Source organism: Actinoplanes italicus, from assembly GCF_003001815.1.
In the GTDB taxonomy this organism is placed as follows: domain Bacteria; phylum Actinomycetota; class Actinomycetes; order Mycobacteriales; family Micromonosporaceae; genus Actinoplanes; species Actinoplanes italicus.
The window spans coordinates 56,313-97,505 of sequence record NZ_PVMZ01000031.1 but is presented as its reverse complement, the minus strand read 5'-3'; the positions used below and the strand labels follow the sequence as shown (position 1 = coordinate 97,505).

Genomic DNA, 41,193 nt, shown 5'->3' with positions numbered 1-41,193 from the left:
TTCTGCTTGCCGAACGCGGTCTTCGCGGACTCGGGCAGCTCGTAGACCATCGGATACCAGATGGCGCCGGAGAACTGCAGCATGTGCGCGTGCACATGGCCCAGCTCGGTGAACCTGGTCAGGTCGGTCGGGCGGGCGTCGTTCTGATTGAGCAGGCGGATGCCGTCGTGTTCGATCCAGAGCGACGAGTCGCCGATCGGGCCGTCGGTCGGGCTGATCAGCGCCTGGATCATGACCTTCAGGCCGCCGTCGAGTTCGTGCACCTCGTCCGACTTCGTCCGCAGGAAGCTGGTGAAGCCCAGGTCGCGCAGCTCGTCCTCGAGCTGGCTGGTCGGGTACTCCGGCAGGAGCACCGTGGCCTTCTTGCTGATGAAGCGCTTGAGGTGCTCCGCGTCGAAGTGGTCGCGGTGCAGGTGTGACACGTACAGGTAGTCGACGTCGCCGAGTGTCTCCCAGTCCAGCAGGGAGTTGTCCGGGAAGGGGAACCACGACGCGAAGAACGCCGGATTGACCCACGGGTCGCACAGAATGCTGCCGGCGGCGGTGTCGATCCGCATGCTCGCGTGTCCCGTGCCCGTGATCCGCACCGTCTTGCTCCCTTGACCCGTGAATACGACCTTGACCATGAACGACCTTGACCCTGAACGACCTTGACCCATGAATACGGCCGCGTCGAAGGTAGAACCCGGTCGGGAGACCCTGGAAGGGACTTTCGACCCGGTTCTGAGGGCCACTGGCAAGGGGAGCGGGAATGACGAATGACGGCCGGTTGGCATTGGTGACCGGCGCCGCCGGGGACATCGGGCGGAGCCTGTGCCACAAACTCGTGGCGCGCGGGTTCCGCGTCGTCGGGTGGGACATCGTGCCCGCTGTGGACGGTGTGCCCGTCGCCGGGTGGCAGACCGTCGACCTCTCGGGTGACACGGTTCCCACGCGGGCCGCGGGGGCTCTGGCCGGGCTGGGGCCGCTCACCGCGGTCTTCCACGTCGTCGGCGGTTCGGACACCGCCGAATTGGGCGTGGAGGATCTCACGAAGGTCCCGCTCGACGCGTTCCGCCGTACGATCGGATTGAATTTGATCTCGGCTTTTGCGGTCATTCAGGCGACGATCGACGAGGTACGCCGGGCCGGCGGTGACCGGTCATACACGCTGGTCTCGTCGACGAACGCGCTGGGCGGCTATCGTGCGCCGGGATACTCGGCGGCGAAGGCGGGCCTGCACGGGATGGTGCGCGCGCTGGCCGGTCCCCTCGGCGTGGACGGTATCCGGATCAACGCCGTCGCGCTCGGCACGACGCGGACCGCCAACTTCGTGCGCCTCGCTGAGGAACTCGGCCGGCAGGCGGACTTCGGCCGTATCGGCGCGAAGATCCCGCGCGGCCGGGTCCTCAGCCCGGACGAGGCCGCCGACTCCCTGATCTCGATCGGAGTCGACAATCCGGCGGTGTCCGGCACGGTCCTCGTCGCGGACGCGGCGCAGAGCCTCACCCGGCCCTGATCCCTACATCGCGGCCTGCTCACCGTCCAGTGCGGAATGCAGCGCCTGCATGGAGCGGACAGCGGAGCGGACCTCCTGCAGCACCTGAAAAGTCTCCGGAGTCTTGACCCACGGGTTCGACCTCGTGTCGAAGCCGACCGTGTCGACATGGCATCGGTATTGCAGCGTCAGGAGCCGGACGGCATCGCAGTGCTGGAAAGGCACGAAGATGTCCGTCGTCACGAGCAGCAGTCGCGCCCCTTCGGGTCGGGGCTCCACCAGCTCGGCCCAGCCGATGAACGTGTCTCCCGTGTTGGCTCGCATGCCGGGACGGGTCGAGGGCGCTGCCAGCACGTGCACGGGGGGTCGCGTGTCCTCGTACGACCGGATCCACCACGGCTGGCCCGTGTCGCTGACGCCCGACCTGCGGCTGGGAGGTTGTCCGAGTCTCAGGGCCCGTCGCAGCCCCACCTCGACGGCGTCGCCCTCGGTGGGGCTCTCGGGCAGGCCGAGCTCCTGTGCGACCTGAGCCGGATTGTCGAGCGGCCGGACACTGCCCAGGCCGGCGATGGTCGTCGTGCTGACACCCTGACGTGCGAGATCCGCGGCGAGGTCGGCGCGTGCCAGCATCGTCCGCACACCGCCGCCGAGGACGAGGATGTGGTCGTAGTCGTCGGCGGGTGGCGGGCGATGGCCCAGGAGTCCGAGGGCCGTCGCGGCCGCCTCGATGCGCGCCGTTCGCTCGGGTGAGAAGGTCTCGCCCGTCGCCTGATGCCGTTCGAGACCCTTCCGGTAGTCCCAGCACCGGGCGGAGACCGCCTCCAGTGCGGCAAGGCGATCGCCGAGTGATCCTGTGGGCAGCGGCTCGTGCCGGAATTCGGCGAGCAGGGCCGCCATCGCCTCCGAGTCGATCCACGCCGCTATTCCGTCGAGGTCGCTCGGAAGTGCCACGGGCGCGAACGTGGCCGTCATGCCGTCTTCGCCGGATCGGTGAGCGCGTTGTGGAGGCGCAGCATGGACAGGATCCCGCTGCGGATCTCCTGCAGATACCGGTCCGGGTTCGTCGCGCCGGGTGCGAGCGGCACCGTGACGCGGGCCGGATCGAAGCCGATGGTGTCCAGTCCGCATCCGTATCGCATGCCGAGCATCCGGATGGCGTCGCTGTGCTGGAACGGGACGTAGATCGGCGAGGTGACCACCAGGATGCGGTCGGTGGTCTGCAGCTGAACGCGGTTCGCCCAGAACTCGTACGTGTCCGGGGTGTTGGCGCGGCGGGTGTCGGGCTCGCTCGACGGCGCGGCGAGCACATGGATCTCCGGAACCGCTCCACCGCTGTACGTGCGCACCTCCCAGGAGCTGTGCGTGACGTCGCCGTCGGAGATCGCCCGGTCCGCCGGCTCGTCCAGTCCGAAGGCGATGCGCACCCCGGCGTCCATGGCGTCGACCTCGTACGTCGCGCCGGCCAGCTCCGGCAGCGCGGTCTCCGCCGCGTTGAGCGGCCGGAAGCTGCCCAGTGCGGCCAGCTCGGGCGCCGTCGCGGCCCCGGACTTCACGATGTCCGCGGCGTACCGGGTCCGCTGCAGGCAGGCACGGCCCAGACCGCCGAGGACGAGGATGTGATCGTACGAGGAGTGCGCCGGCTGAGCGGCGTCCACCAGCCGCAGTGCCCTCGCCGCGGCGAGGATCAGATCGGCGGTCGCCTCGTCGAATTCCGGCGCCGTGACCTGATCGCGTTCGACGCCGCCCCGGCGGCGGAAGTCCCAGTGCTCCCCGGAGAAGTCGTCGAGCCAGAGCAGCACGTCCTCGACCTGAGTGTCGGGCAGGCTGCCGCCGTACGCGGAGACCAGCTCCCGTATCGGCTCGGACGTCACCCAATCGCGGATCTGGTCGTCGGTCTTGTCCGGCTGGAAGCCGGGCTCGCAGACGGGCAGGTCGACGGGCGCGAACGTCACCATATCTCTCCTTCGAGGGTCGCCGCGCCACGAATACTATGGCAGGCGCGGTCCCCTGAGGACATTCACTCTCCGGGCGCCGTTGAGGATTGCCGACGGGCAGACGGTGCCCCGCGGGTAAGGTGTCACCGGAAATGACACGACCGGCGGTATCAGGAGCGCGCTGTGCATCTGCAAGATCTTCGAGGCCGGCGCGTCGCTGTCTGGGGTACCGGCCGGGAGGCCATCGCCGCTGCTGAGGCCATCGCCCCGCACGAACCGAGCGAGATGATCGCCGTCCAGGACAAGGCGACCTTCCTGGCTACCGACTGGTCCGGTCATCTCGCCGAGATCGCGCCGCTGTATGTCGGTGAGGACGCGCAACGCCGGCTCCAGTCGATCGACGTGATCGTCCGCTCGCCCATCATCGGTCAGGTCCATCCGCGGATCGTCGAGCACCGCGCGCGTGGCGGCATCGTCACGGGCGGCACCGCGCTCTGGATGGCCGACCACGCGTCCCGCACGGTCGGGGTCACGGGCAGCAAGGGGAAGAGCACGACCGCGACGCTCGTCAGCCAGCTCCTCGAGGCCGCGGGACGGCCCAACACGCTCGGTGGCAACATCGGCGTCGCCGCGCTCGCCCTGCCCGAGTCGGAACGGTACGTGCTCGAGCTGAGCGTCTACCAGTGCGCCGACCTCGACGACTCACCCCGGATCGTGGCCCTCACCTCGCTGTTCCCCGAGCACCTGGACTGGTCCGGCAGCGAGAGCGGGTATTACCGCGACAAGCTCAACGTGGCGATGCACGGGGCCGAGGCCGTCGTCTACAACGCGCAGGATCAGCGCCTGTTCGCCGAACTGCAGGCTCAGCGATCCGAACTGCCCCTCGTCGCGGCGAATCATCCGGACTCCTTCCACGTCGCCGAGCGCGCCGACGGCGAACGCTGGGTCTTCCTCGCCGGGGAGCCGCTGTTCCCGCGGAACCTGTTCAGGCCCGTCGGCCGGCACAACGAAGCCAACCTGTGCGTGGCGCTCGCCACGGTGCAGAGCGAGGGCGTCGACGTACTGGCCCATCGCACGGTAATCGCCGAGGCGGTCGCCGCCTACGAAGCGCTCGAGCAGCGGCTCACCGTACTGCCGGATCCATCCGGTGTGACTTTCGTGGACGACTCGTTGTCGACGATCCCTCAGTCGGCCATCTACGCGATCGAGGCGTACGCGGATCGTCCGTTGACCGTGATTCTCGGCGGTGAGAATCGGGGCGTCGACTACAGCCCGTTGCGTGCCTTCTTCGAGGAGAGCAAGGTCTCCGCCACGCTCGTCGGCATCCCGGACAGCGGCGAACTGATCCTGGACCTGCTGAAAGACCTGCCGGGCGTACGGACGATCCTGGCGGACGACCTCGTTCAGGCCGTGCACCTGAGCCGGGAGCACACACCGGCGGGCGGTGTCGTGCTGCTGTCGCCGGCCGCTCCGAGTTACGGGCGTTTCGACAACTGGCAGCATCGGTCACGGGTGTTCCGCGAGGCGATCGAGGCGACGGCGATCGGTGACTGAAGGTGGTGGGCGCGTCACCATGGACGTCACCTTCGCCACGGAAGCCACTCCTGGCCGCCCGAACGAAGACCATCTGATCGCCACGGCGTCGTTCGTCATCGTCATCGACGGCGTCACGGTGCCCGCCGGCGTCCGTACCGGCTGTGTGCACGATGTGCCCTGGCTCGTGCGTAACCTGACGGATCTGCTGGTCGCGGGCTTGTCGGACGACGAGCATGCGACTCTGCGCGCTGTCACGGCCGACGCCATCCGGGGTCTCCGCCGACGCCATGAGGCAACGTGCGACCTGAGCAACCCGGACAGCCCCTCGGCCACACTGGCGATGCTTCGCCTGCGTGGGGGAGACCTCGACTACCTCGTGCTGTGCGACTCCTCGGTCGTCCTGGAGCGGCACGACGGGTACGAGGTCGTCACCGATGATCGCACCGCTCGGCTCCCCGCGTACGACATCGCATCGGTCGCCAGGCTGCGCAACGCCCCCGGTGGGTTCTGGGTCGCCTCGACGGATCCGCGGGCGGCCGACGAGGCGCTGGCCGGAACCGTGCCCGTGGGTCAGGTTCGTCGTGCCGTGGTGCTGAGCGACGGGGCGGCACGGTACGTCGAGCGATTCGGGCACACCTGGGCGGACCTGTTCGGACTCGCTGAGCGCGACGGCCCGCGAGCCGTTCTCAAGGGCGTACGGGAGGCCGAGTCCGCCGTCGCCTCCGGTCAGCGAATTCGCGGCAAGCAGTTCGATGACGCCACTCTCGCGCTGTGTATTTTCGAGGCCTCGGCGTAACACTTTTCGTTCATCGCAATTGCGGGGCGAAAAGTGTTACGCGAAGGGCAATCGGTGAGTCGTCACTGCCTCTGAGCTGCGCTTGAATGACTGGGAGCGCTCCCGTAGCATGCGGGAAACGGCCGTTTTAAACGTACGTAACGATCGATCCCCCGCGATCTCCGGCCGTTATCCCCGTCAGGAGAAAAGCATGCGCAAATTCAGAGCCGCCGCTATCAGCGGTGTCCTGCTCGCCGGCTCGGCAGCTGCCGCGGTGACGCTGCCCGCCGCCGCTGCCGCCGGATGCTCGGTGAACTACGCGGTCTCGTCGGAGTGGGGAGGTGGTTTCGGCGCCGCCGTGACCATCACCAACCTCGGCGACGCGATCAATGGGTGGACGCTCACCTGGTCCTACGGCGCCGGTCAGCAGGTGACCCAGGCCTGGAACGCGACAGTCACCCAGTCCGGCGCCGCGGTGACGGCCCGCAACGTCAGCTACAACGCGGCGATCGCCACCAGCGGCAGCGTCTCGTTCGGGTTCAACGGCTCGCAGACCGGCAGCAACCCGGTGCCGGCCGGGTTCACCCTCAACGGCGTGGCCTGCACCGGCGGCACCACACCCTCGTCGCCGTCCGCACCACCGTCGTCGCCGTCCACGCCGCCGTCGTCCTCACCCCCGCCGCCGACGTCGTGCACGCTGCCGTCGTCCTACCGCTGGTCGTCGACCGGCCCGCTGGCGCAGCCCAAGTCCGGCTGGGCTTCTCTCAAGGACTTCACCATCGCCCCCTACCAGGGCAAGCAACTGGTGTACGCCACCACCCACAGCAGCAGCGCCACCGGCGGCTGGGGTTCGATGAACTTCGGTCTCGTCGACAACCTCAACCAGCTCGGCTCGGCCAGCCAGAACACCATGAGCCAGAGCACCGTCGCGCCGTCGCTGTTCTACTTCGCGCCGAAGAACATCTGGATCCTCGCTCACCAGTGGGGTCCGACGTCGTTCTCGTACCGCACGTCGACCAACCCGGCCAACGCCAACGGCTGGTCGGCCGCGCAGACGCTGTCGACCGCGAAGATCACCGACTCCAGCACCGGCGTGATCGACCAGACGATCATCGGCGATGACCAGAACATGTACCTGTTCTTCGCCGGTGACAACGGCAGGATCTACCGCCAGATCATGCCGATCGGGAACTTCCCGGGCAGCTTCGGCTCCAGCTACACCACGATCATGAGCGACACCTCGGAGAACATCTTCGAGGGGCCGCAGGTCTACAAGGTGCAGGGCCGCAACCAGTACCTGATGATCATCGAGGCCAGGACCAGCTCCTGGGAGCGCTACTTCCGCTCCTTCACGGCGACCAGCCTGAGCGGCACCTGGACGCCGAACGCGACGACCTACAACAACCCGTTCGCGGGCAAGGCCAACAGCGGCGCCACCTGGACCAACGACATCAGCCACGGCGAACTCCTCCGTACGAGCGCGGACCAGACGAACACGATCGACCCCTGCAATCTGCAACTGCTCTACCAGGGACGTTCCCCCAGCTCCGGCGGTGACTACGGTCTGCTGCCCTACCGTCCCGGCCTGCTCACCCTCCTCCGATAACCCCGGAAAGGTTCCGTTCGCCATGCGCATCCCCAGAAACGGGCGCTTCGCCCTGCTCTCCGGAGCCCTCGCCACCGTCCTCGTCGCCGCCGGCGTCGCGGTGACCGGCTCCGCCGAGGCGGCCACCACACTCGGTGCCTCGGCCGCACAGACCGGCCGCTACTTCGGCGTCGCCACCAGTGCGTTCCGGCTCTCCGACACGAACTACATGACGATCCTCAACCGCGAGTTCAACTCGATCGTCGCCGAGAACGACATGAAGTGGGACGCCACCGAACCGCAGCAGGGCCGCTTCAACTACACCAACGGCGACCGGCTGGTCAGCCACGCCCAGAGCCGGGGGATGAAGGTACGCGGTCACGCCCTGCTCTGGCACGCCCAGCAGCCCTCCTGGGCGCAGGGCATGTCCGGAAGCGCCCTGCGCAACGCCGCGATCAACCACGTCACCCAGGTCGCCACCCACTTCCGCGGGAAGATCCATTCCTGGGACGTGGTGAACGAGGCGTTCGCCGACGGTGGCAGCGGCGGCCGCCGCGACTCCAACCTGCAGCGCACCGGCAACGACTGGATCGAGGCCGCGTTCCGCGCCGCACGGGCCGCCGATCCCGGCGCCAAGCTCTGCTACAACGACTACAACACCGACGGCATCAACGCGAAGTCCACCGGCATCTACAACATGGTCCGTGACTTCAAGTCCCGCGGCGTGCCGATCGACTGCGTCGGCCTGCAGTCACACCTGGGCACCACACTGGACTCCACCTACCAGCAGAACATCCAGCGCTTCGCCGACCTCGGCGTCGACGTCCAGATCACCGAGCTCGACGTCCAGCAGGGCGGCAACCAGGCGAACATCTACGCCTCGGTGACCCGCGCCTGCATGGCCGTGGCCCGCTGCACCGGCATCACCGTCTGGGGTCTCCGGGACCCGGAATCCTGGCGTACCGGCGCGAACCCGCTGCTGTTCGACGGGAACGGCAACAAGAAGGCCGCCTACACCTCGGTCCTCAACGCCCTCAACGCCGGCGGCCCGACGACCCCCGGCTCACCCTCGGTCTCACCTTCCGCCTCCTCGCAGCCGCCCGCTCCCGGCGGATGCAGCGCCCAGGTGACGCTGAACTCGTGGAACGGCGGCTACACCGCCACCATCCGGGTGACCGCAGGTTCCGGCGCGCTCAACGGCTGGAGCGTCGGCGTGACCGTGCCGTCCGGCGGCGCGGTGACCAGCGCCTGGAACGCCACGAACACCGGCACCAGCGGCCAGGTGACGTTCCGCAACGTCAGCTACAACGGCCAGGTCCCGGCCGGTGGCTGGACCGAGTTCGGCTTCCAGGGCACCGGTACCGGACCCACCGCCACCCCCTCCTGCACCGCATGAGGAGATCGATGGTCCTGACCGCCCTGCCCGCGAGCGCGTCCACCGCGTAGCCCGTCTCGGGCAACCGTCACACCGTCACCAACGTCAGCTGGAACGGCACGGCCGCCCCGGCGAGGAGCGGCTCACATCGCGGTTCCGGAGAAGGCCGGCCTTCTCCGGAACCGCCTTCGTGTTCCTCCTACGGACTTCCCGGGCCGGCGCCATGCTCGGCGACCTGCGGGCCGACGGGCACCGCGGCGGCCGGGCCGACCAGGGAGTAGCCGGAGGCCGCCAGCCAGATGATCATCATCGAGAGAGCGAGCACCGCCCCGGCTGCCATCGCCAGCAGCCCGAAGGCGACGGTGTGGCGCCGCCGGCTCGAGGTCCGGGCCGACGGGGCGGGTGCCGGTTCCGGATGCGGTACGACGTCCTCCCGGCGCTGCTCCTCGCCGATCTGCGCAGCGGGCCCGCCGGCTGTCTCGGCGTGCCACAGGTGGTGAAGCTCCAGCAGTTCCGTGCTCGTGGCGTCGCAGGCCCGGGCGATCCGGGTGAGTGTGGCGAAGTCCGTGGGGACGGCGGTGCCGGAGCAGTAGCGGTGCAGTGCCGAGCGGCTGAGGAAAGTCCTCTCGGCGAGGGTGCTGTAGCTGAGCCCAGAGCGGATCTTCCATCCCTGCAACAGCCGCGCGATGGTTTCCGGGCCTGTCAGTTGGTGCATCTACGTTCCGTTCATGATCGAGGGAGGCGACCCTGCCTCCTGCTTTCCGAGACCCGCGTCTATCCATGGGCGCCGTGGCCGTAGGTGGTCATCGATGCGGCGAGTGGGGCCCTCGGCCCGTCCCGTCCCGCATCCCAACTGGTCGGAAAGTTAACTGGTCAGCGCCATCCTAGCGTCCCGACCGGCTTTTGGATCTTGTGCTCATCAATGTCACACAGGCACCCTGTTGCGCGAGTGACCGCAGCGCCGGCACCGAGGGTTCATCGCCGCGGGCGTTCACTCGGGCCGATCTCGAGATCCGGCCTGCCATTACCAACGGTGGACACCGGCCCGCCCCTTCCGCGGCGGGCTGTCCACCAGAACGGGGAGAAAGTGCGGAACGTACCAACAAAGAGATCGATCACCGTGACAGGTGTTCTGATCGCGCTCGCCGCCTCGGTGGCAGTCGCTTCGCCGGCTGCCGCGGCTGAGGGGACAGTCGTCCAGGGCAAGGTGGACCGTTACGACCGGTCCGCCCTGCGCCCGGCCGAGACGGCAACCGGAGACCTCCGGCAGCGGATGTCCGCCGCCAGGACCGCCTTCGTGCAGGACAACGCCCGGCGGGGCAGCAACGTCGACACCCGGGCCGTGGAGACGTTCACCGACCCGTCCGCACGGGTGATCGTCGCCGCGGGCAACGGCGAGGTCGTCGACGGCATCGACATCGGCACGGCCGACGGCTACCTCGCCGGTGTGGGCATCCGCTCCCACGAGGGGAACACCACCACCACGACGGCCGCGGCCCCTCCGGTGATCGGATTCGCCGGCGAGCCGGACCCGACCGGCTACCAGCGTGCCGCTTCGGGTTCGCACGTCGTCACGGTCGGCGACGATCCCGACCTGGCGATCCCCGGCGGCAGTCTCGTCAACCACGTGAAGAGCTGGTACTGGAAGTACTCCCTTGCCGAGAGCAAGGAGAGCGACGTCTTCACCGCGTCGGAGCGGTCCGGTTCCGACTTCTGGGTGTACGCGCGCCGGGGCGACGCCGACGGGCGCACGTCGGATCTGCAGGGAGCCGCCCTCGTCGACCTGACCATCCGGTCGCGTCCGTGGGGCGGCACGTCCGGCAACTTCAAGCAGCTGCAGTCCCGGGTGCCGTTCGGCGCCGCGCCCAACTGCGTGTCCGGCGGCAACCTCGAGATCTCGTTCGGTGTGTACAAGGTCGTCATGCCGCAGAGCTCCTGCCAGACCGTCAAGGGTGCCACCAACGTCTCGTCGTACGAGTTCGGTGCGGACTGGGACGGCTCGACCTTCAACCTGACGACGATCGAGGCGATGGCCGCGTACAAGGTCAAGGAGGGCTACACCCCCTCCTTCGCCGACTACATCTGGGCGTCGTTCAACATCGGGCCGATGGGCCGCAAGGACGTCAAGTGGACCGACACCGGCTGGTGAGCGGGAATTCCTCCGACAGGTTCGACACTCCTTCTCGTGCAGGACAGGATGGGACTTCCGTGACCAGGACCACCTTGAAGAAGTCAGTGGCCGTGGCGTTCGCCACCGTGTTCGCCGTGTCCGGCGTCGCCGTTACGGGAACTCCGGCGCTCGCCTCGGACCAGAGGCCCGCCGAGGGCACGGTGACCCGGCACGACCGCAGCACCCTGCGGCCGGTCAGCCAGGCCGGCAGCGCCGTTCGCCGGCAGATGACGGCGACCCGTGACGCGTTCGTGCAGAACAACGCGCGACGCGGCGCGCTCCTGGACGCCAGCCAGGTCGCGCTGCTCACCGACCCGGCCGCCCGGGTCATCGTCGCCTCCACCGACGTGGAGGCGATCGACGGTATCGACATCGGCACCGTCGACGGGCGGGTCGCCGGTGTCGGGCTGCGGACCCACGAGTCCGGAGCGGCCGCATCCGGGGCCTCGGTACCTGTCATCGGGTTCGCCGCCGGACCCTCGGCTGTCGGCTTCAAGCAGGACAAGTCGGGTAACCACCTCGTCAAGAGCGCCGACGACAGCGACATCTCCTCGAACTTCCTGCAGAGCTGGTGGTGGAAGTTCACCCTCGAGGAGAGCCGTGAGTCGACGTACCTGACCGCCGCCGAGCGGTCCGGTTCGGACTTCTGGATCTACGCTCGCCGCGGGGAGGCCCAGGCGAAGGCGTCGGGTCACTACCTGGTCGATCTGACGATCCGGTCACGGCCCTGGGGCGGCACGCGCGGCAACTTCAAGGAGATGGTCGACAACGCGCCGAGCGGGACGTCGACGTCGTGCTCGGACAACGGTGCCATCGGGGTCGGGTTCGCGCAGGCCGGCGTCACCATTCCCCGGACCACCTGCTCGTCGATCTCCGGGCTGGGCACCGTCGGTGACTCCGCCTACGAGTTCGGGGCCGACTGGGGTGGCGACACCCGCAACCAGATCGGCATCGAGGCCCTCGGCAGCTTCAAGGTCAAGGAGGGCTACGTTCCCAGCTTCGCCGACTACATCTGGGCGACTTTCGATCCGGGCGTCTTCAGCAGCAACAAGGACGTCCGGTGGAACGACACCGGCTGGTGATCTGACCCCCACGTAACCGTACGCCGCGGACGGGAGCTGGATTCCGTCCGCGGCGTACTCCTCACTGACCAGAAAGCGTTTGAGTGAACAGTTCACCGAGGGGCCGGAGGGTGGCTCTGGCGGTCGCGGCGCTGCTCGCCGTCACCGGGTGCACCACCTCCGAGCCCCCCACCGACCGGAGGCCCAGTCCGGGCGCCGCGGGCACGGCCGACCGGAAACCGTGCCAGGACACCATCGCGGAGAACTGCCGGGAGATCACGGTGGCCGGGCGGATCCACCGCTACTACCTGGCCGCCCCGGAGAAGGGGTCGTCCGACGCGGGTCTGCTCATCGACGTCGGCGGTCCGGGAATGAGCCTGTCCGGCGTCCTCCCGGTCGACTATCCCACCAGCTTCCGCGCGGAGCTCGGCGCGACGACCGCCGGGAAGAACCTGCTGCTGATCGAGGAGCCCTGGGTCACCGGAACCTTCGACCCGTCCTGTACCGCCTCCTCGGGTGAGTTCTACGCGGCCGCCCGCAGCGACTGGCGTGCCCTGGGATCCGCCGCCGCACCGCGGATGCAGTGCCCGTGGGGGCAGGGGACGTACGGATGGACCCGTGATACGTACCGAGAGGTCCTGTCGGCGATCATGGCCAAGGAGGGCCTGAAGACCCTCGACATGGCCGCGATCTCGTTCGGCGCGGTCCGGTACTCCTACATCGACGACATGGTCGGCAACGTGACTCTCGTACGGCCCGCGGCCGCGCCGGGCACATCGAACGCGACGATCCTGCAGGCCCGTACCGAGCAGCTGTGGAAGGCGCTGGCCGGCAGATGCTCGGGGTGCACCACCACCGATGTCCGGCGTAACGTCGATCTTGTCCTGCGGCGATACGCGGGCACCTCGACCGAACTGGCCGGCCGCAGCGTCCCGGTCACCGATTTCGACGTCGCCAGTGCTTTCGTCGCCGCCGCGATCAGCACCGCGGCCGAGCCCTCCCTGCACTGGCGGGCGGGTTCCGGTGACGTCGATCAGAAGGCCGCCGCCCAGCTGTCGGACGCACTGTGGATGCGGATCGGGGAACAGGACGTGAGCCCGGCGCTCGTGGCCTACGCCGACGAGTACTGCCAGGCGTACGCCGGTGCGGTCGTCCCGGACGGGACCGATCCGATCAGTGGCATCCTGACCGCACCCAGCCTCTGCAGCGGCCGGACGGCATCCGGGCATCGCCCGGTACGCCCGGTCGACTGCCTGGTGATCGGTGTGAACGACACGTCCGCGCCGGGCGCGCTGGCGAAGACCTGGACCGTCGACGCGGACGGGATCACGGTGCTCGCCGAGGGACGCAGACACTGGTTCACGGACGTCGACAGATGCGCGAAAGGTAGATGACCTTGCTGAGCAGAGGCACACGAACGGTACTGGCCGTTCTCGTCGCGTTCGCCGCCGGGACACAGCTGGCGGCATGCCAGTCGTCCACGGAGGCGCAGCAGCCCGACACCCGCGCCGTGGACACCTCCCTCCCGGACGGCAAGCTGCTGGAGAGCGTGCTGGCGATCGAGGCGGCACGGGCCACCGGCGCCCGTGACTACTCGTACGTCCCCAAGACGCAACCGGCCGGCCTCACGGAGATGACGCCCGGGCTGCAGACCGGCGTCGTCGCCGACAGCTACACCTTCGGGGACCCGAGCGTGTGGGCCGTCGTCGAGTTCTCCGCCGAGCCGACCGACACCTGCGCCGGCATCCGCCGCGGCGACGACCCGGGGCGGTGCGTCCGGCAGGGCACGATCGCGGCCGCCCGGCCCGGAACGGCATTCGAGAACGTCACGGTGTACTTCACCGGTTCCGGTGGCGCTGGTCCGGGTGCCGGCGAGCCGTCTCCGGTCGCTGCCGCCGAGAGGTTCTGGTCCAGCGTCGAGTTCGTTCCGATCGAGCAGGCCGCCTGGTTCTCCGAACTGCTGTCACGAGCACGGTCCGCTCCGAAGATCTGACACGACCGGGCGTCGCGGGTCCGGGCGGCTAGGCGGGCTTCTTGCGGGACAGGAACGCCTGCATCGCCCGCTGGGCCTCCGGACTCGCGAACAGCGCCGCCGACCGCTGCGCCGCCTCCTCGCCGTCGCGGTCGATGCGGGCGATCAGATCGGCGGTGAGCAGCCGCTTGGTCTCGGCCAGTCCCTGCGGACTGCCCTCGACCAGGTCGGCGAGGGCCGAGGTGACGGCGGTTGCCAGCTCGTCATCCGGCACCGCGCGCGTGACCAGGCCGATCGCGGCGGCCTCGGCGGCGGAGAACGTACGGCCGGAAAGGAAGATGTCCGCCGCCGCCCGGGGCGCCAGGCGCGCCAGCAGGCTCAGCGAGATCGCGGAGGGTGCGAGCCCGAGCCGCACCTCGGTGAGCGCGAACGTCACCGACTCCGCCGCGATCACCATGTCGGCCGTGCCGACGATACCGAGCCCACCGGCGCGGACCGGGCCTGCCAGTTCGACGACGACCGGCTTGGGCAGGGTGGCGATCCGACGCTGGAGAGCGACGATCGCGCGCGGCCCCTCGGGGGAGAGGCCCTGTTGCGCCTCGCTGAGATCGGCACCCGAGCAGAACACCCGGCCACTGGACCGTAGGAGCACCACGCGTACCGAAGGGTCCTGCGAGGCGGCGGCCAGGTGATCGCCGAGCTCGGTCAGCAACTGCCTGCTCAGCGCGTTGCGGTTGTGCGGGCTGTCCAGCGTGATCGTGGCGATGCCGGCGTCGGCGGCCAGGTGGACGAGCATCAGTACGACCGGGGAAGCTTGAGGGAGAACTGCGCGATGAAGTTCAGTGCCATCTCGCGGCTGACCGGTGCGATCCGCGACAGCCGTACGTTGGCGAGGGCCTGAACCAGCCCGTACTCGACCGCCAGCCCGTTGCCGCCGTGGGTCTGGATCGCCTGGTCGACCGCCTTGCACGCGACCTCACCGGCGGCGTACTTTGCCATGTTCGCCGCCTCCCCGGCCGCGAGCAGGTCGCCCGCCGCGTCGAGGGCCGCGGCCTTCTGCGTCAGCAGCCGGGCGGCCTCGATCTCGACGTGGATCTGCGCGAGCGGATGCGCTATCGCCTGGTGCGTGCCGATCGGCGCACCCCAGACCTCCCGCTGCTTCGCGTATTCGACGGCCTTGCGCAGCGCCCACCGTGCGGTGCCGGTGGCCTGCGACGCCGCCATGATCCGTTCCGGGTTGAGCCCGGCGAACAGCTGGTCGAGGCCGGCGTCCTCCCGGCCCACCAGTGCGTCGGCGGGGAGCCGGACGTCGTCGAAGAACAGGGTGAACTGCTTCTCCGGCGAGACGAGCCCGGTCTCGATCGGCTGGTGGACGAAGGCGTCGGTCGGCACCATGAACAGCGCCGGTTTGAGCTTGCCGGTCCGCGCGTCCTCGGTACGCGCGACGACGAGCACGTGACCGGCCTCGTCCACTCCGCTGATGTACGTCTTGCGCCCGCTCAGCACCCAGTCGCCACCGTCCCGGCGGGCCCGCGTGACGATCTGGTGCGAGTTCGAGCCGGCATCCGGTTCGGTGATGCCGAAGGCGTACCGCGACTCACCACTGGCCAGCCCCGGCAGCCAGCGCTGTTTCTGCTCGTCGGTACCGGAGCGGGCGATGATCGTGCCGACGATGGCCGGTGACACGACCAGCAGCAGCAAGGGGCACCCGGCGGTCGCCAGCTCCTCCACGACGGCGGCCAGGTCACCGATGTCGCCGCCGCCACCGCCGTACTCCTCGGGAATCGAGACTCCCAGGTAACCGGCCTTGGCGGCCTCGTCCCAGAGCTCGGTCGTCTTGGCTCCCCGGGCCGCGGCCCCGTAGAAGTACGACTCGCCGTACTTGCTCCCGAGCTGGTGGACCGCCGCCCGCAGGTCGCGCCGCTCCTCGGACTCGACGAAGTTGATCACGACTTCTCCTCGATGACGGCGAGCACGGCGCCCGCGACGACCTGCCGGCCCACACTCGCGGTGAGCTCGGTGACGGTTCCGTCCGTCGGCGCGGTGACGGTGTGCTGCATCTTCATGGCTTCCAGTACGACGATCGGATCGCCCTTGCTCACCACGGCGCCCACCTCGACGGCCACCGCCGTGATCGCCGCGGGCATCGGCGCCAGCAGCGAGCCCTGAGCGACCGCCTCGGCCGGGTCGACGAAGGTCGGGACCAGCTCGAAACCGGCGGATCCGTGCGGCCCGTCGACGTCCACCGAGTCCCCGGCGACGGTCACCCGGTACGTCTCCCGGATCGGGCCGTCGCTCAGAACGACCCGGTCATCCCGCGCGTCGACGACGCTGACGCCGTCGACGAAGTCCGACACCAGCCGGCGGCCGATCGACGAATAGGTCACGGCGTACGTCTCCGAGCCCCGCCGGTAGACACGCTGGCGGGGCTGCGCGGCGGCGTTGCGCCATGCTGCGGGGATCCGGCCGAGCACCGGCGCGGCCGCGGCGGTCCGGGTGGCCTGCCCGATGGCGGCGGCGAGCGCGGCCTTGGCGAGCGTCCGCGGATCGGGACCGGCGGTCCACAGGTCGAGGCGTTCGTCGAGCAGGGTGGTGTGCATCCGCCCGGCGACGAATTCGTCGTCGGTGATCACGGCTCGGAGCAGGTCGAGGTTGGTGGTGACGCCGTGCAGCCGTGCCCGGCGCAGAGTGTCGTCGAGCATGCGGATCGCGGCGTCACGATCGGCGGCGTAGGCGATGACCTTGGCGAGCATGGCGTCGTAGTGGACGCCCACCTCACTGCCGGCCTCGACGGCGGAGTCCACCCGTACGCCCGGATGCCCTGGAATGTCGAAAGCACGGACGCGACCGGTCTGTGGCGCGAACCCGGCGGCCGGATCCTCGGCGTAGAGCCGCACCTCGATCGCGTGACCCGAGATCGCGGGCGCCGAGCCGGTCAGGGGCTTGCCCTCGGCGACGGCCACCTGAAGGGCGACCAGGTCGAGGCCGGTGACGCATTCGGTGACCGGGTGCTCGACCTGAAGACGGGTGTTCATCTCGAGGAAGAAGATCCGCTCCCGATCGACGAGGAACTCGACCGTTCCCGCTCCGCGGTACCCCACCGCCTCGGCGGCCTTTCGGGCGAAGGCATGCAATGCGGTACGGGTCTCCATCGCCAGATGTGGCGCGGGCGCCTCCTCGACCACCTTCTGATGGCGACGCTGGATGGAGCAGTCCCGGTCACCCAGCACCCAGACGGTGCCGTGCATGTCGGCGAGAACCTGCACCTCGACGTGCCGTGCCGTCGGCAGGTACGGCTCGGCGAAGACGGTCCCGTCCCCGAACGCCGAGGCCGCCTCCGCCTCGGCGTCCGCGACCTGCCCGGCGAGCCGGTCGAGTGAATCCACGATCCGCATGCCCCGGCCGCCGCCACCCGCCGACGCCTTGACCAGCAGCGGCAGGTCCGACGCCGTGACCGTCGCGAGGTCGGCCGCAAGGACCGGCACCCCGGCAGCCGCCATGATCCGCTTGGCGCCGATCTTGCTGCCCATCGACTCGATGGACTCAGGGCTCGGGCCGATCCAGGTGAGACCGGCCCGCTCGACCGCCCGGGCGAAGCCGGCATTCTCGGAGAGGAACCCGTACCCGGGGTGGACGGCGTCGGCGCCCGCCGCGAGTGCCGCCTCGATGATCAGGTCACCGCGCAGGTAGGTGTCGGCGGGAGCGTTGCCCGGCAGCCGGATCGCCTGATCGGCCTCGGTGACGAACGGGGCCGCGGCGTCGGCGTCGGAGTGGACGGCGACGGTCGCGATACCGAGCTCGCGGCAGGTGCGGAACACCCGGCGCGCGATCTCCCCACGGTTGGCGACCACGATTCTGCGGATCACTGGACCTCCTTTCACAGACGGAAGACGCCGTAGCCACGGGCGCCGGCGACCGGCGCGCTGTGGATCGCCGACAGGCAGATGCCCAGGATGGTGCGGGTGTCGCGGGGGTCGATGACCCCGTCGTCGTAGCCCAGCCCGGAGGTGAAGTAGGCCAGGGACTGCTCCTCGACCTGTTTCTCGACGGCGGCGCGCATGTGCGCGTCGGCCTCTTCGTCGAACGGCACCCCACGGGCGGCGGCGGCCTGCTGGGAGACGATCGAGATGACCCCCGCGAGCTGCGCCGGACCCATGACCGCCGACTTGGCGCCGGCCCAGCTGAACATGAACCGTGGGTCGTACGCGCGGCCGCTCATCCCGTAGTTGCCGGCCCCGTACGAGGCGCCCAGCACCACCGACAGATGCGGAACCGTCGAGTTCGACACCGCGTTGATCATCTGAGCGCCGTGCTTGATGATGCCGCCCTGCTCGTACTCGGCGCCGACCATGTAACCGGTCGTGTTGTGCAGGAACAGCAGCGGCGTGTCGCTCTGGTTGGCCAGCTGGATGAACTGGGCGGCCTTCTGCGCCTCCGGGCTGAACAGCACGCCCTGCGCGTTGGCGAGGACGCCGATCGGATAGCCGTGCAGCTGTGCCCAGCCGGTCACCAGCGACGGGCCGTACAGCGGCTTGAACTCGTCGAAGTCGCTGCCGTCCACGATGCGGCCGATGACCTCGCGGGGATCGAACGGGACCTTGAGGTCGGACGGCACGATGCCGAGCAGGTCCTCGGTGTCCAGCAGCGGCTCGGCGTACTCCCTCCTCGGGGCCGGCCCGGCCTTTCGCCAGTTGAGGCGGCGCACGATGGAACGCCCGATCCGCAGCGCGTCGAGCTCGTCGACGGCCAGGTAGTCGGCCAGGCCCGACGTCCGCGCGTGCATCTCGGCCCCGCCGAGCGACTCGTCGTCGGACTCCTCGCCGGTGGCCATCCTGACCAGCGGCGGCCCGCCGAGGAACACCTTCGCCCCGCCCTTGACCATGACGGTGTAGTCGCTCATGCCCGGCACGTACGCGCCGCCGGCCGTGGAGTTGCCGAACACCAGCGCGATCGTCGGCCGGCGGTCGGCGCTCGCGACGGTGAGGTTGCGGAACACCGCGCCGCCGGGGATGAAGATGTCCTTCTGCGTCTGCAGGTCCGCCCCGCCGGACTCGACGAGCGTGACGGTGGGCAGCCGGTTCTGCCCGGCGATCTGGTTGGCGCGGAAGATCTTCCGCACGGTCACCGGGTTGGAAGCGCCGCCCTTCACGGTCGGGTCATGGGCGATGATCATGCACTCGACGCCCTCGATCACGCCCAGACCGGTGACGACCGAGCCGCCGACCGTGAAGTCGGTTCCCCAGCCGGCCAGGACGCCGAGCTCGAGGAACGGCGAGTCGGGGTCGACGAGCAGCTCGATGCGCTCGCGGGCGGTCAGCTTGCCGCGCCGGTGGTGCCGCTCGACGGCCTTGGGGCCACCGCCGGCCAGTGCCGTGGCCTGCTGTTCCGCCAGATCGGCGACGCGTTCCAGCATCGCCTCCCGGTTGGCGGCGTAGCCGGGCGAGGTGGAGTCGACGCTGGTTTTCACGGGAGAAGCTCCTTGGGCAGGTTCACGACTCGTGCGCGCAGCCACTCGCCGACGGCCTTGGCCTGCGGGTCGAAGCGGGTGGAGGAGGCGACACCGTCACCGAGAAGTCCGTCGATCACGATGTTCACGGCGGCCAGGTTCGGCAGCGCGAAGACCTCGACGCCGAGTCCCGCCGCCTCCGGAAGGAGCCGGGCGACCTCGGCCGGCGTCAGCCAGGCGCTCAGCCACGCGTAGGCGTCGGCTCGCCGGGGATGGTCCGCCGGGATCCATACCCCCACGTTCGCGGTTCCGCCCTTGTCCCCGGACCGGGCGAAGACCAGACGACCCAAAGGCACATTCACTTCGGTGGTACGGCTGTGGCGTGCCGCCGTTGTCGGTGTCGTCGTGGGCGTATCCGCGGTGACCGGTGGCGGCCCGATGCCGACCGTGGTGCCGTCGGGCCGGACGACCACGTGCGGCACCTGATCCTGGGGCAGGTAGGCGGCACGGTAGATCCCGAACGGGGCGCCCGCCCCGGGTGGCGCGGTCACGTGGAAACCCGGGTAGGACGCGAGCGCCAGCTCGACGGCGGCACTGCTGAACGCGCGGCCCACGACTGCCGGATCGGTGTCCTTGACGTGGCAGCGCAGCACCGCCGAGGCCGCCGCCTCGCTGGCCGGGTCGGCGTGGTCGGTCCGCGCCAGATCCCACACGACCTCCGCCGGTGGCCGTGCACTGAGCGCGCTCGTCATCTGCTCGCGTACCCAGCGCTCCTTCTCCTCGATGTCCAGGCCGGTCAGCACGAACTCGACGGAGTTGCGCCACCCGCCGGCGCTGTTGAGGGCGACCTTCGTCGTCGGGGGAGGGGCGACACCCCGTACCGAGGTGATCCGCACCCGATCGGGGCCGGCCTGCTCCAGCTCGACCGAGTCCAGGCACGCGGTCACGTCGGGATTGGCGTAGTGGGGGCCCGCGACCTCGTACACCAGTTGTGCCGTGACCGTGTCGACCGTGACCGCCCCGCCGGTGCCGGGATGTTTGGTGATCACGGCCGTCCCGTCCGCGCTGAGCTCGGCCAGCGGAAAGCCCAGCGGACGGGTCGTGTCGACGCCGGCGAAGCCGGAGAAGTTGCCACCCGTGGCCTGCGTGCCGCACTCGAGGACGTGACCGGCGACGACCCCGGCAGCCAGGCGGTCGAAGTCGGTGCGCTCCCAGCCGAACTCCGCGACGGCCGGTCCCAGCGTCAGCGCCGCGTCGGTGACACGGCCCGTGACGACGATGTCGGCACCCGCGCGGAGCGCCTCGGCGATCCCGAAAGCGCCGAGGTAGGCGTTGGCCGTCAGCGCGCCCGCCCAGCCGTGTGCCCCGGCCTCGCCGATCAGGTCGTCACCCTGCACGTGGGCCACGGCGACGTCGACGCCCTGTTCCCTCGCCAGGGACCGGACGGCCTCCGCGAGCCCGGCCGGGTTAAGGCCGCCCGCGTTGGTCACGATCCGCACCCCGCGTCGCCGGGCGAGCGTGAGGCAGCCGCCGAGTTGCCGCAGGAACGTCTTCGCGTAGCCGAGCGACGGGTCCTTCTGCCGGTCCCGGCCGAGGATGAGCATGGTCAGTTCGGCCAGGTAGTCCCCGGTCAGGTAGTCCAGCGGCCCGCCCTCGATCATCTCGGACATCGCCGAGAAGCGGTCACCGTAGAAGCCCGAGCAGTTCCCGATGCGGATCGTACGCATTGTCAGGCTCAACACCTCAGTGAGTAGTGGGTGACCGCCACACTAGACTTTCTGACAAAGTAGTCAAGTAACGAGAGGGGTGTCCGGTGGGACGTGCTCGAACGAACCCCGCGCCTACCGCGCCGGCCACCGCCAGGGGCCGCCGGACCCACGACGCGCTGATCGTCGCCGGTCGGGAGGTGATCGAGGAGCACGGTTGGGCGGGGTTCACTCCCGAGGCGGTCACCCAGGCGGCGGGCGTGTCGTACGGGACCTTCTACACGTATTTCGAATCCAAGGACGACCTGCTCCGCAAGATCGTCCAGGCGGCGGCCGACGAGATGTACGCCGCCAGCCGGGTGCCGGACACCCTCGACGACCCGTACGCGCGGATCGTGGAGGCGAACCGCCGCTACCTGGCCGCCACCGGCCGGGCCGCGAAGGTGCTGCGGATGGTCGAGCACGGCGCGTACCTCGACGACAACCTCCGCCGCCTGCTCCTGGAGATCCGCGAGTTCTACGTCGGCCGCAGCGAGGAGGGCATCCGGCGTCTGCAGGTGGCCGGACTCGCCGACCCCGGCCTCGACCCGCGCCTGACGGCGATCGCGCTGGGTGCCATGGTGGAGCAGGTGGCCGTGATCATCAACGAGCTCCGCGAGCCCCTCGACACTGAGAAGATGGTCGACCACCTGTCCCGGATCTGGGCGTCCGCCCTGGGCCTCCGGGTTCCGTCCGAGTGAATGCGACAGGCGCCTGCCTCGGCCCCGCGGGTGGAGTTGCCGCTCCACCCGCTCTGCAACGACTAATTTGCAAGGGCCTATCTTGATGCTGACAGAATGGGAATCCCAAAAGAAGCCCTTGCGCCTCGCAAGGCTAGTCTTTGAGGCGCACCTTCCTCGCACTTCCATCAAAGGGACATTCGGGAGGAGTCAGGTATGCCTGGTGCTACGGGCCCCATCGTTCCTCGCCGCCGGCTGGCCGAAGAGCTCAAGCGGCTGCGCCTCGAGGACGGCCGAAGCCTCGAAGACGTCGCCCGGGCCCTCCTGATCTCCACCTCCAAGCTCTCCCGGCTCGAGAACGCCCAGGGAAGCCCGCAGCCGCGCGACGTGCGCGACCTGATCCGGGAGTACGGCGTCGAGAGCACCATGGCCGACCGGATGATGCGGTGGGTGAGCGCCGCCCGCCGCCAGGGCTGGTGGACCGACTACTCCTTCACCTCCGAGGGCTTCGCCGCGGGCCTGGACGTGCACGTCGCCTACGAGTCCGAGGCGACGGTGGCACGCACGTACGCCATCCCGTTCTTCCCCGCTCTGCTGCAGACCGACGAATACGTGCGGGCGCTGTACAGGTCGCTCGAGCCGTGGCGGGGCGACGAGGAGATCGATCAACTGGCTCAGCTACGACAGCGACGCCGTGAACTGCTCGACGAAACCGAGGGCCGCCCGCCGCTGCAGATCACCACGGTGTGCCACGAGACCGCGCTGCGGCAGGTGGTGGGCGACGAGGGGATCCTGCGCCGGCAGCTGGAAACCCTCCTGGAAGGGCTCGACCGGCCGAACGTGGAGATGCGGGTGCTGCCGTTCAGCGCGTCGCCGCCGTTCACGTCGACCTGCATGTGGACGTACTTCGAGTTCGGCGACGCCCTGGACCGCGACGTCGTGCATGTCGAGACCCACGCCGGATACCTGCTGCTCGAGACGGCCGACAGCCTCACTCAATACCGTCGTTACTTCGACGAACTGCAACGGCGCTCGCTGAGCACCCGAGCATCCCGCGATCTGATCCGGGCCGCGGTCCGGTCCCGATAAGGCGATGAGGGATCAATCGGTGAAGAGTCTCGACCACATCTGGGAAGAGATCTCGAAGAACGACTTCGTCGTCGTCGACGACGAGGACCTGCGGCTGGACCCGGGCACACGTCGGCACATCACCGCGACGTACTTCACCGAGCAGGTGCTCGAGGGCGACCATCCCGCGGTGCACCGGGACCGTGACCGTGCCCGGGACGTCCTCCGGTACCGCTGGAACGGCGATCGGCTGGCGCTGCGGGAACACGACGAGATAGTGATAACGGATCGCAGCGGGGTCGCCGGCTCACGTACCCACGCCCGGGTCCCCCTGCTGGCGGACCCGCTGATGGAGGCCTGGGTGCGATCCGCGATGACGCTCGTCCCGCCCCATCTGCGCCACGAGGACGGCACCTTCGGCGTCAACTTCCTGCGCACCCGGACGAACGTGGTGTCCGGCCCGCATCAGGACGAGGAGGAGTACGTCATGGTGTACGTCGCCGACAAGCACGCCGACGGCGCCGAGACGACCCTGCACGCCGTCGACGACCCGGCCCGCATCGTGTACAGGGTCACCCTCGAGCCCGGCCAGATGATCGTCTTCCGGGACGCGGCCTTCCTGCACAACGCCTCACCGCTGGTGGGCCGCCCGGGCACACCGCCGTGGCGCGATGCCATCGTCTGCACCGTCAACTACAGCGACACGTACGACCTGAGGTCATCGGTCTTCTAGCCCGGACAGGCGGGTGCGGACCTCGTCGGCCTCCGGCAGGCCGAGATCGGTGTAGAGGGCCAGTGCCTGCTCGTAGTGTTCCACGGCCCTGGTACGCCGGCTCAGGGCGGCGTGGCTGTGGCCGAGCCCGACGTGGGCGCGGGCCTGCTGGTCGCGGGCACCGGTGTCGGTGGCCAGGACACGGGCGGCGGTGTGGTGGGTGACGGCGTCGGCCGGCCGGCCGGCGGCGAGGCTCGCCTCACCGAGACCGTTGAGCACCCACATGTCGTAGTACTGGTCGCCGGTCTGACGCAGGATGTCCAAGGCCTGCAGGTGGCAGTCGATGGCCTTCCCGGGATCGCCGAGACGGGTGTGGAGCAGGCCCAGGTTGTCCAGCGAGGAGGCTTCGCTGGTGAGGTTCCGTAGCTCCCGGTGCAGGGTCACGGCCTGTTCGAGATGGGCGCGCGCGGGTTCGTACCGCTGGGATTGCATCTCGATCTCGCCGAGGTAGTTCAACGTCGTCGCCTCGCTGATCCGGTCGCCGATCCGCCGCGCCAGTGCCAGGGACCGTCCGTAGAAGTCGAGCGCCTCCGGGATGCGGCCGGCCAGGCGGTAGGAGAGTCCGAGGCTGCGCAGGCTGCGGCCCTGCGCGACCGGGTCGCCGAGCTCCTCGTACACCGCCAGGGCCTTCGCCTTGTTCTCGATGGCGGCGTCGTAGTTGGCCGACCGTTCCTCGGCGATGCCGATGCTGGACAGCGCCCGGGCCTGACCGGCCGCGTCACCGGCCCGGCGGAACAGGTCGAGCGCCTGCCGGAAGTAGTCACCACCCCACCCGGCCTGCCCCAGCCCCAGATGGGCGGTGCCGAGGTTGGTCAGGGCCCACGCCTGCTCCAGCAGATTGCCGCTGTCACGTGCGGCGTGATGGGCGTGGCCGTGAACGATCAGCTCGTCGGTGCGGTAACCGGTGTTGAGGTAGCGGTAGAGGGTCTGTGCCAGCTTGATGGTGTGGGTGGGCCAGCCCTGCGTCGCGGTGTGCCCGGTGACGGCCACCAGGTTAGGACGCTCGGCGTTCAGCCAGGCCACGGCGGCGTCCCTGCCGGTCAGGTCCGGTGCCGGCGTGCTCGCCGGTGGAACGTCGGGCCGGCGATGGTCGTCGACCGGGTAGATCGTGTCCATGGCGGCGGCGGTGGTCGCGAGGTAGTAGTCGAACAGCCGGGTCAGGGCGGTCCGGCGCCGGCTCGGAGCGTCCTGGTCGTGGGCACGCGAGGTGGCGTACGCGCGGACGAGGTCGTGGAAGGTGTACCGGTCCTCCCCGGCCGGTTGCAGCAGATGGTCACGGCACAGCTGCCGCAGCCCCGCCCGGGCCGCCGCCAGATCGATGCCGGCCAGCGCCGCCGCGGCGTAGGAGTCGAGGTCCTGGCCCGGGTGCAGCCCGCTCAGGCGCAACAGCCGTTGCAGGTCGCCGGGCAGAGACTGGTACGACAGGCTCAGCGCCACCTCGATGCCGCTGTCCAGCCGCCGATCGTGATGGCGTTCGTCGAGCCGGTCGGCGTGGTCGGTGAGGGTCCAGCCCGGCGTGCCACGGATGTGCCCGGCCGTCAGGCTCAGAGCCAGAGGCAGATGGCCGCAGCGCTGCGCGATCCGCGCCGCGGCATCCGGGTCGGACCCGACGGGCACGTCCGGGACGGCGTCGGCGAGGAACTGCAGCGCCTCGTCCCGCGTGAAGACGTCGACCGTGAACCGGGCCGCCGGCCCCAGGTCGGCGAGGCTCCGCCGGCTGGTGATCAGAGCGACGCAACCGGGAGTGGCCGGCAGCAGCGGCCGCACCTGGTCGGCGGTCGCGGCATTGTCGAGAAGCACCAGCGTCCGTGTGCCGGTGAGCCGCTCCCGGTAGGCGGCGGTCCGCCTGTCCACCTCGTGCGGGATCTGCTGGCCGGGCACGCCGAGCAGCCGCAGGAAACCGTCCAGGACCGCGGCCGGATCGGCCGGCGGCTGCGTCTCGTCCGGATGGAAACCGCGCAGGTTGACGAAGAGCACCCGGTCCACCACGTCCTCCCGGACCAGCAGATGCCCGGCGTGCACGGCAAGCTGCGTCTTGCCGACTCCGGCCATCCCCTCGATCGCGGAGATCACCACCGCGTCCCCGCCCCGCGCGGCGCCGCTTCGCACGGCTTCGCGTAGCCTGTCGAGCTCGCCGATCCGGCCGCAGAAGGTGTTCGGGTCGGCGGGCAGCGAGTCCTGCACCCGGACGAGCGCGACCGCCTCGGTCTCACCGGCGATCACCCGCAGGGCCTGCCGCCACTGGGTCACATAGCCCACATCCGGGTGCAGCGCCTCGACCACGGCCAGGACCAGGTCGGTGTTGAAACGCCGCCGGCCCGGCTGAAAACAGTTGGCCACAGTGGACCGCCGGGCCAGCTCACTCGCCGGCCGGCCCGCCCCGATCCAGGCGACGTTGATCCGGTCCTTGATCATCTCGTACGACGGATCGCCGGCCCACGCCTTGAGCAGCCGAAGCCGTTCGACCAGCTCGTTGACCGAACCGGCCTGCACCGGATCGGGCAGAGTGGCGAACGTCCCAGGGGTCACCGGCTCCTGCGGTAGCGGCATCGCTCACTCCCTGGATCATGCTCGGCGGCTCGGCGGCTTCGAATCTAGGCCGCTCGATACCGTCGTCCAAATTCGTCCAGACTTCGCCACGGAAGCGGTTCCGTGCAGGAGACTCGACGCGACGAGGATCTTCGAGCGACGGGCATCCTGACACACGGGGGTCAGGACGCTGCGCTACCTCGCCACTGGCCACAGCGATCGGCCGACCCCCTCGACTGACAAGGCCGATCGCTGTCCGGTGATTGATAGCCTGCGGCGGTGCCGATCACCGCCGTTTCATGACGCCGCGTCTGCGCCACTCGGTCCGGGCGATCATCCTGGACGAGAGCGAACGCATCCTGCTCTGCCGGTTCGTCTTCCCGCACCCGGCGGTCCCGGAGCAGGCGCTGGCCGTGTGGGCCGCTCCGGGTGGCGGTATCGAAGCCGGCGAGGACCGGCTGACGGCCCTGCGCCGTGAGATGCGCGAGGAGACCGGACTGGCGGTCACCACCGATCCGCCGCACGTCTGGCACCAGGTGGTCGTGTCCCCCGACATCGCGCCGGGCCTGGACGGCATCGTCAACGACTACTTCCTCGTTCGTACGAGTCACTTCCAGCCCCACGGCGAATTCTCGGACGACGAACTCGCCGCTTCCGAGAACCTGGCCGGGTTCCGCTGGTGGCGGCTCTCCGAGATCGCGGGCTACACAGGACCGGAGTTGTTCTCGCCCCGCGACCTCACCACGCCCCTGACGGCGCTCCTCACCGCTGGTCCACCGGACGATCCTGTCGAACTCGGCCTGTAGAGAGGCCTGTCCTCGCGGCGCCCTAGATCAGGACCCTCGGGGCGCTTCAGGGCTGAGCACCGTCCCCGGGGCTGGGAGCTCAGCGCAACCACCCATCCAGGGTGGAAGTGGTGCCCACGGCTAGCCTGTTTCCATGAGCGCACAGGGCGGTGTCGAAGTCGTTGTGCTGACCGCACTGCCCGTGGAATACGACGCGGTGCGACGACACCTACTCGACCGGGATCGGCGTACGCATTGGGTGGGCATCGAGTTCGAAGTCGGCGCTCTGCAGGGTGCAGAAGGCCAGGTGGCGATCGCTGAGCTGGGCCAGGGAAACATTGATGCTGCGCTGGCGGTCGTGCATGCCGTCGAACTTTTCCGCCCCAGCGCCATCCTCTTCGTCGGGATCGCCGGCGCCCTTCACAGCGATCTCCAGATCGGCGACGTCGTCACCGCTGTCCGCGTTTATGCCTACCAGAGCGGCACTATGGACGACCGCGGGTTCCGCGCCCGGCCCCGTGCCCATGATGCGGATCTGAAACTCGAACAGTTGGCTCGAGTGATCGCCCGGTCCTACCGCGAGCGCCCTGACCTGCCACCGGTCTACTTCCGGCCGGTCGCTGCGGGGGACGTGGTGCTCAACTCCCTGAAGCAGCCACTGTCGGAACAGCTGAATGATCACTACGACGACGCCGGCGCGATCGAGATGGAGAGCGCGGGCATGGCCAGGGCCTGTCATACATGCCGGGTGCCCGCTTTGGTCATCCGGGGCATCAGCGACCGGGCCGACGGGGACAAAGAGATCGTCGACGCGGCGGGCTCGCAGCCGCTCGCCGCACAGAACGCAGCCGACTTCGCCGTCGCCGTCATCGTGGACTACCTGTCCGGGTCACGTCGGCATGCGACCGAAAGTAAGGTGTGGCCGCCGTCCCCCGATCTGCGGAGAGCGGCCGGATCCACGCCGCCGGTGGACCGGACAACCGCCTCCTCGGTCGACAAAGCCAGTGCTGGCACCGCCCGCAAGCCGTTGTCGGTGGAGTATCAGAACGCTGTACGGTCGGCCGAGAGCTATCTGAGGAACGGTGTGTTCTCCCGTAAGGGACTGATCGAGCAGTTGTCCTCGGAGGCGGGTGAGGGGTTTTCGCTGGAGGCGGCGACGTTCGCGGTGGACTCCCTGGAAATTGATTACAACAAGCAGGCAGTGAAGTCTGCCAGGAGCTATCTGAGGAGCGGTGCGTTCTCCCGTAAGGGACTGATCGAGCAGCTGTCCTCGGACGCGGGCGAGGGCTTTACCCGATCACAAGCCGCCTATGGCGCCGACGCGGTGGGTCTCTGATCCACCGCGGGGCATATCCGCCCACCTCGGGAATCCGGGTCACCGTCGTGTCGCCGAGCAGGTCAGTGCGGCCGAGAGGACGTGAACGCGAGCGGGTCTTCCCGGCCGCGGCGATGACTCTGCTGCAAACGGCACGCATCCCGAGCGCCGGTGCTGCGGATGGGAGCAGTGCGGACCGAGCCGTTCCCAGGTTGATCATCACCCTGGTCGCCGGCGGTTCAGTCGTCGCCGGCCTACCGGCATTGCATGACCCGGCCGGCACGCCTCGGCCAGACGATGATGGCGGTATCTTGAGGTCGTAGCCCGGCGGCATCTGGAGGAGATTCGTGTGACTGCCGAGATGGTGGCGCCGGCCTGGATGCATGAGCAGGTCACGGCCGAGCAGTACGCAGCATGGACTGAAGAGCAGTGCGCGGGCATCGAGATCGTGGACGGGATGGTTCTCGTGGGTCCGAGTGCGTCCAAGCGGCACAACCGCCTGGCCCGGCTCCTGGCGAACGCGCTGGACGCCGCCGCGGGGCCGGACTGGAACGCTGACACCGACTTCGATGTCCGGCTGCAGGATGTGCCACTGAACAATCGTCGCCCTGATGTGACGGTTTACCGCGCGGAGACGATCGACGTCACCCCGACGCGGCCCGAACACGTTCTACTCGTGGTCGAGGTGGTCTCACCCGGGTCGGAGACGACCGATCGGATCGTGAAGGTCGATCAGTACGCCAGGGGCCGGCATCCCGTTCTACTGGCGTGTCGAGCAGGCCGCCACCGGTGTGCCCCTGGTCTACACGTACGTTCTCGACCCGGCGGCCGGGCGTTACCGCGACGGCGAGGTCTTCACCGGAGTGGTGAAAGTGGCCGCGCCCTTCCCGGTCGAGGTCGATCTCGGCCAGATCTGAGGTCCGTCACCAGGGGGCGGGCTGTTTCACGCGAGAGCCTATCGACCATCGTCGGTCAGGCGACGATGACGGTCTTGCCGGGCAGCGTGCCGGCGGCGGCCCGGGCGTGGACGTCCGGCAGCTCCGCGAGCGGGACCCGCTGTGCGACCTCGACCCGCAACTCGCCCGCGTCGACCAGGGACACCAGGTGCGAGAGCTGGGCGGCGTCACTACGGACGAAGAGATTGATGCCGTGTACGCCGCGCGACTCATCGCTCGGCGCCGGCATCCACACCGTGGTGTTGACCAGCACGCCGCCCGGGCGGATCACGTCCAGCAGGGCCGCCAGCTGCTCGGGCTGGACCGGGGCGAGGTTGAGCACCACGTCGACCGGGCCGGTCGCGGCGCTGTCGGCGACCTCGTCGGCGCCCGCTGCCCTGGCGCGGCCGGCGGAGCGGGCGCTCGTCACGGCGATCACGTGTGCGCCGGCGCTCTTGGCCAGCTGCACCGCGTAGCCGCCGACGGCTCCGCCCGCGCCGTTGATCAGCACGCGCTGCCCGCTGCTGAGTTTCGCGTGCTCGAACAGCGCCTGCCACGCGGTGAGGCCGACGATCGGCAGTGCGGCGGCGTCGGCCAGGTCGATGCCGGTCGGTGCCGGTGCCAGGATCTCGGCCGGTGCCACGACGTATTCGGCGGCGGCGCCGGCACCGGTCATCGGCAGGAACCCGACGACCCGGTCGCCGAGCTCGACGTTCGTCACGCCGTCACCGAGCCGCGCGACCGTGCCGGACACGTCGATGCCGGGAGTGTGCGGCAGCGTCACCGGGATCGGGCCCTGCATGAAACCCGCGCGGATGTTTCCGTCGACGCCGTTGAACGACGTCGCCGCGACGCGCAGCAGCACCTGTCCGGCGCCGGGGACGGGTTGCTCGACGTCCTCGTGGCGCAGGACGGTCGGGTCGCCGTACTCATGGAATCGAATCGCCTTCATTGCCTTGTCCTCGCCTCTGGTGAGCTAGTTGCTTCGAATCCGAAGCACTCCTGAACCATAGCTCGCTTCGAATTCGAAGCAAGTGGGATTCAGTGTGAGCCGGCCGACAAAAGCCGGATCGGTCTACCGCCGGCGCGTGGCGCGCGGCTTGGCGGATCGCGGCGGAACGGCGCGCATGTGATCGCGCACCCGTTCGAGGACGGTGCTGAGAGCGGCGAGATCCGTGCCGGTCATCGGCGCGAACAGCAGCTCATGGACCCGGTCGACGTGCCCGGGCAGCACCTGCGCGACCAGAGCCCGCCCCGTGTCGGTGACCGTCACCATGACGCTGCGCTCGTCGTCCGGCGACGGCGACCGGGTGATCAGGCCGCGCTTGTCCAGCAGCCCGGCCTGATATGTGAGCCCGCTGCGGCTGTACACGACACCGTCGGCCAGGTCGGTCATCCGCAGCCTGCCCTCCGGTGCGTCGACCAGCCGGGCGAGGATCTGGAACTGCACGAAGCTCAGGTCGCCGTCGGCGCGCAGATGCTCGTCGACCGCGTACTGGAGGAGGCTGCTGACCTCGATCAGAGCGAAGTACGCACCGAGCTGCTCCGCGTTCAGTCCGGGCGCCGGGTCACTCACCGCACGATCGTACTCGCCGGGATTCGAAGAGCCGGACGGTGACGGCATCCAAAGTGCCTGACCGGTCAGGTGAATGCCCGCGGCGCGGCGGGATGGCAGTCCAGTGCCGCGTAGGGGTCTCTAGGCTGGCGGGATGAAGGTTCTGTCCATCCAGTCCGCGGTCGCCCATGGTCACGTCGGTAACTCCGCGGCCGTGTTCCCGCTGCAACGGATCGGTGTCGAGGTCGTCCCGGTCTACACGGTGAACTTCTCCAACCACACCGGCTACGGCGCCTGGCGCGGGCCGCTCATCCCGCCTTCCGACGTCGCCGAGATCCTTACCGGTGTCGAGGAGCGCGGGGTGTTCCCGCAGGTCGACGCGGTACTGTCCGGCTATCAGGGTGGGGTGGGCATCGCCGACGTCATCATCGACGCCGTGCGCCGGGTGAAGGCCGCGAACCCCTCGGCCGTCTACGCGTGCGACCCGGTCATGGGCAACGCCAAGTCCGGCTGCTTCGTCGCCCCGGAGATCCCCGTCCTGCTGCGCGACCGGGTCGTGCCGGTCGCCGACATCATCACGCCGAACCAGTTCGAGCTGGGCTTCCTGACCGGCACCGAGCCCGCGAGTCTCGAGTCGACGCTCGAGTCGGCCGACCTCGCCCGTGCCATGGGCCCGTCGACCGTGCTGGTCACCAGCGTCGAACGACCTGACCGGGAGGAGGGCACGATCGAGATGCTCGTCGTGGACCCGGCCGGCGCCTGGATCGTCACCACCCCGCACCTGCCGTTCAAGGCGAACGGATCCGGTGACGTCACGGCCGCTCTGTTCACCGCTCACTACGTGGCCACCAGGGACGCCTCGGTGGCTCTGGAACGTACCGCCTCCAGCGTCTTTGATCTGATCGACATGACCTATCGGTCGGGGGAGCGGGAGCTGCGGCTGATCCAGGCCCAGGAGTTCTACGCCACGCCGCGGATGCAGTTCAGCGCCAAACAGGTTCGCTGACCCGCGGCCGCCCGGGCCGGACGACACCGGCCCGGGTTCCGGAACCGGCGACGACCAGCCATTTCCGGCATTCCCGTACATCTGGCCTTGTGGCCGTCAAGATCGCGCACTAGGTTCGTTGCGGCTTGTCCCACAGTGGCTGTTTCGGGAGTGTAAAAGCGTGAAGCGCCAGATCTGTCTGGTAGTGCCGACCAACCGGGAGTGCACCGCCACCCTGGCCGAGGTGATGGCCGAGGCGGAGTACGCCAAACGCCACCACGACGTCGACGTGCGGCTGCTGGTACTGGACTCCTCCGACGACCTCACCGCCCACGCGAAGGTCCTCGCCGGCGCCCGCGACGCCCTTCACCTCGACGAGTCTCAGCAGCGCGACTTCCTGCGGCAGGTCGTCGGCCACGCCGAGGTGAGCGAACCCGGCCGCCTGCTCGACCTGCTCCTGCCGCGGAAGCCGTCGTACGGGGCGTGCACCAACCGGGCCTTCCTGATCGCGGCCGCGCTGGGCTGCGAGTCAGTGCACCGGCGCGACTCCGACCTGTACTTCCAGACGTACGCCGGAGAGAAGATCTTCCCGATCCACATCGAACTCTCCGCCCTCGGCCGGCCCGCCCGCGACGTCGTGACCACCGAGAACATTCTCGACGACAGCCGCCGCGACATGCCCGTCGCGATGGTCGGCGCGTCGTTCGTCGGCGACATGTCGGTCGACGTCGAGGACATCCGCGACGCTGACGGCTACTACGACCTGGTCAGCCTCTGGGCCGCGCCCGGCAGTACCGAGGCCGAGAAACGCGCCCTGGTCGAGGACTCCTTCACCGGCAGCGCCCCGTTCGAGGGCGACCATTCCGTGCTTTCCGTGGTCGACCCGATGCGCGTCGACATGCACAACATCAGCTTCCACGGATTGCACGAGAAGGTGCCGCTGCCACCGGCCACCGACACCATCGGCAGCGACTATTTCCTCATTCACGTCGCCGACCGGGCGGGCCTTCCCGGCGTGCTGCACAACCGGCACATCGTCAATTTCCACACCGCCGAACGCAAGAGCGACGCGGGATTCCTCGCCTATCAGATGCGATTCGCCAAGTTCATCCTGTCGATGTACTACTTCCATTACATCTACGACCGGATGACCACCGACGATCCCAAGGACATTTCCGCGATCGTACGGGAGAGCACCTGGCAGCCGAGGGCGGGCAACGAGGCGCAGGCGCACCTGATGGAGCAGGCGTACCGGCGGCTCGGCGGCCGATTCACCCGTGTCGCCGACCGGATCCGCGAGCAGCGCGACACCCTGCTCTTCGAGGCCCGCCGCGACATCGAGGACTACGCCGACCTGATCGACGCGTGGGAGGGGCTCGTCGCGGCCGCCCGCGAGACCCCGCTGCCGCATGCCTGAGACCGAGCGCCTGCGTCCCATCGAGGAACCCGACTGGCCCGCCATCGTCACGCTCGAAGCCGACACGTACGGCGACAAGGGCCTCGCCGAAGGCGGACAGGTGCTGCGCACACGGGCACACCCGCCGACGTCGTTCGTCCTCGACACCGGTGACAGGCTCGGCGGCTACCTGCTCGCGCTGCCGTACCCCGAGGGGGCGTTCCCGGATCTGAGCCGGCCGGAGACCTGGGCCCGCAGCTCCGCCAACCTGCACCTGCACGACCTGGTCATCGTCCCCGGCCTCCGCGACCGTGGCCGGGGCCGGCAACTCGTGCGGCACCTCATCAGAATCGGGCGATCGCAGGCGTACGAGAGGATCTCGCTCGTCTCCGTCGGAGCGACCGCCGGGTTCTGGGCCGCGTGCGGGTTCCACCCCCACTGGCGCGTCACCCCGCCCGAGTCGTACGGGCCGGGAGCCGTCTACATGACCCGCGAGATCGGATAGGGCAGGCATGTCGTTCCGCCGTTCACAATTGTCGATCGCCGCCCTGTTCGGAGCCCTCGGCTTCCAGTACTCGACGTGGGCGTCGCGCATTCCCGCGATCAGCGACCGCCTGCACCTGTCGACCGCCGAGGTCGGCATGCTGCTGCTGGCCGCCGGTGCCGGGGCGGTGATCTCCGCCCCGCTGGTGCCGAAGCTGATGGCGGCCCTCGGCTCGCGTCGTCTCGCGTTGTCGGCCGTGATGGTGCTGGCCGCCGCACTGGCCGGTCTCGCGACCGCGCCCGCCTACGGGTGGCTGCTCGCCGTACTGCTGATCGACGGCGTTGCGGTGGGTTGTCTGAACGTCGCCATGAACGCCCAGGGCGCCGCGCTGGAGAGCCGGTCGGGCCGGACCACGATGGCCAGGCTGCACGCCACGTTCAGCGGTGGGATCTTCGGCGCCGCACTGCTGGCCTCGGCGATCACGTCGATGACGGACGCGGTGGCGGCGCACTTCGCGGTGGCCGGCGCGGTGCTGGTCACAGCCGTGGTGGCGGCGGCGGCCGGACTGCTCAGCGACGAGCCGTCCTCGAAGGAGCCCGTCGGCCGCCGATGGGCCCGCCCGTCCGTGGTCGTCGTCTGTCTCGGCGCGGCCATGCTGCTCGCCACGATCACCGAGGGCGCGGTCACCGACTGGTCGGCGCTGTATCTCGAGAGCGTCGGCGCCGCCGAGCATCTGCTGCCGCTCGGGATCGCGGTCACCTCGGGCATGATGCTGCTGGCCAGGCTCTTCGCCGACGGCTGGCGTGATCGCTGGGGTGACCGTGCGGTCGTCGTCGCGGGCAGCGGTCTGGCCGGTGCGGGACTGCTCACGGCGCTGCTGGTGGGAGGGGCCGTTCCGGCGCTCGCCGGGTTCGCCTGCGTGGGGCTGGGCATGGCCGCGGTGAGCCCGTGCCTCTACGTGGCCGCCGCGCGGCACGGCGCGGCGGCGCTCACGGCGGCGGCGACGATGAGCACGACCGGGCTGCTGGTCGGGCCACCCGCGATCGGCTTCCTCGCGGAGGCGACCAGCCTGACCTGGGGTCTGGGCGCGGTAGCGGTCACCGCCTGGCTCACGGTGCCGTTGGTTCTGGCGCGGCCGGTTCTCGCACCGGCGGCGAAGGCCGGCGTTGGTGATCAGCACGTCGAGCCGCTGCCTCCGGGCCCGAGTTCCCGTTGAATGATCGGTGCCACCGGGCCGGTTGAGGTGCGAATGACCAGGTCGGTGCCGAGTTCGACGTGGCGGGCGTCCAGATCGTGGCCCTTCAGCATGCGGACCAGCATGGTCACCGCCATCCGGCCCATCTCGGCCAGCGGCTGGTGGACCGTGGTGAGCATCGGGTGCGTGGCCTGTCCGATGTCGGCGTCGTCGAAACCCGCGATCGACAGGTCGTCAGGGACACGCAAGCCCCGCTCACGGGCCGCCCGCAACGCGCCCACCGCGGTCTTGTCGTTGAAGCACGCCAGCGCGGTGGGCCGCTGCGGCCGGTCGAGCAACTCGCAGGCGGCGCGATAACCGTTCTCCACGCTCGGCTCGTTGACGAACCGGATCCGCTCCGGCGACGGCAGCACCCCGGCGTCGGCGAGCGCCGCCACGTGCCCGGCCATCCGCGACGTCGTGACCAGCCACTCCTTCGGCCCCGCGATGATGCCGACCTGCCGATGACCCAGCTCCACGAGATGCGCCATCACCAGCCGGGCCCCGGTCACGTGCGCGCTCGACACGGCCACGATGTCGCGCGGCGGGCTGGTCCGCGGGTCCAGCACGACGAACGGGAACCTCTGGTCACGCAGCCGGGCCAGTTCCTCCGGCTCCTCCGGCGGCAGGATCAGCACCCCGCCCGCCAGCCCGGCCGTCTTCGGCAGGCCGGTCAGCATGCCCGGCCGCCGAGCCGCGGTGCCCGCGTTGACGACGGCGGTCAGGCCGTGCAGCTCCACGGTCTCGATGATCGACGAGACCATCGGACCGAAATAATCATCCAGCAGGTACGGGCAACGCACGAACACGCCGCCGGTCGTTGCGGCCCGCCGGGCGGGCCCGTCGTGACCGAGCCGCCCGGCGGCATGCAGAACCAGCTCACGGGTCCGCGGCGCGACGTTGTCCTGACCGTTGAGGACACGGGAAACCGTGGCGATGGACAGACCGGTCTCGGCGGCGATCTGGCGTACCGTCGCGCGCTTCTTCAACATCGTTCCCCATCCGGCGTTCCATGTCTGAATGTAACAATGTAACAGATCCGGAACCGGTTTCGACCAGCGCATATATGTCGGCACTGCGGGAGCCGCATTGACATGTATAAGCCGCAAGTGTTCCATCTGCGTTACGTCGGCTGGGCAGGAAGTCCGCCACGTTCCGTTGTCCCCACCTGGAGTCCCCCATGCCCCCAGCCTCTGATCGCCGGCGTCCCGGCCGGCGCCGCCTGCTCGCTGTCCTCACCTCCACCGCCGTGGTCACCGGTCTCGGTGTCCTCGGTGTCACGAACGCCTTCGCCGCCAGTGCCGGATCGCTGGTCGGCGCCGGTAGCGGCAAGTGTCTCGACGTTGCGAACGGCTCCACCGCCGACGGCGCCGCGATCCACATCTGGACCTGTTACAGCACGGTGGCCAGCCAGCAGTGGACGCTGGCCGACAACGGTCAGGTGCAGAGCCAGGGCAAGTGCCTGGACGTCGCCAACAACGGCACCGCCGACGGCTCGCTGACCCACCTGTGGACCTGCTACGACAGCGTGGCCACCCAGAAGTGGACGCTCAGCGCCTCGGGCACGCTCGTCAACCAGGCCAGCGGCAAGTGCCTCGACGTGCAGAGCAACGGCACCGCCGACGGCTCCCGCCTGCAGATCTGGGCGTGCGCCGGATCCGCCAACCAGCGCTGGACGCTGTCCGGTGGCCCCACCACGCCGCCGACGACCCCGCCCACGACCCCGCCGAACGACACCCCGGTCACCAACCCCGACCTGGGCCCGAACGTGTCCGTCTTCGACCCGTCGATGGCGGCGTCGACCATCCAGAACCGCCTGAACACGGTCTTCAACCAGCAGGTCACCAACCAGTTCGGCACCCAGCGGTTCGCGCTGCTGTTCAAGCCCGGCAGCTACAACGTCGACGCGAACGTCGGCTTCTTCACCCAGGTCGCCGGACTCGGCCTCGTGCCCGGCCAGACCACGATCAACGGCCGGGTGCACGTCGAGGCGGACTGGTGGCCGGACGGCTCCCAGAACGCGACGCAGAACTTCTGGCGCGCGGCCGAGGGCCTGGCCGTCAACCCGACCGGTGGGCTCGACCGCTGGTCGGTGTCGCAGGCGGCTCCGTACCGCCGCATGCATGTCCGTGGGAATCTGGCCCTGTCCGACGGCGGCTGGTCGTCGGGTGGCTGGATCAGCGACACCAAGATCGACGGGCAGATCGACTCCGGCTCTCAGCAGCAGTGGATCACCCGCAACTCGCAGATCGGCTCGTGGACCGGGCGGAACTGGAACCAGGTGTTCGTCGGTGTGCAGGGCGCCCCGGCCACCAGCTTCCCCAATCCTCCCTACACCAACGTCGGACAATCTCCGGTCGTACGGGAGAAGCCGTATCTGTATGTCGACGCCGCCGGCGCCTACCGCGTCTTCGTCCCCGCGCTGCGGCGCAACACCAGCGGCATCACCTGGGCCAACGGCAGCCCCGCCGGCGAGTCGATCTCGCTGAGCCAGTTCTACATCGTCCGGCCCGGTGACAACGCCGCCAACATCAACGCCGCCCTCGCCAGCGGCCGGCACCTGCTGGTGACGCCCGGCACGTACAACATCAACCAGACCATCAACATCAACCGGGCGAACACCGTGGTGCTCGGCCTGGGCCTGGCCACGTTCGTGCCCCAGAACGGCATCGTGCCGATGCGCGTCGCCGACGTCGACGGCGTGAAGGTCGCCGGCATCATGTTCGACGCCGGAACCACCAACTCGCCGGTCCTCATGGAGGTCGGCCCGAACGGCTCGGCCACGGACCACTCGGCCAACCCGACCTCGCTGCACGACGTGTTCTTCCGCATCGGCGGCTCGATCGCCGGCAAGGCCACCGTGAGCCTGCAGGTCAACAGCGACGACGTGATCGGCGACCACACCTGGATCTGGCGTGCCGACCACGGCAACGGCGGAACCGTCGGCTGGAACATCAACACGGCCGACACGGGCCTGATCGTGAACGGCGACGACATGACCTTCTACGGCCTGTTCGTCGAGCACTACCAGAAGTACCAGACCATCTGGAACGGCGAGAACGGCCGCACGTACTTCTACCAGAACGAGATGCCGTACGACCCGCCGAACCAGGCCGCCTACATGAACGGCTCCACCCGCGGCTATGCGGCCTACAAGGTCAACAACGCGGTCAACAACCACCAGGCGTGGGGTCTCGGTTCGTACGCCTACTTCAACGTCAACCCGTCGGTCGTGAACGAGCGAGCCTTCGAGGTGCCGGTGAAGCCGGGCGTCCGCTTCAACAGCATGGTGACGGTGTCCCTGGGCGGCACCGGCACGATCAACCGAGTCATCAACAACAGCGGCGCAACCGTGAACAGCGGCAGCCAGGTCGCCTACCTGGTCACCGGCCCCTGATCTGAAACGACCGCGGCCGGTGACGAATCGTCGCCGGCCGCGGTCGTCTGGAGAGCCTTCATGATCGGGGTGCGGAACCGGCGAGCCGCTTCGGGGTTTCGGGTACGGCGCGCGGGCTCCCGGGGACGGATTGTGGCCGGGTCGTCGGCGGTGTTCGGCCTGCGGCCGGCTCGGTGATGCCGGCCTGGGCTACGGCTCGCGGACCGATACCGCCACGTTCCGGTGCTGGATGATCGGCTACGGCCGTTTTTCGGGTCGGGCTCCGGGTTACGGCTGCTTCCGGCGCGGGGAAGGGTTCGCCGGCCACAGCCGGGCGATCAAGAGGCGCTGGGAAGGGTTCGCCGGCCACGGCCGGGCGATCAAGAGGCGCTGGGGAAGGGTTCGCCGGCCACAGCTGGACGATCAACAGCCCCCGAACCCGGCGCCGCGGCTGGCGGGCTGGCCCCTGACTACGAAGGCTCTAGGGTCACCCGATGACGTGGCGGGCCCAGCCGACACCGAATCCCAGCACGAGGAAGAGCAGCAGGACGCCCGCACCACCAGGCGTGGGGTCTCGGTTCGTACGCCCACTTCAACGTCAACCCGCCGGTCGTGAACGAGCGAGCCTTCGAGGTCCCGGTGAAGCCGGGCGTCCGCTGGGCCGGGCCCGCCAGAACCCGGCCCGGCACGTCCGTGACGCGGGTCAGCGCCGGGGGCGGAACGCGCCGGCGATGATCTGGTCCGCCCTCGCATCGGCAAGCGCGGGTGTGGCCACCCCGAACGGGCCTGAGGTGTTCGACGAGAGCGTCTTCAGGCGCTCGGCGGCGAGGCCTCGGTTCAGGTCGCGCAGCGACTTCGCCACGTCTTCCTCCGCCCGGAAGGTGTCGTTACCGAGAACGCTCTGCGCGTTCAGGATGTTGGCGGCCACCTCGGTCGCCGTGTCGGCGGCGAGGTCGAGCTTCGTCTGCTCCCGGTCCGGCGGCACCAGGCCGCCCCCGATCGTCCCGGCCACGTCGATGACTACGGCGGTGACGAGCACGCCGGCGCCGGCCGTCAGCGCGCCGCCGACGGTACCGAGCGCACAGAGCGCGATACTTCCCCACTTCAAGGCGTCGGCCCCGGTACAGGCACTGTTGCTGAGCTGCTGGGTGGCCTTTATCCCGTTGTCGAGCATGGTGAGCACCGACCTGCGGAAGCGGATGTGGATGATCTTCGCTCCCTCGACGGCGTTCCGCGAGTACCTGATCAGCTCCCGCTGGTTCGGCACCACCGCCTCCAGCGGCGTGACGAAGCGATCGATGAAGTTGTCCTTGAAACTGCCCTGCCAGAACGCCAGCTCGGTGCGTACGTCGTTGATCCGACCCAGGGCGGCAGCCGCACCGACCCAGGTGCCGTCGGCGTTCGCCCGGCCCTCCAGCATTCCCTCGATGCTCGCCAAGGACGCGATGATCGGATTGAGGGCGTCTGGGTCGGGTTCGAGGAACCGCTCGAACGACGGCACGACCCATTCGTAGTCCTCTGTCCGCACCTGCTCCCGGTACCTTTCGGTCTCCTCGGGCGGGATGGGAACGCCGTCCCACTCGCCGGGGTGATCGTTGGCCCACCTGTCGTTGACCGCTCTCGTCCAGGACGTGGAGTCCTGGATGGTCTGCCGGATCAGCTCCTGCTTGAGTTTGAGGGCTTTCTCGCGCACGGCAGTCTCGTATGTCTGCCCGGCGAGATCCGCCGGTGTCGTCAGATCGGTGTCCGCCACCATGCCTCCTTCAGCCGGTCCGGCTCAGGCGGCCGGATAGGGCCGGCCGGGGTCCTCGTCCGACCCGGGTGCCGGTGGGTTCGAGGGGGTGTCGGTCACGTCGAGGTTGTTCTGGTCGGCCAGGTAGTCGCGCAGCAGGTTCGCGTTCGCGATGTCCGCCTCGAGGTAGGCCTCGGTGGCGTTGCGGACGCCCTGTCCCGCGTCCAGCACGGTGGTGCCGACCTGTTCCATCATGGCCTGCATCTCGGCTCGCAGGTCTTCCCACGCGGTGCCGATCGCGCTGGTCATGACGCTGGAACCCGGGTAGGCCGGCGCGTTGGCCCGGAACGACGTACCCCCGCCCGTCGATCCGCCGAGCAAGCGGTTCGCGTCGTAGAAGACGTCCGCGACACGGGGCAGGAGTACTTCGGACACCCGCCAGAGATGGAACAGATCACCGCCGGTCACTTCGCCAGCCATGTCGCGAACTCCCCCCGACTCAAGCCCGCCGGCGGCGGGCCACCATGAACAACACTGCAAGAAGCACGGCCACCACGCCGGCCGCGATCCAGGGCCAGGCCGGTACCGCGCCAGGGTCTGCGGTGTCGCCACTGTCCGGTGCCGCCACCGCTGTCGAGAAGATCCGGCTGCCCACCGTGTCGACCAGATAGAGCGGACCCGTGGTGGTGACACTCATGGCCAGCACCACCGGATCCCGTGCGCCGAAAGGATCCGCGGGCAGCGCGGTTGCCGTGCTCACGGTGCCGTCCGCGCCGAGCCGCCGCACCGTCCGCTGCGCGTTGTCGATGATGTAGACGCCGTCCTTGCCCGCGGTCACCGCGGTGGCGCCGAACGGTGACGCGACCGGCCGCTTCTCGTCGGCTGTCCAGCCATCGTTCGGGGAGCCGACGATCGTCGCCACTTTCCCGTCCTGCAGACGGCTCAGCTGAGACGTCGCGCTGGAGATCCAGACGGCGCCGGTCGCATCGGCGGCGAGCCCGGTCGGCAGGGGTACCGGCGTCGACACCGGACGTGCGCGGTCACCCGCCGCGATCTCGACGATGCGGCTGTTCTCCCTGTCGGCGAGGTACAGGGTGCCGGCGGAGGTGACCGCCAGAGAATTGATCGTCGCGATGGGCCCGCCGAGCAGATCTCCGGTGACCCGGCTGGTGATGGTGCCGTCGGCGGCCAGCGCGTACACCTGGGACACCGAACTGTCGGCGATGAAAACGGTTCCGTCCGCACCGACGGCCACCGCGTTGGGTGAGCCG

36 protein-coding genes and 1 pseudogene (1 of these 37 cut by a window edge) are annotated in these 41,193 nt (G+C 69.4%); 21 read left to right on the top strand and 16 right to left on the bottom strand.

All coding sequences use genetic code 11. From position 1 onward, the window contains the following. The coding region (locus CLV67_RS45595) for an MBL fold metallo-hydrolase (RefSeq protein ID WP_146169562.1) at positions 1 to 587 on the bottom strand (587 nt) is incomplete at its 3' end. A 164-nt stretch (positions 588 to 751) separates the two neighbouring features. Here CLV67_RS45595 and CLV67_RS45590 point away from each other — a divergent pair. Further along, positions 752 to 1,498 (top strand): SDR family NAD(P)-dependent oxidoreductase, encoded by a 747-nt coding sequence (locus CLV67_RS45590; protein ID WP_106330225.1) that lies wholly within the window; start codon positions 752 to 754, stop codon positions 1,496 to 1,498. 3 nt (positions 1,499 to 1,501) lie between these two features. Here the strand turns inward: CLV67_RS45590 and CLV67_RS45585 are convergent, their stop codons facing one another. Both CLV67_RS45585 and CLV67_RS45580 read right to left on the bottom strand, forming a co-directional pair. Then, positions 1,502 to 2,449: a hypothetical protein gene (locus tag CLV67_RS45585; RefSeq protein ID WP_106330224.1), complete on the bottom strand. Its 948-nt coding sequence runs from the start codon at positions 2,447 to 2,449 to the stop codon at positions 1,502 to 1,504. Next, positions 2,446 to 3,432: a hypothetical protein gene (locus CLV67_RS45580; RefSeq protein ID WP_239166691.1), complete on the bottom strand. Its 987-nt coding sequence runs from the start codon at positions 3,430 to 3,432 to the stop codon at positions 2,446 to 2,448. Before CLV67_RS45580 ends, CLV67_RS45585 begins: the two co-directional genes overlap by 4 nt. 162 nt (positions 3,433 to 3,594) lie before the next feature. On the opposite strand from CLV67_RS45580, the gene murD reads away from it, so the two are divergent. From murD to CLV67_RS45560, 4 genes are all read left to right on the top strand, one after another. After that, on the top strand, positions 3,595 to 4,965 hold the full coding sequence (murD, locus tag CLV67_RS45575; protein WP_106330223.1) for a UDP-N-acetylmuramoyl-L-alanine--D-glutamate ligase: 1,371 nt from the start codon (positions 3,595 to 3,597) through the stop codon (positions 4,963 to 4,965). A 19-nt stretch (positions 4,966 to 4,984) separates the two neighbouring features. Further along, positions 4,985 to 5,743: a protein phosphatase 2C domain-containing protein gene (locus tag CLV67_RS45570; RefSeq protein WP_106330222.1), complete on the top strand. Its 759-nt coding sequence runs from the start codon at positions 4,985 to 4,987 to the stop codon at positions 5,741 to 5,743. A gap of 190 nt (positions 5,744 to 5,933) precedes the next feature. Further along, complete coding sequence (locus CLV67_RS45565) at positions 5,934 to 7,328, top strand: non-reducing end alpha-L-arabinofuranosidase family hydrolase (protein ID WP_106330221.1); 1,395 nt, start codon at positions 5,934 to 5,936, stop codon at positions 7,326 to 7,328. Between the two features lie 22 nt (positions 7,329 to 7,350). Further along, positions 7,351 to 8,703 carry an endo-1,4-beta-xylanase gene (locus CLV67_RS45560; RefSeq protein WP_106330220.1) on the top strand — a complete coding sequence of 451 codons (1,353 nt, stop codon included), beginning with the start codon at positions 7,351 to 7,353 and terminating at the stop codon, positions 8,701 to 8,703. A 178-nt stretch (positions 8,704 to 8,881) separates the two neighbouring features. Here the strand turns inward: CLV67_RS45560 and CLV67_RS45555 are convergent, their stop codons facing one another. After that, the gene (locus tag CLV67_RS45555; RefSeq protein WP_106330219.1) at positions 8,882 to 9,397 is read right to left on the bottom strand and encodes a helix-turn-helix domain-containing protein; all 516 of its coding nucleotides are present in this window, start codon (positions 9,395 to 9,397) and stop codon (positions 8,882 to 8,884) included. Positions 9,398 to 9,802: 405 nt separating this feature from the next. On the opposite strand from CLV67_RS45555, the gene CLV67_RS45550 reads away from it, so the two are divergent. The 4 genes from CLV67_RS45550 to CLV67_RS45535 all read left to right on the top strand — a co-directional run bounded on the left by CLV67_RS45550 (position 9,803) and on the right by CLV67_RS45535 (position 13,906). Continuing rightward, a complete protein-coding gene (locus tag CLV67_RS45550; RefSeq protein ID WP_106330218.1) occupies positions 9,803 to 10,831 on the top strand; it encodes a hypothetical protein in 1,029 nt (342 codons plus the stop codon). A 59-nt stretch (positions 10,832 to 10,890) separates the two neighbouring features. Further along, positions 10,891 to 11,934 carry a hypothetical protein gene (locus CLV67_RS45545; protein WP_146169561.1) on the top strand — a complete coding sequence of 348 codons (1,044 nt, stop codon included), beginning with the start codon at positions 10,891 to 10,893 and terminating at the stop codon, positions 11,932 to 11,934. A 110-nt stretch (positions 11,935 to 12,044) separates the two neighbouring features. Next, entirely contained in the window at positions 12,045 to 13,307 is a 1,263-nt protein-coding gene (locus CLV67_RS45540) for a hypothetical protein (RefSeq protein WP_106330216.1), read from the top strand. Positions 13,308 to 13,309: 2 nt separating this feature from the next. Continuing rightward, positions 13,310 to 13,906 (top strand): hypothetical protein, encoded by a 597-nt coding sequence (locus CLV67_RS45535; RefSeq protein ID WP_146169560.1) that lies wholly within the window; start codon positions 13,310 to 13,312, stop codon positions 13,904 to 13,906. Between the two features lie 28 nt (positions 13,907 to 13,934). Here CLV67_RS45535 and CLV67_RS45530 read toward each other — a convergent pair whose 3' ends face one another. Genes CLV67_RS45530 through CLV67_RS45510 form a run of 5 tightly spaced genes read right to left on the bottom strand, consistent with a single transcriptional unit; the run spans position 13,935 to position 21,058 of the window. Then, positions 13,935 to 14,681, bottom strand: coding sequence for an enoyl-CoA hydratase family protein (locus CLV67_RS45530; protein WP_106330214.1), 747 nt, complete (start codon positions 14,679 to 14,681; stop codon positions 13,935 to 13,937). After that, a complete protein-coding gene (locus CLV67_RS45525; protein WP_106330230.1) occupies positions 14,681 to 15,832 on the bottom strand; it encodes an acyl-CoA dehydrogenase family protein in 1,152 nt (383 codons plus the stop codon). Before CLV67_RS45525 ends, CLV67_RS45530 begins: the two co-directional genes overlap by 1 nt. Beyond that, positions 15,832 to 17,751, bottom strand: coding sequence for an acetyl/propionyl/methylcrotonyl-CoA carboxylase subunit alpha (locus tag CLV67_RS45520; protein WP_106330213.1), 1,920 nt, complete (start codon positions 17,749 to 17,751; stop codon positions 15,832 to 15,834). The genes CLV67_RS45525 and CLV67_RS45520 overlap by 1 nt, the downstream gene beginning before the upstream one ends. Before the next feature lie 11 nt (positions 17,752 to 17,762). After that, on the bottom strand, positions 17,763 to 19,298 hold the full coding sequence (locus CLV67_RS45515) for an acyl-CoA carboxylase subunit beta (protein WP_106330229.1): 1,536 nt from the start codon (positions 19,296 to 19,298) through the stop codon (positions 17,763 to 17,765). A 50-nt stretch (positions 19,299 to 19,348) separates the two neighbouring features. Further along, positions 19,349 to 21,058: an acyclic terpene utilization AtuA family protein gene (locus CLV67_RS45510; protein WP_106330212.1), complete on the bottom strand. Its 1,710-nt coding sequence runs from the start codon at positions 21,056 to 21,058 to the stop codon at positions 19,349 to 19,351. Between the two features lie 86 nt (positions 21,059 to 21,144). Here CLV67_RS45510 and CLV67_RS45505 point away from each other — a divergent pair, with 86 nt between their 5' ends. The 3 genes from CLV67_RS45505 (at position 21,145) to CLV67_RS45495 (ending at position 23,557) form a co-directional block, all read left to right on the top strand. Next, positions 21,145 to 21,777: a TetR/AcrR family transcriptional regulator gene (locus tag CLV67_RS45505; protein ID WP_106330211.1), complete on the top strand. Its 633-nt coding sequence runs from the start codon at positions 21,145 to 21,147 to the stop codon at positions 21,775 to 21,777. A 195-nt stretch (positions 21,778 to 21,972) separates the two neighbouring features. Continuing rightward, positions 21,973 to 22,845 (top strand): helix-turn-helix domain-containing protein, encoded by an 873-nt coding sequence (locus CLV67_RS45500; protein ID WP_106330210.1) that lies wholly within the window; start codon positions 21,973 to 21,975, stop codon positions 22,843 to 22,845. A gap of 19 nt (positions 22,846 to 22,864) precedes the next feature. Further along, complete coding sequence (locus CLV67_RS45495) at positions 22,865 to 23,557, top strand: 2OG-Fe dioxygenase family protein (RefSeq protein ID WP_203737493.1); 693 nt, start codon at positions 22,865 to 22,867, stop codon at positions 23,555 to 23,557. Here the strand turns inward: CLV67_RS45495 and CLV67_RS45490 are convergent. Beyond that, positions 23,543 to 26,146 (bottom strand): ATP-binding protein, encoded by a 2,604-nt coding sequence (locus CLV67_RS45490; protein ID WP_106330208.1) that lies wholly within the window; start codon positions 26,144 to 26,146, stop codon positions 23,543 to 23,545. The genes CLV67_RS45495 and CLV67_RS45490 overlap by 15 nt on opposite strands. 278 nt (positions 26,147 to 26,424) lie before the next feature. Between CLV67_RS45490 and CLV67_RS45485 the strand changes: the two genes are divergently transcribed. From CLV67_RS45485 to CLV67_RS54470, 4 genes and pseudogenes are all read left to right on the top strand, one after another. Continuing rightward, a complete protein-coding gene (locus CLV67_RS45485; RefSeq protein WP_106330207.1) occupies positions 26,425 to 26,931 on the top strand; it encodes an NUDIX domain-containing protein in 507 nt (168 codons plus the stop codon). A gap of 133 nt (positions 26,932 to 27,064) precedes the next feature. Further along, a complete protein-coding gene (locus tag CLV67_RS45480; protein ID WP_106330206.1) occupies positions 27,065 to 28,246 on the top strand; it encodes an Ltp family lipoprotein in 1,182 nt (393 codons plus the stop codon). A 340-nt stretch (positions 28,247 to 28,586) separates the two neighbouring features. Beyond that, positions 28,587 to 28,913, top strand: a pseudogene (locus CLV67_RS54010) (Uma2 family endonuclease); the annotation flags it as partial. 103 nt (positions 28,914 to 29,016) lie between these two features. After that, positions 29,017 to 29,142: a hypothetical protein gene (locus tag CLV67_RS54470; RefSeq protein ID WP_275414931.1), complete on the top strand. Its 126-nt coding sequence runs from the start codon at positions 29,017 to 29,019 to the stop codon at positions 29,140 to 29,142. 55 nt (positions 29,143 to 29,197) lie between these two features. Here the strand turns inward: CLV67_RS54470 and CLV67_RS45470 are convergent, their stop codons facing one another. Beyond that, positions 29,198 to 30,112 carry an NADP-dependent oxidoreductase gene (locus CLV67_RS45470; RefSeq protein ID WP_106330205.1) on the bottom strand — a complete coding sequence of 305 codons (915 nt, stop codon included), beginning with the start codon at positions 30,110 to 30,112 and terminating at the stop codon, positions 29,198 to 29,200. A gap of 123 nt (positions 30,113 to 30,235) precedes the next feature. Next, on the bottom strand, positions 30,236 to 30,736 hold the full coding sequence (locus CLV67_RS45465) for a MarR family winged helix-turn-helix transcriptional regulator (protein WP_106330204.1): 501 nt from the start codon (positions 30,734 to 30,736) through the stop codon (positions 30,236 to 30,238). Between the two features lie 133 nt (positions 30,737 to 30,869). Between CLV67_RS45465 and pdxY the strand changes: the two genes are divergently transcribed. The 4 genes from pdxY to CLV67_RS45445 all read left to right on the top strand — a co-directional run bounded on the left by pdxY (position 30,870) and on the right by CLV67_RS45445 (position 34,796). Continuing rightward, positions 30,870 to 31,721, top strand: coding sequence for a pyridoxal kinase PdxY (gene pdxY / locus CLV67_RS45460; protein ID WP_106330203.1), 852 nt, complete (start codon positions 30,870 to 30,872; stop codon positions 31,719 to 31,721). A 160-nt stretch (positions 31,722 to 31,881) separates the two neighbouring features. Next, the gene (locus CLV67_RS45455) at positions 31,882 to 33,117 is read left to right on the top strand and encodes a DUF6271 family protein (protein WP_106330202.1); all 1,236 of its coding nucleotides are present in this window, start codon (positions 31,882 to 31,884) and stop codon (positions 33,115 to 33,117) included. Continuing rightward, positions 33,110 to 33,601, top strand: coding sequence for a GNAT family N-acetyltransferase (locus CLV67_RS45450; RefSeq protein ID WP_106330201.1), 492 nt, complete (start codon positions 33,110 to 33,112; stop codon positions 33,599 to 33,601). Before CLV67_RS45455 ends, CLV67_RS45450 begins: the two co-directional genes overlap by 8 nt. 7 nt (positions 33,602 to 33,608) lie before the next feature. After that, positions 33,609 to 34,796, top strand: coding sequence for an MFS transporter (locus CLV67_RS45445; RefSeq protein ID WP_106330200.1), 1,188 nt, complete (start codon positions 33,609 to 33,611; stop codon positions 34,794 to 34,796). On the opposite strand, the gene CLV67_RS45440 is transcribed toward CLV67_RS45445, so the two are convergent. Further along, positions 34,754 to 35,806 carry a LacI family DNA-binding transcriptional regulator gene (locus tag CLV67_RS45440; protein WP_106330199.1) on the bottom strand — a complete coding sequence of 351 codons (1,053 nt, stop codon included), beginning with the start codon at positions 35,804 to 35,806 and terminating at the stop codon, positions 34,754 to 34,756. The genes CLV67_RS45445 and CLV67_RS45440 overlap by 43 nt on opposite strands. A 188-nt stretch (positions 35,807 to 35,994) precedes the next feature. Between CLV67_RS45440 and CLV67_RS45435 the strand changes: the two genes are divergently transcribed. Further along, the gene (locus CLV67_RS45435) at positions 35,995 to 38,211 is read left to right on the top strand and encodes a ricin-type beta-trefoil lectin domain protein (RefSeq protein WP_106330198.1); all 2,217 of its coding nucleotides are present in this window, start codon (positions 35,995 to 35,997) and stop codon (positions 38,209 to 38,211) included. A gap of 682 nt (positions 38,212 to 38,893) precedes the next feature. Here CLV67_RS45435 and CLV67_RS45430 read toward each other — a convergent pair. The 3 genes in view from CLV67_RS45430 to CLV67_RS45420 are tightly spaced (at most 21 nt apart) and all read right to left on the bottom strand, a layout consistent with a single transcriptional unit that may run on beyond the window. Then, positions 38,894 to 39,946: a hypothetical protein gene (locus tag CLV67_RS45430; RefSeq protein ID WP_106330197.1), complete on the bottom strand. Its 1,053-nt coding sequence runs from the start codon at positions 39,944 to 39,946 to the stop codon at positions 38,894 to 38,896. Positions 39,947 to 39,967: 21 nt separating this feature from the next. Next, positions 39,968 to 40,402 carry a hypothetical protein gene (locus tag CLV67_RS45425; RefSeq protein ID WP_106330196.1) on the bottom strand — a complete coding sequence of 145 codons (435 nt, stop codon included), beginning with the start codon at positions 40,400 to 40,402 and terminating at the stop codon, positions 39,968 to 39,970. Between the two features lie 19 nt (positions 40,403 to 40,421). Beyond that, a protein-coding gene (locus CLV67_RS45420) for an NHL domain-containing protein (RefSeq protein ID WP_146169559.1) crosses the window boundary here: on the bottom strand, positions 40,422 to 41,193 show its 3' portion. It continues 341 nt past the right edge of the window; 772 of the gene's 1,113 nt are visible here — the last part of the coding sequence; the start codon falls outside the window, past its right edge — the gene reads right to left on this strand; it ends in the stop codon at positions 40,422 to 40,424.

Bases quoted from the DNA above. Each gene is read 5' to 3' on its own strand.
- CLV67_RS45590 (WP_106330225.1), top strand. From the start codon at position 752: ATGACGAATGACGGCCGGTTGGCATTGGTGACCGGCGCCGCCGGGGAC.
- CLV67_RS45585 (WP_106330224.1), bottom strand. From the start codon at position 2,449: ATGACGGCCACGTTCGCGCCCGTGGCACTTCCGAGCGACCTCGACGGA.
- CLV67_RS45580 (WP_239166691.1), bottom strand. From the start codon at position 3,432: ATGGTGACGTTCGCGCCCGTCGACCTGCCCGTCTGCGAGCCCGGCTTC.
- CLV67_RS45570 (WP_106330222.1), top strand. From the start codon at position 4,985: ATGGACGTCACCTTCGCCACGGAAGCCACTCCTGGCCGCCCGAACGAA.
- CLV67_RS45565 (WP_106330221.1), top strand. From the start codon at position 5,934: ATGCGCAAATTCAGAGCCGCCGCTATCAGCGGTGTCCTGCTCGCCGGC.
- CLV67_RS45560 (WP_106330220.1), top strand. From the start codon at position 7,351: ATGCGCATCCCCAGAAACGGGCGCTTCGCCCTGCTCTCCGGAGCCCTC.
- CLV67_RS45555 (WP_106330219.1), bottom strand. From the start codon at position 9,397: ATGCACCAACTGACAGGCCCGGAAACCATCGCGCGGCTGTTGCAGGGA.
- CLV67_RS45530 (WP_106330214.1), bottom strand. From the start codon at position 14,681: ATGCTCGTCCACCTGGCCGCCGACGCCGGCATCGCCACGATCACGCTG.
- CLV67_RS45515 (WP_106330229.1), bottom strand. From the start codon at position 19,298: ATGCTGGAACGCGTCGCCGATCTGGCGGAACAGCAGGCCACGGCACTG.
- CLV67_RS45510 (WP_106330212.1), bottom strand. From the start codon at position 21,058: ATGCGTACGATCCGCATCGGGAACTGCTCGGGCTTCTACGGTGACCGC.
- CLV67_RS45500 (WP_106330210.1), top strand. From the start codon at position 21,973: ATGCCTGGTGCTACGGGCCCCATCGTTCCTCGCCGCCGGCTGGCCGAA.
- CLV67_RS45490 (WP_106330208.1), bottom strand. From the start codon at position 26,146: ATGCCGCTACCGCAGGAGCCGGTGACCCCTGGGACGTTCGCCACTCTG.
- CLV67_RS45485 (WP_106330207.1), top strand. From the start codon at position 26,425: ATGACGCCGCGTCTGCGCCACTCGGTCCGGGCGATCATCCTGGACGAG.
- CLV67_RS45480 (WP_106330206.1), top strand. From the start codon at position 27,065: ATGAGCGCACAGGGCGGTGTCGAAGTCGTTGTGCTGACCGCACTGCCC.
- CLV67_RS45470 (WP_106330205.1), bottom strand. From the start codon at position 30,112: ATGAAGGCGATTCGATTCCATGAGTACGGCGACCCGACCGTCCTGCGC.
- pdxY (WP_106330203.1), top strand. From the start codon at position 30,870: ATGAAGGTTCTGTCCATCCAGTCCGCGGTCGCCCATGGTCACGTCGGT.
- CLV67_RS45450 (WP_106330201.1), top strand. From the start codon at position 33,110: ATGCCTGAGACCGAGCGCCTGCGTCCCATCGAGGAACCCGACTGGCCC.
- CLV67_RS45445 (WP_106330200.1), top strand. From the start codon at position 33,609: ATGTCGTTCCGCCGTTCACAATTGTCGATCGCCGCCCTGTTCGGAGCC.
- CLV67_RS45440 (WP_106330199.1), bottom strand. From the start codon at position 35,806: ATGTTGAAGAAGCGCGCGACGGTACGCCAGATCGCCGCCGAGACCGGT.
- CLV67_RS45435 (WP_106330198.1), top strand. From the start codon at position 35,995: ATGCCCCCAGCCTCTGATCGCCGGCGTCCCGGCCGGCGCCGCCTGCTC.
- CLV67_RS45430 (WP_106330197.1), bottom strand. From the start codon at position 39,946: ATGGTGGCGGACACCGATCTGACGACACCGGCGGATCTCGCCGGGCAG.
- CLV67_RS45425 (WP_106330196.1), bottom strand. From the start codon at position 40,402: ATGGCTGGCGAAGTGACCGGCGGTGATCTGTTCCATCTCTGGCGGGTG.